Source organism: Streptomyces sp. NPDC110618 (assembly GCF_055657065.1).
Map to the genome: position 1 here is coordinate 114,535 of NZ_JBVKBN010000010.1, position 53,505 is coordinate 168,039.

The 53,505-nt window shown below is 72.0% G+C and carries 56 protein-coding genes, 1 other RNA gene and 1 pseudogene (2 of these 58 cut by a window edge); 26 read left to right on the forward strand and 32 right to left on the reverse strand.

Annotated elements, in window-relative coordinates; genetic code table 11:
* The 3 genes from ACZ7L7_RS18930 to ACZ7L7_RS18940 form a co-directional block, all read right to left on the reverse strand.
* A protein-coding gene (locus ACZ7L7_RS18930; RefSeq protein ID WP_285515666.1) for an AfsR/SARP family transcriptional regulator crosses the window boundary here: on the reverse strand, window positions 1–1,433 show its beginning. Its footprint begins 1,798 nt before the window's first position; the window shows 1,433 of its 3,231 coding nt (coding positions 1–1,433); it begins with the start codon at window positions 1,431–1,433; its stop codon lies off the left edge, out of view.
* A 63-nt stretch (window positions 1,434–1,496) separates the two neighbouring features.
* Window positions 1,497–2,042 (reverse strand): Uma2 family endonuclease, encoded by a 546-nt coding sequence (locus ACZ7L7_RS18935; RefSeq protein ID WP_285515667.1) that lies wholly within the window; start codon window positions 2,040–2,042, stop codon window positions 1,497–1,499.
* A 148-nt stretch (window positions 2,043–2,190) separates the two neighbouring features.
* Window positions 2,191–2,724, reverse strand: coding sequence for a DUF6578 domain-containing protein (locus tag ACZ7L7_RS18940; protein WP_472076563.1), 534 nt, complete (start codon window positions 2,722–2,724; stop codon window positions 2,191–2,193).
* Window positions 2,725–2,828: 104 nt separating this feature from the next.
* Between ACZ7L7_RS18940 and ACZ7L7_RS18945 the strand changes: the two genes are divergently transcribed.
* Complete coding sequence (locus ACZ7L7_RS18945) at window positions 2,829–3,629, forward strand: site-2 protease family protein (RefSeq protein ID WP_285515669.1); 801 nt, start codon at window positions 2,829–2,831, stop codon at window positions 3,627–3,629.
* Here ACZ7L7_RS18945 and ACZ7L7_RS18950 read toward each other — a convergent pair.
* Window positions 3,619–3,801 carry a hypothetical protein gene (locus ACZ7L7_RS18950; protein ID WP_285515670.1) on the reverse strand — a complete coding sequence of 61 codons (183 nt, stop codon included), beginning with the start codon at window positions 3,799–3,801 and terminating at the stop codon, window positions 3,619–3,621. The genes ACZ7L7_RS18945 and ACZ7L7_RS18950 overlap by 11 nt on opposite strands.
* 60 nt (window positions 3,802–3,861) lie before the next feature.
* Window positions 3,862–4,569, reverse strand: a complete 708-nt coding sequence (npdG, locus tag ACZ7L7_RS18955) for an NADPH-dependent F420 reductase (RefSeq protein WP_285515671.1) — start codon at window positions 4,567–4,569, stop codon at window positions 3,862–3,864.
* Window positions 4,570–4,673: 104 nt separating this feature from the next.
* On the opposite strand from npdG, the gene ACZ7L7_RS18960 reads away from it, so the two are divergent.
* Both ACZ7L7_RS18960 and ACZ7L7_RS18965 read left to right on the forward strand, forming a co-directional pair.
* Window positions 4,674–5,276, forward strand: coding sequence for a hypothetical protein (locus ACZ7L7_RS18960; RefSeq protein ID WP_285515672.1), 603 nt, complete (start codon window positions 4,674–4,676; stop codon window positions 5,274–5,276).
* A gap of 57 nt (window positions 5,277–5,333) precedes the next feature.
* Window positions 5,334–6,605: an MFS transporter gene (locus ACZ7L7_RS18965; protein ID WP_453605229.1), complete on the forward strand. Its 1,272-nt coding sequence runs from the start codon at window positions 5,334–5,336 to the stop codon at window positions 6,603–6,605.
* Here the strand turns inward: ACZ7L7_RS18965 and ACZ7L7_RS18970 are convergent, their stop codons facing one another.
* Window positions 6,606–6,833, reverse strand: a complete 228-nt coding sequence (locus ACZ7L7_RS18970; protein ID WP_285515674.1) for a hypothetical protein — start codon at window positions 6,831–6,833, stop codon at window positions 6,606–6,608.
* 58 nt (window positions 6,834–6,891) lie between these two features.
* Between ACZ7L7_RS18970 and map the strand changes: the two genes are divergently transcribed.
* Window positions 6,892–7,749, forward strand: coding sequence for a type I methionyl aminopeptidase (map, locus tag ACZ7L7_RS18975; RefSeq protein ID WP_285515675.1), 858 nt, complete (start codon window positions 6,892–6,894; stop codon window positions 7,747–7,749).
* A gap of 121 nt (window positions 7,750–7,870) precedes the next feature.
* Window positions 7,871–8,518, forward strand: a complete 648-nt coding sequence (locus ACZ7L7_RS18980; RefSeq protein WP_285515676.1) for a biliverdin-producing heme oxygenase — start codon at window positions 7,871–7,873, stop codon at window positions 8,516–8,518.
* Window positions 8,519–8,537: 19 nt separating this feature from the next.
* Here the strand turns inward: ACZ7L7_RS18980 and ACZ7L7_RS18985 are convergent, their stop codons facing one another.
* The 4 genes from ACZ7L7_RS18985 to ACZ7L7_RS19000 are packed head-to-tail and all read right to left on the reverse strand — an operon-like array spanning window position 8,538 to window position 12,974.
* A complete protein-coding gene (locus tag ACZ7L7_RS18985) occupies window positions 8,538–9,182 on the reverse strand; it encodes a PhzF family phenazine biosynthesis protein (RefSeq protein ID WP_285515677.1) in 645 nt (214 codons plus the stop codon).
* On the reverse strand, window positions 9,175–10,014 hold the full coding sequence (locus ACZ7L7_RS18990; protein ID WP_472076567.1) for a hypothetical protein: 840 nt from the start codon (window positions 10,012–10,014) through the stop codon (window positions 9,175–9,177). The genes ACZ7L7_RS18985 and ACZ7L7_RS18990 overlap by 8 nt, the downstream gene beginning before the upstream one ends.
* A gap of 36 nt (window positions 10,015–10,050) precedes the next feature.
* Window positions 10,051–11,541, reverse strand: a complete 1,491-nt coding sequence (locus ACZ7L7_RS18995; protein WP_472076569.1) for an HtaA domain-containing protein — start codon at window positions 11,539–11,541, stop codon at window positions 10,051–10,053.
* Between the two features lie 32 nt (window positions 11,542–11,573).
* Window positions 11,574–12,974 (reverse strand): HtaA domain-containing protein, encoded by a 1,401-nt coding sequence (locus tag ACZ7L7_RS19000; RefSeq protein ID WP_285515680.1) that lies wholly within the window; start codon window positions 12,972–12,974, stop codon window positions 11,574–11,576.
* 181 nt (window positions 12,975–13,155) lie between these two features.
* On the opposite strand from ACZ7L7_RS19000, the gene ACZ7L7_RS19005 reads away from it, so the two are divergent.
* The 7 genes from ACZ7L7_RS19005 (at window position 13,156) to ACZ7L7_RS19035 (ending at window position 20,512) form a co-directional block, all read left to right on the forward strand.
* Entirely contained in the window at window positions 13,156–14,154 is a 999-nt protein-coding gene (locus tag ACZ7L7_RS19005; protein ID WP_453605238.1) for a heme/hemin ABC transporter substrate-binding protein, read from the forward strand.
* Complete coding sequence (locus ACZ7L7_RS19010; RefSeq protein WP_472076571.1) at window positions 14,151–15,239, forward strand: FecCD family ABC transporter permease; 1,089 nt, start codon at window positions 14,151–14,153, stop codon at window positions 15,237–15,239. The genes ACZ7L7_RS19005 and ACZ7L7_RS19010 overlap by 4 nt, the downstream gene beginning before the upstream one ends.
* A 120-nt stretch (window positions 15,240–15,359) precedes the next feature.
* A complete protein-coding gene (locus ACZ7L7_RS19015) occupies window positions 15,360–16,181 on the forward strand; it encodes a heme ABC transporter ATP-binding protein (protein WP_285515682.1) in 822 nt (273 codons plus the stop codon).
* A gap of 126 nt (window positions 16,182–16,307) precedes the next feature.
* A complete protein-coding gene (efeO, locus tag ACZ7L7_RS19020) occupies window positions 16,308–17,444 on the forward strand; it encodes an iron uptake system protein EfeO (RefSeq protein WP_093723042.1) in 1,137 nt (378 codons plus the stop codon).
* A 9-nt stretch (window positions 17,445–17,453) separates the two neighbouring features.
* On the forward strand, window positions 17,454–18,680 hold the full coding sequence (gene efeB, locus ACZ7L7_RS19025) for an iron uptake transporter deferrochelatase/peroxidase subunit (RefSeq protein WP_285515684.1): 1,227 nt from the start codon (window positions 17,454–17,456) through the stop codon (window positions 18,678–18,680).
* Between the two features lie 4 nt (window positions 18,681–18,684).
* Complete coding sequence (gene efeU, locus ACZ7L7_RS19030; protein WP_453605245.1) at window positions 18,685–19,557, forward strand: iron uptake transporter permease EfeU; 873 nt, start codon at window positions 18,685–18,687, stop codon at window positions 19,555–19,557.
* Entirely contained in the window at window positions 19,517–20,512 is a 996-nt protein-coding gene (locus ACZ7L7_RS19035; RefSeq protein ID WP_285515686.1) for an SCO2278 family lipoprotein, read from the forward strand. The genes efeU and ACZ7L7_RS19035 overlap by 41 nt, the downstream gene beginning before the upstream one ends.
* A gap of 10 nt (window positions 20,513–20,522) precedes the next feature.
* On the opposite strand, the gene ACZ7L7_RS19040 is transcribed toward ACZ7L7_RS19035, so the two are convergent.
* Window positions 20,523–21,254, reverse strand: a complete 732-nt coding sequence (locus ACZ7L7_RS19040) for a bifunctional DNA primase/polymerase (protein ID WP_472076574.1) — start codon at window positions 21,252–21,254, stop codon at window positions 20,523–20,525.
* A gap of 158 nt (window positions 21,255–21,412) precedes the next feature.
* Window positions 21,413–22,015 carry a TetR/AcrR family transcriptional regulator gene (locus ACZ7L7_RS19045; RefSeq protein ID WP_285515688.1) on the reverse strand — a complete coding sequence of 201 codons (603 nt, stop codon included), beginning with the start codon at window positions 22,013–22,015 and terminating at the stop codon, window positions 21,413–21,415.
* 152 nt (window positions 22,016–22,167) lie between these two features.
* On the opposite strand from ACZ7L7_RS19045, the gene ACZ7L7_RS19050 reads away from it, so the two are divergent.
* Complete coding sequence (locus ACZ7L7_RS19050; protein WP_453605265.1) at window positions 22,168–22,359, forward strand: DUF6243 family protein; 192 nt, start codon at window positions 22,168–22,170, stop codon at window positions 22,357–22,359.
* Here ACZ7L7_RS19050 and ACZ7L7_RS19055 read toward each other — a convergent pair.
* The 3 genes from ACZ7L7_RS19055 to ACZ7L7_RS19065 all read right to left on the reverse strand — a co-directional run bounded on the left by ACZ7L7_RS19055 (window position 22,293) and on the right by ACZ7L7_RS19065 (window position 26,165).
* A complete protein-coding gene (locus ACZ7L7_RS19055; RefSeq protein WP_472076576.1) occupies window positions 22,293–23,357 on the reverse strand; it encodes a small ribosomal subunit Rsm22 family protein in 1,065 nt (354 codons plus the stop codon). The two genes, ACZ7L7_RS19050 and ACZ7L7_RS19055, sit on opposite strands and share 67 nt — an antisense overlap.
* Window positions 23,358–23,553: 196 nt before the next feature.
* Window positions 23,554–24,744: a serine hydrolase domain-containing protein gene (locus ACZ7L7_RS19060; protein WP_285515691.1), complete on the reverse strand. Its 1,191-nt coding sequence runs from the start codon at window positions 24,742–24,744 to the stop codon at window positions 23,554–23,556.
* Complete coding sequence (locus ACZ7L7_RS19065) at window positions 24,681–26,165, reverse strand: multidrug effflux MFS transporter (RefSeq protein WP_472076578.1); 1,485 nt, start codon at window positions 26,163–26,165, stop codon at window positions 24,681–24,683. Before ACZ7L7_RS19065 ends, ACZ7L7_RS19060 begins: the two co-directional genes overlap by 64 nt.
* 88 nt (window positions 26,166–26,253) lie before the next feature.
* Here ACZ7L7_RS19065 and ACZ7L7_RS19070 point away from each other — a divergent pair, with 88 nt between their 5' ends.
* The gene (locus ACZ7L7_RS19070) at window positions 26,254–27,249 is read left to right on the forward strand and encodes a Gfo/Idh/MocA family protein (RefSeq protein WP_453605254.1); all 996 of its coding nucleotides are present in this window, start codon (window positions 26,254–26,256) and stop codon (window positions 27,247–27,249) included.
* An 87-nt stretch (window positions 27,250–27,336) separates the two neighbouring features.
* Here ACZ7L7_RS19070 and ACZ7L7_RS19075 read toward each other — a convergent pair whose 3' ends face one another.
* Window positions 27,337–28,995 (reverse strand): alkaline phosphatase D family protein, encoded by a 1,659-nt coding sequence (locus ACZ7L7_RS19075; protein ID WP_472076580.1) that lies wholly within the window; start codon window positions 28,993–28,995, stop codon window positions 27,337–27,339.
* A 145-nt stretch (window positions 28,996–29,140) separates the two neighbouring features.
* Here ACZ7L7_RS19075 and ACZ7L7_RS19080 point away from each other — a divergent pair, with 145 nt between their 5' ends.
* On the forward strand, window positions 29,141–29,908 hold the full coding sequence (locus tag ACZ7L7_RS19080; RefSeq protein WP_453605256.1) for an SDR family oxidoreductase: 768 nt from the start codon (window positions 29,141–29,143) through the stop codon (window positions 29,906–29,908).
* Between the two features lie 258 nt (window positions 29,909–30,166).
* Here the strand turns inward: ACZ7L7_RS19080 and ACZ7L7_RS19085 are convergent.
* A pseudogene (locus tag ACZ7L7_RS19085) lies at window positions 30,167–30,724 on the reverse strand (aldo/keto reductase); the annotation flags it as partial.
* 122 nt (window positions 30,725–30,846) lie between these two features.
* Entirely contained in the window at window positions 30,847–31,173 is a 327-nt protein-coding gene (locus ACZ7L7_RS19090) for a nuclear transport factor 2 family protein (protein WP_472076582.1), read from the reverse strand.
* 121 nt (window positions 31,174–31,294) lie between these two features.
* On the opposite strand from ACZ7L7_RS19090, the gene ACZ7L7_RS19095 reads away from it, so the two are divergent.
* Both ACZ7L7_RS19095 and ACZ7L7_RS19100 read left to right on the forward strand, forming a co-directional pair.
* Window positions 31,295–31,852 (forward strand): DoxX family protein, encoded by a 558-nt coding sequence (locus tag ACZ7L7_RS19095; RefSeq protein ID WP_472076584.1) that lies wholly within the window; start codon window positions 31,295–31,297, stop codon window positions 31,850–31,852.
* 77 nt (window positions 31,853–31,929) lie between these two features.
* Window positions 31,930–32,274 carry a MazG-like family protein gene (locus tag ACZ7L7_RS19100; protein ID WP_472076586.1) on the forward strand — a complete coding sequence of 115 codons (345 nt, stop codon included), beginning with the start codon at window positions 31,930–31,932 and terminating at the stop codon, window positions 32,272–32,274.
* Window positions 32,275–32,394: 120 nt separating this feature from the next.
* Here the strand turns inward: ACZ7L7_RS19100 and ACZ7L7_RS19105 are convergent, their stop codons facing one another.
* The 3 genes from ACZ7L7_RS19105 to ACZ7L7_RS19115 form a co-directional block, all read right to left on the reverse strand.
* A complete protein-coding gene (locus tag ACZ7L7_RS19105) occupies window positions 32,395–33,222 on the reverse strand; it encodes a glycoside hydrolase domain-containing protein (RefSeq protein WP_472076588.1) in 828 nt (275 codons plus the stop codon).
* A 116-nt stretch (window positions 33,223–33,338) separates the two neighbouring features.
* An RNA gene (rnpB, locus tag ACZ7L7_RS19110) (RNase P RNA component class A) lies at window positions 33,339–33,743 on the reverse strand.
* Window positions 33,744–33,776: 33 nt separating this feature from the next.
* On the reverse strand, window positions 33,777–34,346 hold the full coding sequence (locus ACZ7L7_RS19115; protein ID WP_472076590.1) for a Uma2 family endonuclease: 570 nt from the start codon (window positions 34,344–34,346) through the stop codon (window positions 33,777–33,779).
* Between the two features lie 122 nt (window positions 34,347–34,468).
* On the opposite strand from ACZ7L7_RS19115, the gene ACZ7L7_RS19120 reads away from it, so the two are divergent.
* A complete protein-coding gene (locus tag ACZ7L7_RS19120) occupies window positions 34,469–35,254 on the forward strand; it encodes a MerR family transcriptional regulator (protein WP_472076592.1) in 786 nt (261 codons plus the stop codon).
* Here ACZ7L7_RS19120 and ACZ7L7_RS19125 read toward each other — a convergent pair.
* Window positions 35,205–36,644 (reverse strand): RNB domain-containing ribonuclease, encoded by a 1,440-nt coding sequence (locus ACZ7L7_RS19125; protein WP_471432554.1) that lies wholly within the window; start codon window positions 36,642–36,644, stop codon window positions 35,205–35,207. The genes ACZ7L7_RS19120 and ACZ7L7_RS19125 overlap by 50 nt on opposite strands.
* A 76-nt stretch (window positions 36,645–36,720) precedes the next feature.
* Between ACZ7L7_RS19125 and yaaA the strand changes: the two genes are divergently transcribed.
* Complete coding sequence (yaaA, locus tag ACZ7L7_RS19130; RefSeq protein WP_472076594.1) at window positions 36,721–37,503, forward strand: peroxide stress protein YaaA; 783 nt, start codon at window positions 36,721–36,723, stop codon at window positions 37,501–37,503.
* Between the two features lie 88 nt (window positions 37,504–37,591).
* Entirely contained in the window at window positions 37,592–38,239 is a 648-nt protein-coding gene (eda, locus tag ACZ7L7_RS19135) for a bifunctional 4-hydroxy-2-oxoglutarate aldolase/2-dehydro-3-deoxy-phosphogluconate aldolase (protein WP_285515713.1), read from the forward strand.
* Here the strand turns inward: eda and ACZ7L7_RS19140 are convergent.
* Genes ACZ7L7_RS19140 through ACZ7L7_RS19150 form a run of 3 tightly spaced genes read right to left on the reverse strand, consistent with a single transcriptional unit; the run spans window position 38,214 to window position 40,960 of the window.
* Entirely contained in the window at window positions 38,214–39,368 is a 1,155-nt protein-coding gene (locus ACZ7L7_RS19140; protein WP_472076596.1) for a bifunctional RNase H/acid phosphatase, read from the reverse strand. The two genes, eda and ACZ7L7_RS19140, sit on opposite strands and share 26 nt — an antisense overlap.
* 12 nt (window positions 39,369–39,380) lie before the next feature.
* Complete coding sequence (locus ACZ7L7_RS19145) at window positions 39,381–40,124, reverse strand: zinc ribbon domain-containing protein (protein ID WP_285515747.1); 744 nt, start codon at window positions 40,122–40,124, stop codon at window positions 39,381–39,383.
* Window positions 40,121–40,960, reverse strand: coding sequence for a Nif3-like dinuclear metal center hexameric protein (locus ACZ7L7_RS19150; RefSeq protein ID WP_471593275.1), 840 nt, complete (start codon window positions 40,958–40,960; stop codon window positions 40,121–40,123). The genes ACZ7L7_RS19145 and ACZ7L7_RS19150 overlap by 4 nt, the downstream gene beginning before the upstream one ends.
* Before the next feature lie 198 nt (window positions 40,961–41,158).
* Between ACZ7L7_RS19150 and ACZ7L7_RS19155 the strand changes: the two genes are divergently transcribed.
* Both ACZ7L7_RS19155 and ACZ7L7_RS19160 read left to right on the forward strand, forming a co-directional pair.
* On the forward strand, window positions 41,159–42,382 hold the full coding sequence (locus tag ACZ7L7_RS19155; protein WP_472076598.1) for a hypothetical protein: 1,224 nt from the start codon (window positions 41,159–41,161) through the stop codon (window positions 42,380–42,382).
* Between the two features lie 97 nt (window positions 42,383–42,479).
* The gene (locus ACZ7L7_RS19160) at window positions 42,480–42,632 is read left to right on the forward strand and encodes a hypothetical protein (RefSeq protein ID WP_285515717.1); all 153 of its coding nucleotides are present in this window, start codon (window positions 42,480–42,482) and stop codon (window positions 42,630–42,632) included.
* A gap of 65 nt (window positions 42,633–42,697) precedes the next feature.
* On the opposite strand, the gene ACZ7L7_RS19165 is transcribed toward ACZ7L7_RS19160, so the two are convergent.
* The 3 genes from ACZ7L7_RS19165 to ACZ7L7_RS19175 all read right to left on the reverse strand — a co-directional run bounded on the left by ACZ7L7_RS19165 (window position 42,698) and on the right by ACZ7L7_RS19175 (window position 45,739).
* Complete coding sequence (locus ACZ7L7_RS19165) at window positions 42,698–43,645, reverse strand: 3-oxoacyl-ACP reductase (protein ID WP_285515718.1); 948 nt, start codon at window positions 43,643–43,645, stop codon at window positions 42,698–42,700.
* An 11-nt stretch (window positions 43,646–43,656) separates the two neighbouring features.
* The gene (locus tag ACZ7L7_RS19170; protein WP_285515719.1) at window positions 43,657–44,733 is read right to left on the reverse strand and encodes a Zn-dependent alcohol dehydrogenase; all 1,077 of its coding nucleotides are present in this window, start codon (window positions 44,731–44,733) and stop codon (window positions 43,657–43,659) included.
* A gap of 148 nt (window positions 44,734–44,881) precedes the next feature.
* Window positions 44,882–45,739: a MaoC/PaaZ C-terminal domain-containing protein gene (locus ACZ7L7_RS19175; protein ID WP_285515720.1), complete on the reverse strand. Its 858-nt coding sequence runs from the start codon at window positions 45,737–45,739 to the stop codon at window positions 44,882–44,884.
* A gap of 267 nt (window positions 45,740–46,006) precedes the next feature.
* Here ACZ7L7_RS19175 and ACZ7L7_RS19180 point away from each other — a divergent pair, with 267 nt between their 5' ends.
* On the forward strand, window positions 46,007–46,639 hold the full coding sequence (locus ACZ7L7_RS19180; protein ID WP_285515748.1) for a response regulator: 633 nt from the start codon (window positions 46,007–46,009) through the stop codon (window positions 46,637–46,639).
* Window positions 46,640–46,705: 66 nt separating this feature from the next.
* Here the strand turns inward: ACZ7L7_RS19180 and ACZ7L7_RS19185 are convergent, their stop codons facing one another.
* The 4 genes from ACZ7L7_RS19185 to ACZ7L7_RS19200 form a co-directional block, all read right to left on the reverse strand.
* Complete coding sequence (locus ACZ7L7_RS19185) at window positions 46,706–47,503, reverse strand: hypothetical protein (protein WP_285515721.1); 798 nt, start codon at window positions 47,501–47,503, stop codon at window positions 46,706–46,708.
* A 29-nt stretch (window positions 47,504–47,532) separates the two neighbouring features.
* Window positions 47,533–48,072: a SigE family RNA polymerase sigma factor gene (locus ACZ7L7_RS19190; protein ID WP_285515722.1), complete on the reverse strand. Its 540-nt coding sequence runs from the start codon at window positions 48,070–48,072 to the stop codon at window positions 47,533–47,535.
* Between the two features lie 51 nt (window positions 48,073–48,123).
* Window positions 48,124–49,551, reverse strand: coding sequence for an MFS transporter (locus ACZ7L7_RS19195; RefSeq protein WP_453606214.1), 1,428 nt, complete (start codon window positions 49,549–49,551; stop codon window positions 48,124–48,126).
* 131 nt (window positions 49,552–49,682) lie between these two features.
* On the reverse strand, window positions 49,683–50,300 hold the full coding sequence (locus ACZ7L7_RS19200) for a hypothetical protein (protein WP_472076602.1): 618 nt from the start codon (window positions 50,298–50,300) through the stop codon (window positions 49,683–49,685).
* Between the two features lie 84 nt (window positions 50,301–50,384).
* Between ACZ7L7_RS19200 and ACZ7L7_RS19205 the strand changes: the two genes are divergently transcribed.
* From ACZ7L7_RS19205 to ACZ7L7_RS19215, 3 genes are all read left to right on the forward strand, one after another.
* The gene (locus ACZ7L7_RS19205; RefSeq protein ID WP_472076604.1) at window positions 50,385–51,851 is read left to right on the forward strand and encodes an MFS transporter; all 1,467 of its coding nucleotides are present in this window, start codon (window positions 50,385–50,387) and stop codon (window positions 51,849–51,851) included.
* An 82-nt stretch (window positions 51,852–51,933) separates the two neighbouring features.
* Window positions 51,934–52,593 carry a class I SAM-dependent methyltransferase gene (locus ACZ7L7_RS19210; RefSeq protein ID WP_472076606.1) on the forward strand — a complete coding sequence of 220 codons (660 nt, stop codon included), beginning with the start codon at window positions 51,934–51,936 and terminating at the stop codon, window positions 52,591–52,593.
* Window positions 52,594–52,615: 22 nt separating this feature from the next.
* A protein-coding gene (locus ACZ7L7_RS19215) for an N-acetylmuramoyl-L-alanine amidase (RefSeq protein WP_472076608.1) crosses the window boundary here: on the forward strand, window positions 52,616–53,505 show its 5' portion. The gene runs 61 nt beyond the window's last position; only the first 890 of its 951 coding nucleotides appear in the window; the start codon lies at window positions 52,616–52,618; its stop codon lies off the right edge, out of view.

Sequence of the window (53,505 nt, forward strand, 5' to 3'; positions counted from 1 at the left end):
TCGGCGATCTGGCGGGGGGTGAGCATCCGCAGCCGGGCGGCGGCGAGTTCGATGGCCAGGGGCAGTCCGTCGAGGCGGCGGCAGATCTCGGCGCAGGCCGCGGGGTCGTCGTCGACGCGGAAGCCGGGGCGGGCGGCGGCGCCCCGGTCGGCGAACAGCTGGAGGGCGTAGGGCTCGGGCAGCGGCTCGACCGGGCGCAGTATCTCGCCGGGTACGCCGAGGGGTTCGCGGCTGGTGGCGAGGACCGTCAGTCCCGGGCAGCGGGCCAGCAGGTGCTCGGTGAGCCGGGCGGCGGCGTCGACGACGTGCTCGCAGTTGTCGAGGACGATCAGCATGCGGCGCCGGGCGCAGTGCTCCACGAGGCGTTCGACGGGGTCGTCGTGGCGGTCGGTGACGCTGCGGAACTCCTCGGCGCCCGCGCCGTAGAGCACGGTCTCGCGGGCGCCGACGGCGGTGAGCACGGCCTCGGGGACGGCGGCGGGGTCGTCGACGGGGGCGAGTTCGGCCAGCCAGATGCCGTCGCGGGCGGCGTCCCGGAGGGTTTCGGCGGCCTCCTGGGACAGCCGGGTCTTCCCGGCGCCGCCGGGGCCGAGCAGGGTGACGAGCCGGGCCCTGTCGAGGTCGGCGCGGATGGCCTCGATGTCGGCCTCCCGGCCGACGAAGGAGGTCAGCCGGGCCCGCAGGTTGCCGAGCGGGGCCCGCTCGGCCGGTTTCAGCAACTCGGCGTGCAGCTCGCGCAGTTCGGGCCCGGGATCGGAGCCGAGCTGCTCGGCGAGCAGGCGTCGTACGTCGTCGTAGGCGGCCAGGGCCTCGGCGGGGCGGCCGAGGTCGCGCAGGGCGCGCAGCCGCAGCGCCTGGAGTGGTTCGTCCAGGCGGTGGCTGTCGCACAGGGCGGTCAGTTCGGGCAGCGCCTGCTCGGCCTGGCCGAGGGCGAGGGCGGCGGTGTGCCGGGCGCGCAGCGCGTCCAGGCGCCGGGTCTCCCAGCGGGCCGCCTCGGCGGTGCGGTCGGGGAGGTCGGCGAGGGCGGGGCCGCGCCACAGGGCGAGGGCGTCGTCGAGGACACCGGCGGCCTTGGCGGGGTCGCCGTCGGCGAGGGCGCGCAGGCCGTCGGCGGTGAGCCGGTCGAAGCGGTGCAGGTCGATGTCGTCGGGGCGGGCGGCGAGCCGGTATCCGCCGTCCACGGACTCGACGGCGTCGGCCCCGAGTCCCCGGCGCAGCCGCCCGACCAGGGCCTGGAGGGCGCCGGGTGCGTCGGCGGGCGGGTCGGCGCCCCACACCTCGTCGACGAGGAACTGCACGGGCACGGCCCGGCCGCCCCGCAGCGCGAGCACGCTCAGCAGGGCGCGCAGCCGTGCCCCGCCGACCGGGACGGGGGTGCCGTCGGGACGGAGGACCTGAGTGGTGCCGAGGATGCGATAGCGCACGGGGTCCATTGTCCCTGGTGACGCATCAGTGCCGCCTCCGGGTTTTACACCCGCATGAACTGGGAGGAGTCTTTACGCGCGCATGAACTGGGAGGAGTCAAGCACCAGCGTCTGCTCGGCGACAGCGATCTCGATCTCGTCGCCGAACACACCGGACTCCTCGTGCTGGTACTGGCCGTCCACGGGCCGGGTCAGGAGGGTCCAGCGGCCGGAGAGCACGTCGACGATGAGGTAGGAGGGGATACCGCGCAGCGCGTAGTGCTCAGGCTTGGTGTTGTAGTCGCGGTGCTTGCTCTCCGGTGAGACGACTTCGACCACGAAGGGGAGCAGTTCCTCGCTGACCTCGCACTTGTCCGACTGGAACCGATCGAGCGGGAGCGCCGAGCCGTCCGGCTCCGGTTTGTAGCCCTCCCGAGGAGGAACGACCGAGAACTCGCCCACGGGCGCCCAGCCCGGCAGCCGTTCCTCGATCTGGTTGGCGATACGCCGGGCCGTCGTGGTGTGCGCGTGAGTGACCGGTACCAAAGTGAGCCCGTTCCTGGTCAGCCGGAGGCGCGCGCTTCTCGGCACCTGGATGCGATCCTGAACCAGCTCGACCCAGCTGTCGGCGATCGTCATGGCCACCTCCTCAGTCGACTCGGTTACAGCGTACTGACTAGCAGGAACCCCCGGCCGCCCGCAGGACGTTCCCCCGGCACCACCGGTACGGTCGACCGGTCATGATCGCGCAGGGCCTCGGGGCTCCCCCGGCCCGGTCGGGCGGTGGTCAGTGGGCCGGGACCTCCAGGGTGACCAGGACCCCGGATTCCCTGAGGTGGCGGCCGTCGGCCGACGGCTCCGCCTCCGTGAACCACTTCGGGCAGGCCTCGACCGGGCGGAGGGTGCGGGTGCCCGGTACCGGCTCCCAGGTGCGGGAGGCGGGGTCGGTCTCGGCGTACTCCTGGCTGACCAGGTGGATGTCCCGTACCCGGCCGGTGACGTCCGGCCACCGGTCGCCGTGGCGTTCCACGGAGAGCAGCCCGACCAGGCGGACCCGGTCGCCGGGCTTCTCCTCGCCCAGGTCCTCCGGCGCGACTGGGTCGACGGGGTCCTCGTGCAGGGCGACCGTGAGCCCCGAGTCGTCGTTCAGCACCCGCACGCCGTTGATCTGGGCGACCTCGCCGACGACCTTGGACACCTCGTCCTGCCAGTCGCCGGAGTCGATCAGCAGCAGCGGCCAGCTCACCTCGTCGCCCACCGCGAAGGGAGTGCCGCAGCACTCCATCTGCCAGTCCTCGTAGAACACCTTCCACTTCCCCATGCCCCCACCTTCTCCGGAACCGGCGCCCGACCGCGAGACGTTTTCCCGTTGCGCCCGGTACCGTCGGGCGGCAGTACCGCGTGCCGACCAGCCCAGGGAGCAGCATGACCGTCACCGACGCCCGCCCCGGCGACCGGAGGATGAGCCCGGTCTTCGCCGGCATCCTGGCCGTCACGGCGGTGACGGGCTGGGCCACCTGGACCGGGTTCGCCGAGCAGCCCGGTGTCGCCGTGTTCCTGTTCGTGACGGCGGCCTGGATCGTCTCGCTGTGCCTGCACGAGTACGCGCACGCCCGGACCGCCCTGCACAGCGGGGACATCACGGTCGGCGCGAAGGGCTACCTGACGCTGAACCCGCTGAAGTACACGCACGCGCTGCTCAGCATCGTGCTCCCGGTGATCTTCGTGATCATGGGCGGCATCGGTCTGCCGGGCGGCGCGGTGTTCATCGAGCGCGGGCGGATCCGGGGGCGGTGGAAGCACAGCCTGATCTCGGCGGCGGGCCCGCTGACGAACCTGCTGTTCGCGGCGGTGTGCACGGCGCCGTTCTGGCTGGACGCGCTGGACGGTGTGCCGGCCGACTTCCGGTTCGCGCTCGCCTTCCTGGCGCTGCTCCAGGTCACGGCGACGATCCTGAACTTCCTGCCGGTGCCGGGCCTGGACGGCTACGGCGTGATCGAGCCGTGGCTGTCGCACAACCTGCGCCGCCAGGTGGAGCCGTTCGCGCCGTTCGGTCTGCTGTTCGTGTTCGCGCTGCTGTGGCTGCCGGGGGTGAACGCGGCGTTCTTCGACCTGGTGGACGCGATCCTGCGCGGGCTCGGGGTGGACGAGTTCGACACGTACTGCGGCTACGACCTGTACCGCTTCTGGCGCGGCGAGAGCCCGGTGTGCTCGGTCAGCCCGTGACGGACGCGCGGCGGGCCTTGTCGCGCTTGACGTAGTACCACCACATGTTGGACGACAGTCCGCCCAGCAGGACCCAGACGATCCCGAGCCAGCTGCCCTGCACGAAGGAGACGACGGCCGCGACGACGGCGAGGACGCAGACGACCAGGGCGTAGAGGGCGAGGCGGGGCATGGTGGACGGCTCCTGTCGGGGGACACTGCGGTACGACGCCCTCCAGTGTCCCCCATCCCCTCATACGTCCGTGATGCGGAGTCCCGCGTGCGCCTTGTAGCGCCGGTTGACGGAGATCAGGTTGGCCACCAGGGACTCGACCTGGTGGGCGTTGCGCAGCCGGCCGGCGAAGATGCCGCGCATGCCGGGGATGCGGCTCGCCAGGGCCTGGACGATCTCGACGTCGGCGCGGGCCTCGCCGAGGACCATGACGTCGGTGTCGATCTCGTCGATCTCCGGGTCCTGGAGCAGCACGGCCGACAGGTGGTGGAAGGCGGCGGTGACCCGGGAGTCCGGGAGCAGGACGGCGGCCTGCTGGGCGGCGCTGCCCTCCTCGGGCTTGAGGGCGTAGGCGCCCTGCTTGTCGAAGCCGAGCGGGTTGACGCAGTCGACGACGAGCTTCCCGGCGAGTTCCTCGCGCAGGGACTCCAGCGTCTTGCCGTGGCCGTCCCACGGCACGGCGACGATGACGATGTCGCTGCGGCGGGCGCACTCGGCGTTGTCGGCGCCCTCGACGCCGTGGCCGATCTCCTCGGCGGCGCTCTGCGCGCGGTCGGCGGCGCGCGAGCCGATGATCACCTTCTGGCCGGCCTTGGCGAGCCGGTAGGCCAGTCCCTTGCCCTGCGGCCCGGTCCCGCCGAGCACGCCCACGACCAGCCCGGAGACGTCGGGCAGGTCCCAGGGGTCCTTGGCGGGGGCCTTCTGTGCAGCACTGTCGGTAGAGGTCATGGCCCGACTTTACGGGTGCCGCGCGGGGCCCCGATTGCCCAGGTCGGGCGAATTCCACCGGAACCGGCCGTGTCGCTCCGGCCGGTGCGGCAGGATGCGGGCCCATGGATGCCGTACGGGTCGCGCTGCTGCGTGAAGTACTCGCCGGGACCGAGTGGTTGGGGGCCACGCGGAGGTTCGCCGGGGTGCTGCGGGGTTCGGTGGTGTCCCACGGCGGGGGCCTGCTGCTGGTGGGCACCCCGGCCCACGAGCCGTGGCATCTGGCGGCCCACCTGGTCGACGAGGCGGCGTGGTCGGGAACCCCCGAACTGACGCCCACCCTGGTGCGGCACGCCCCCCGGCCGACGGACCCGGCCCACCTGGCGGTGGGCCTCGGCCGCCTGGCGGCCGCCCGACGCGGCGAGACCCTCCTGGTCGTGGCCCCCCACCAGCCGGACCCCACCCTCCTGGAGCACATCCACGACGCCCGCCGCTCCGGGGCCACGGTCCTCGCCCTGGGCCCCGACGAGGGCGATCTGGTGACGATGTCCCACGAGGCCCTCCCGGTCCCGGAGACGACGGACCTGGACCTGGACACGGTCCAGCACCTGGTGAGCGCGGCGGCCGGCGAGAACTGCCTCCCCTCGCCCCGTTCCCCGCGCCGCTGGCGGGACCGTCTGACGACGCTGGCGGACCATCTGACGGCGCCGCCTCCGGCGCGATGGTGACGGGCCCGACCGAAAAACAGTTGCCCCGGTCTCCCGTCCCGCGCACGATGACCCCTCGTGGCCTCCCTCCTCCCCGATCTCACCCCCTGGCGTGCGTCCGCCGAGTTCCGGCGGCTGTGGCTGTCGGGGCTGGTCTCCAACTTCGGCAGTTTCCTGACGTTCGTCGCACTGCCCGTCCAGATCAAGGAGTTGACGGGGTCCGCGGCGGCCGTCGGGGCGATCGGGGCCGTGGAGCTGGTGCCGCTGGTCGTGTTCGGGCTGTACGGCGGGGCTCTCGCGGACGCGCTGGACAAGCGCGGGCTCATCGTGTGGACCGAGGCGGGGCAGGGGGTGCTGAGTGCCGCGCTGCTGGTGAACGCGCTGATGCCGGAGCCCGCCGTCTGGCCGCTGTACGTCGTCGCCGCGCTGTCCTCGGCGCTGGTGTCGGTGCAGCGGCCCGCGCTGGACTCGTTGTGGCCGCGGATCGTGAAGCACGAGCACCTGCCGGCCGCCGCCTCGCTGAACTCCCTGCGCTGGACGGTCGGCGGCGTCGCCGGTCCGGCGGTGGCGGGCCTGGTCGTGGCGTACGCGGGCCTCGGGTGGGCGTACGCCGCCGATCTGCTGACCTTCGTCGTCTCGGTCGTCCTGATCCTCCCGCTGGCCCCCTCCCCGCCCTCGCACGAGGCGGCGAAACCGTCGCTGGCGGCCATCTGGGAGGGCGCCCGGTACGCCTGGAACCGCAAGGAGCTGCTGGGCACCTACGCCATCGACCTCGCGGCGATGTTCCTGGCGATGCCGCTGGCGCTGCTGCCGTTCCTGGCCGACGAGTTGGACGCCGAGTGGTCGCTGGGACTGATGTACGCGGCGGTGCCGTTCGGGTCGCTGCTGGTGAGTGTGAGCAGCGGCTGGACCGGGCGGGTGCACCGGCACGGGCGGATGGTGGTGCTGGCGGCGGCGCTGTGGGGCGTCGCGATCGCGGGCGCGGGCATGGTCGGCGATGTGTGGCTGGTGCTGCTGTTCCTGACCGTCGCGGGCGGCTGCGACATGGTCAGCGGCATCTACCGGGGGATCCTGTGGAACCAGACGATCCCGGACGAGCTGCGCGGCCGTCTCGCCGGGATCGAGCTGCTGTCGTACTCCGTCGGACCGACCCTCGGCCAGGTCCGGGCGGGCGGCTTCGCCGCCTGGTGGGGCGTACGGGCGTCGGTGTGGTCGGGCGGTCTGCTGTGCGCCGGCGCGATCGGGCTGCTGGCCCTGTGCCTGCCGAAGCTGATGACGTACGACGCCCGCACCAGCGAGCACGCGAGGAGCGTGCGCGCCCAGCGCGAGGCGTCCGCCGCCGAGGCCTGATCAGTCCTCGTCCGTACCCTTCGGCGCGTCGTGCCACTTGGGGTCGTTCTCCCACTGGAGGTTGCGCTCGCGGGCGGTCTCCATCGCGTGCTCGGCCTCCGTGCGGGAGGCGTACGGACCGAACCGGTCCTTGCCGGGGCAGTCCGGCCCCTCCTCGACCTTCTTGTGCTCCAGGCAGTAGTACCACTCGCCCGGCTTGCCCACCGTGCGCTTCTTGAACAGGGCCATGTCCCGCTCCTCTCGCCACCGACATGTTCCCCCACGGCGGCTCGTTAGACTCCCTGGCATGTCTGGCCAGTCGCTGCTCGTACCAGGGGAGCTGTCTCCCACCCGTTCCGTGCCCGGAAACATCCGGCGTCCCGAGTACGTCGGCAAGCCCGCGCCGACCCCGTACACCGGGCCCGAGGTGCAGACCCCCGAGACGATCGAGGCGATGCGGATCGCCGGACGGATCGCCGCGCGGGCGATGGCCGAGGCGGCGAAGCTGATCGCGCCCGGGGTGACCACGGACGAGCTGGACAAGGTGGCGCACGAGTACATGTGCGACCACGGCGCCTACCCCTCCACGCTCGGCTACCGCGGCTTCCCCAAGTCGCTGTGCACCAGCGTCAACGAGGTCATCTGCCACGGCATCCCGGACTCCACGGTGCTGCGCGACGGCGACATCATCAACCTCGACGTCACCGCGTACATCGGCGGTGTGCACGGCGACAACAACGCCACCTACCTGGTCGGCGACGTCGACGAGGAGAGCCGCCTGCTGGTGGAGCGCACCCGGGAGTCCCTGAACCGGGCCATCAAGGCGGTCAAGCCGGGCCGCCAGATCAATGTCATCGGCCGGGTCATCGAGTCCTACGCCAAGCGCTTCGGGTACGGCGTGGTCCGGGACTTCACCGGCCACGGGATCAACTCCTCGTTCCACTCGGGCCTGATCATCCCGCACTACGACAGCCCGCACGCCACGACGGTGATGCAGCCGGGGATGACCTTCACGATCGAGCCGATGCTGACCCTGGGCACCCACGAGTACGACATGTGGGACGACGGCTGGACGGTCGTGACCAAGGACCGCAAGCGCACCGCGCAGTTCGAGCACACGCTGGTGGTGACGGAGACCGGCGCGGACATCCTGACGCTCCCGTAGGCGCACACAGTTACGGAAGGCCCGTCCCACTGCCGGGGCGGGTCTTTTTCCGTACGCTTTTACCGACAGCGCGTCGGCAACCTATTGACTTAGGTAAGCCTTACCTTAGAGGATGGTCGGCATGGACTCCTTCTCGACCGTCATCCGCACCGCCTCCCACGAGCAGCACGTGGAGGCGGAGACCTCCACCTTCATGAGCGACCTGCTCGGCGGTCGCCTCGGCGTCGACGCCTACGCGCGCTACACCGAGCAGCTGTGGTTCGTCTACGAGGCACTGGAGAGCCACGCCGAGCGGCTGGCGGCGGACCCGGTGGCCGGGCCGTTCATCCGGCCGGAGCTGTACCGCCTCCAGGCCCTGGAGCGGGACCTGGCGCATCTGCGCGGCCCGCGCTGGCGGGCGGGCGTGACCGCGCTCCCTGCCACCCGCGCCTACGCCGACCGGGTCCGGGAGTGCGCCGAGACCTGGCCCGCGGGCTACATCGCCCACCACTACACCCGCTACCTCGGCGATCTCTCCGGCGGCCAGATCATCCGCGACCGCGCGGAGAGGACCTGGGGCTTCGAGAAGAAGGGCGACGGCGTCCGCTTCTACGTCTTCGAGGGCATCACCAACCCGGCCGCCTTCAAGCGGGCCTACCGCGAACTCCTGGACGGGGTGCGGGCGGACGAGCTGGAGAAGCAGCGGATCGTGGGCGAGTGCAAGAAGGCGTTCGCGCTCAACACGGCCGTGTTCCGGGCGCTGGGCGAGGAGTTCCCGCTGTCGGCGTGAGCGCCGTTGGTCCGCGGGCTCAGCGCTCCAGGTAGACCCGTCCCCCGAGTTCCACCCAGCCCCCGGGCTGCGGTGCCGTCAGGAGCTGGGAGCCCGTGCCCTGGGTGATGTTCAGGGCGCGGCCCAGCCGGTCCGTCAGCAGGATCGCCGCCGCGCCGGTGGCCTCGTCCTCCTCGACGCCGTCGCCCCGGCCGGGGAAGCCCCGGGCGCGGATCCGGCCCGCGGCCTCGTCCTCCCACGCCCAGGCGTAGATCCACTCCCCGGGCGGCGGCACGGTCAGTTCGTCGACCTCGGCGGCCGTCGCGTACTGCCGCAGCGTCCTTGGCGGCGCCCACTCCGCGCGCGCCTCGATCCAGCAGAACTCCCCGTCCTGCCGGGCGCCGACCACTCCGGCCGGGGTGACCAGCTCGGGCACGTCCAGCAGCCAGGCCGCGCCGACACAGGGGTAACCGGCGAACGGCAGCCGCACGCTGGGTGTGTAGATGTCGATGACGCCGCGCTCGGGGTCGTCCACGAACACCGTCTCACTGAACCCCAGCTTCGCCGCGAAGGCCTGCCGCTCGTCCGGCTCCGGCAGCACCCGGCCGTCCCGGACGACGCCCAGCTCGTTGCCGTATCCTCCGCGCGGTCCGCAGAAGACCCGGAGCACGTCGTAGTCAGTCACGGGGGTATTGAAACACCGCTTGTCCTGCGAGGTCCTCCCAGGCGGGGGCGCCGCCGGGCAGTGGCCAGGTGCGGGTGCTGGCCGGTTCGTACGGCAGACCGGCCAGGGTGTCCCCGTATGCGGGGGTCATATGCCTCGTGTGCGGTGTCCCCTCGGTGATCGCGGTGAACTCGCGCCGCCACACCTCGTCGTCCGCGACCCGCGTCAGCACCACGCACGGCGGCGTCCGTCCCTCCGCGAGCGCGGCCACCGCGCGGTCGTGGCCGTCGAGGAGCAGCCAGCCGTCCAGGAACGCCACCCACCACAGCAGGACCGGCGCGAGCGTGCCGTCCGCGGCCTGCTTGCGGTACGCCTTCACGCGCGGGGCGTCCGGCGCGGAGAGGCGGCGCAGGGGCAGGACGCCGTTCCAGCCGCCCCCGCAGTACAGCGCGAGGCTGCCGCCCGGCCAGTCCCGTACGAACTCCTCGTCACCCCACACGTACGGCGGGAACGCGCGGCGCTCGCCGAGCTGCCAGCGCCCGTCGTGCAGCGGGGTGCCGGTCGACTCCTCCAGCCAACTCGCGTACCGGTGCGGCCAGTTGCCCGGGTCGCGGGCCAGGGCCGAGCGGATGGGCGGGAGCGGGGAGCGGTAGCCGTCGAGGCGGTGCAGCGCCAGGTCCCGGCAGCAGCCCTCGCCGTCGGCGCGGCCCAGCAGCAGGACGCGTTCGCCCTGCCGCAGCAGCATCCGTGCGCGGCCCGCCGTCTCGAACCGCAACGGCGGAGGGCCGGGACGGCCCTGTACCCGCAGTACCAGCCGTCCCTGCCCGAGTGCTTCCCTGTGGCCCCTGTCCATGGGGCCAGTCTTGCGCCTGCTTCTCAGGCCCACTTCCTATGCCTGCGTACGCCGCCTGCGCATCGCGAACACCACACCCGCGCCCGCCGCTACGGTCAGCGCCGCCGCCGTGCCGAGGGCCGCGACCGGGACGTCGGAGCCGGTGGCGGCGAGGCCGCCGGTCACGCCGCCGGTGGTGGAGCCGGTGCCGCCCGCGCTTCCGCTCCCACCGGTGCCGCCGGAGGTGCCCTGGCCGCTGTCGTCGTCACCGCCGCCGCCCGGCAGGTCCGCGTCCTCGCTCAGGGCCACCCGCACATCCACCGGGTCGAGTTCGGCCCCGGCGGAGTAGAAGCCGCCGAACGCCTCCGCGCCCGCCGCGGTGAGCGTGGCCTTGACGTCGTCGAGGGTGATGACGTCGTCCTTGGCCTTCAAGTCGTCGGTGTCGGCGTCGAGTTCGGCCAGGACGACATCCTTGCTGGTCTTGCCGAGGCTGGTGACGTCGGCGGTGAGTTCGCCGGTACCGCCGTCAAGGTTCACCTCCAGGCCGGTCAGGGTCAGATCGAGGCCGTACTCGCCGTTCTCCTCGTGGCCCTTGAAGTTGACGGCACCCTTGAAGGCGGCGCTGAGGGTGTCCTTGTCGGTGTCGTACGCGCCGGTCGCGTCGACGAAGGTGAACGCCCCGTTGTTCGCGGCCTGGCTCGCCCCGCCGGAGGTGGTGATCTTCCCCTTCGCGACGCCGTCCACGACGTACGTACGGAACGACTGCTTGACGCCCCAGCCGAGGGTGCCGTCGACGATGTCGCCGACGGCGGGCGCGGGGGAAGGCTCCGTGGAGGGCTCGGCGGAAGGGGACGGGCTCGTGGAGGCGGACGCCGACGGGGTCGCGCTCGGCGTCGTGCTCGGCGTCGCGGACGGGGTGGCCGTCGGCTCCGGGGATTCCGTCTCGGTCTGGGTGGCCGTCGGGGTCGGGGTCGGGGAGTGGGTCTCCTGCTTCTGTACGACGGTCAGCGGGTCCCCCGCCGCCCCGGCGTAGCCCGCGCTGCCGAAGACATCCGCCGCCTCCTCGGTGAGCGTGGTCGCCATGTCCTTCATGGAGCGGGTGACGGTCACATCGGCGAGCGGTACGTCCTGGGTGGTCGTGCCGTCCTTGGTCACATCGGCGGTGATCTCGGCGTCGGCGCTGTCGAACCGCACGTCGGAGAGGGTGAACTCGAAGCGGTGCGCGGGGGAGCTGATCTTCAGGCTGCCCTGGAAGCCGAGGTCGAGGGTGTGCGCGGTGGAGTCGTAGGTGCCGGTGCCGTCGACGAAGGTGAACGGGCCGTTGTCCGCGGCCTGCGAGGCCCCGTCGGCGGGGGTGAAGGTGCCGGCCGCCATGCCGGTGATGTACGTGCGGTACGACTGCTTGATGCCCCAGGTCAACTCGTAGCCGCTGAGCGGGACTTCGGCGGCCGAGGCGGTGGTGGCGGTGAGGGCGGTGGCGCCGAGGGCGGCCGCGGTGGCGACTGCGGCGGCGAGGGCGAGGGGACGGCGCTGCGCTCTGATGGGCATGGTCGGGGGTCTCCTTCGGGGGTGGGTGTGGGTCAGTTCGCGCGTCGGCGGCGGACGATCAGCACGGTGGCGGCGGCCGCCAGGGCCAGTCCGCCGGCGGTGAGGCCGAGGGGCAGGGCGGCGGAGGTGCCGCCCTCGTCGTCGTCCGTGGCGCTCGCGACGGGTTCGGTGGAGGGCTCGGGTGAGGCGCTGGGCGTGGGTGACTCGCTCGCCTCGATGTCACTGCCGAGGTCGGGCAGGGCGGGCAGTTCGGCGCTCTTGGTGGTGGCGACGGCCAGGGAGACCGGGTCCATCTCGGCGCCCGCCTGGTACATCCCGCCGAAGGCCTTGGCGCCGCGCGCGGTGAGCTTCGCGGGTGCCTCGGTCAGGCGCACCAGGCCCTTCTCCGCCTTGAGCTTCTTCGCCGGGAAGGTGACCAACGGGACCTTCCCGCCGCTGAATTCGGGGCTCTTCACATCGGCGTAGAGGGTGCCCCTGCCGTCCTCGACGGCGACCCGGACGTCGTCGAGCCGCAGATCGAGGCCCTGTTGGCCGGTGAAGCGGACGGCGCCCCGGAAGCGGGCGGTCAACTCGCCCTTGTCGTACGTCCCTTCGCCCTGGGGGAAGCGGAACAGCGCGCCGCCGTCCTGGGCGCCGGAGGAGAGCGTCCACTTCCCTCGGGCGATGTCGCCGGTGACGTACTCCCGGAAGGTGCGGCGCACGCCCCAGTCGACGGCGCCGTCCTTGATGGCGGTGTCCGACGTCCGCTTCTTCTCGGGGGACTTGGAGGCGGTCGGCGTGGGCGACTTCGACACGACCGCGGCGGGCCGCACGTCCGCCGACAGGCTCAACGGGTCCAGCGCGGTCCCCGCCGTGTAGTACCCGGCGAAGGACTGGGCGCCCTGGGCGGTGAGGGTGGCCGGGAGGCTGTTCAGAACCACCCGGTCGCCGTCGCCGCGCATGTTGATGCCGCCCAGCGAGAGGGCGGCGAAGGGCACTTGGGCGGCCGTCGTGACCGTCCCGGTGTCCTTCGCCTTGCTGGTGATGTCCACGTACAGGGTTCCGGAGGACCCTGAGACCCGGACGGTGGGCCGGCTGATGGTGAGGTCCAGCTGGTAGGTCCCCGAGTCCGTGCGGTGGCCGAGGAAGCGGACGCCGCCGGAGAAGGACGCGGTGAAGGCGCCGGTGGCGCCGTCGTAGGTGCCGGTGGCCGAGTGGAACCGGAAGCCGGAGCCGCCGATCGTGGCCGCGCCGCCGGTCAGCGAGTAACTGCCCTTGGCGACCGGGCCGGTGACATAGGCCTGGAAGGACGATTTGATGCCCCAGTCCAGCCGTCCGCCCTGCACCGGACGGCTCGCGGCGTGCGCCTCGGCGGCCGGGAGCAGCGCCCCGGTGACGGCCAGGAACAGCGCGGCGAGCAGGCCGTACAGGCGCCTCGACAGGGGTGGGGACATGGGTGACCTCCAGGGACAGCGCGATCCGGCCGGGACCCGATGACTCCTGGCCAGGTGAGGTAAGGCTAACCTAAACTACGACGGGCTTCGGAGGACAGACCGGACCCCCGCACACAGCTCACTCACAGCTCACCCAGAGGAAAAGCGCACGTCAGACGGGCGCGGAGAGGAAGGGCCGACCGTGCGACGCCTGCGCACACGACTGGCGGGAGCGCTCCTCGCGGTGCTCGCCCTGACCACCGCGACCGCCTGCCAGGGCACCTCGGCGGCGGCGGACAAGGCCCCGAAGCGGGCCGCCGACCGCGTGGAACCCCTCTCCCCGACACCCGGCCCGAAGCTGCCGGTCACCGTCGGATCCGCCGACGGCAAGCGGCTGACGGTGAAGCGGGCCGAGCGGATCGTGCCGCTGTCCGGCAGCCTCAGCGAGATCGTCTTCACGCTCGGGCTGGGCGAGCGGGTCGTCGCCCGCGATGTCACCGCCACCTTCGAGCAGGCCAAGGACCTGCCCCTGGTCACCCGCGGCCACGACGTCTCCGCCGAGGGCGTGCTCTCGCTCCGCCCGGACCTCGTCATCGCGGAGACCAGCACCGGCCCCGAGGAGGCGATGGCGCAGATCCGGGCCGCGGGTGTGCCGGTCCTCGTGGTCGACCCGGCGCAGGGCCTCGACGACGTCGGCACCCGTATCGGAGCGGTCGCGGAGGCGCTCGGCGTACCGGACGCCGGGAAGCGGCTGACGGAGCGCTCGGAGCAGCGAATCGCCGCCGTCCGCAAGGATGTTCCGCGCTCCGGCGACCGGCCCCGGGTGGCCTTCCTCTACCTGCGCGGCTCCGCCTCGGTATACCTCATCGGCGGCAAGGGATCCGGGGCGACCTCGCTGATCGAGGCGGCCGGGGGGATCGACGCGGGCGCCGCGTCGGGGCTCACGAAGGACTTCACGGCGATCACCAGCGAGGCGCTGGTGAAGGCGGCCCCGGACGCGATCCTGGTGATGAGCAAGGGACTTGACTCGGTCGGCGGGGTCGACGGACTGGTGAAGATCCCCGGCATCGCGCAGACCCCGGCCGGGATGGACCGCCGGATCGTCTCCGTCGAGGACGGTGTGCTCCTCAACTACGGTCCGCGCACCGACCAGGTGCTGGCCTCCGTCGTCGAGCAGCTCTACGAGGGCGGTGCCGCGTGACCGTACTGGAGAAGGCGGCACCCGCCCCCGAGGCCACCCGCACACCGGGCCGCGGGCCGCGTACGGCCGCCTGGCTGGTGACCGCGGGACTGGTCGTGGCCCTGCTCGTCCTGGTGCCGGTCGCCGCGGGGATCGGGGCCTATCCGGTGCCGGTCGGCGATGTGCTCGGCTCGGTGCAGCACCGGATCGGGCTGGGCGGAACGGAGTTGGACCGGGTGGCCGAGTCGGTGCTGTGGAACGTGCGGTTCCCGCGCATCGTCCTCGCCCTGCTCATCGGGGCCTCCCTCGGGTGCGCGGGCGCGCTCATGCAGGGTGTGTTCGGCAACCCGCTCGCCGAGCCCGGCGTCATCGGCATCTCCTCGGGCGCGGCGGTGGGAGCGGTGGCGTCGATCGCGCTGGGGCTCAACTTCCTCGGCACGTGGACGGTTTCGGTGGCGGCGTTCGTGGCGGGCCTCGCGACCGTGCTCCTCGTCCACCTCATGTCCCGCTCCGGGGGCCGCACGGAGGTCGTGACGCTGATCCTCACCGGTATCGCGGTGAACGCCTTCGCGGGCGCGGTGATCGGGCTGTTCCTGTTCTTCGCGGACGCGGCGGCGATCCAGCAGATCACCTTCTGGCAGCTCGGTTCGCTGTCGCAGGCGACCTGGCCGAAGGTGCTGGCGGTGCTGCCGTGTGCCGCGCTGGGGCTGGTCGTGGCCCCGCTGTACGCCCGGCGCCTGGACCTGCTGGCACTGGGTGAGCGTCCGGCCCGGCATCTGGGGGTGGACGTCGAACGGCTCCGGATCACGCTGGTGTTCGTCATCGCCCTGCTCACGGCGGCGGCGGTGAGCGTCTCCGGGATCATCAGCTTCGTCGGTCTGGTCGTACCGCATCTGCTGCGGATGGCGGCGGGGCCGGGGCACCGGTTCCTGGTGCCGGCGAGCGCGTTGCTGGGGGCGGTGGTGCTGCTGGCGGCGGATCTGGCGGCCCGCACGGTGGCCTCGCCGGCGGAGTTGCCGTTGGGGGTGCTCACGGCGCTGGTGGGGAGCCCGTTCTTCTTCTGGCTGCTGAGGCGGACCCGGCGGCGGCACGGGGGGTGGGCGTAGAGGTCGGGTGCCGTCCGCGGTGCCGGCGGGGGGCTGGTCGCGCAGTTCCCCGCGCCCTGCGGGTGCCTGCCTCACCGTGCGTCCCTCAGTCCCTTTTCCCCTGCTCCGGAAGGCCCTCCCATGCGACTGCTCCGCTCCCGCCCCACTCCCCCACCTCCCGCCTCCCCCGGCGCCACCCTCGCCGAGGCCGAGGCTCTCCACGTCCGGCTCGGTACCCGCGACGTCCTCCACGGCGTCGACGTCGCCGTCCGCGCGGGCGAAGTGCTCGCGCTGGTCGGGCCCAACGGGGCCGGAAAGTCCACCCTGCTCGGCGCGCTGGCCGCCGACATCGCGCCCGCGCAAGGTGTCGTACGGATTCACGGGCGCCCCGCGCCCGACTGGTCCGCCCCCGAACTCGCCCTGCGCCGCGCGGTGTTGCCGCAGTCGTCCGCGCTGAGCTTTCCCTTCTCGGTGGAGGAGGTCGTACGGATGGGACGGGCGCCCTGGGCCGCGCTCGGTCTGGAGGACGACGACGCGGCCGTCGCCGAGGCGATGCGGCGCACCGAGGTGGCGGCGTTCGCGGCCCGCCCCTTCTCCGCGCTCAGCGGCGGTGAGCGCGCCCGCGTCGCCCTCGCCCGGGTCCTCGCGCAGCGCGCCCCGCTGCTGCTCCTCGACGAGCCCACCGCCGCCCTGGACCTGCGCCACCAGGAACTGGTGCTGCGGCTGTGCCGGGAGCGCGCGGCGGCCGGGGACGCCGTGGTCGTCGTCCTGCACGACCTCGGCCTGGCCGCCGCCTACGCCCACCGGGTGGCGATCCTGCGCGGCGGCCGGGTCGCCGCCGACGGGCCGCCCGAGGAGGTGTTCTCCGAGGAGTTGCTGTCCGAGGTGTACGACCAGCCCGTGGAAGTGCTTCCGCACCCGCGGACGGGTGGGATCCTCGTCACTCCTCGGAGGAATCTTTGACTCCCCTTTGGCGTGCCCATGGCCGCCCTTGACCAAATCAAGGCACTTCTTTTGAGACACGCCGAGTACGTTAGGTAAGCCTCACTTTACGTGAGGGTAATCATCCGGTCACTCACAGGAGCCCTCATGCGCCCCGCCAGACTCTCCGCCCTCGCCGCCACCGCCGTAGCGGCAGCCCTCACCGCAGTGACGGGCTGCACCGAGAAGGGCGGCGACGGCGACGGAGTCGTCCAGGTCACCGCGACCGACGACAAGTGCGAGGTCTCCACCAAGGAGTTCCCGGCCGGGCACGTCGAGCTGGCGATCGAGAACAAGGGCTCCAAGGTCACCGAGGTCTACATCCTCTTCCCCGACGACCGGGTCGTCACCGAGCGGGAGAACATAGGCCCCGGCACCAAGCAGCGCGTCACCGCCGAGGTGAAGCCCGGCGACTACCAGATCGCCTGCAAGCCCGGCATGAAGGGCGACGGCATCCGGCAGTCCGTCAAGGCCACCGGCAAGGGCGCCACTAAGCGCGACCCGCGGCTGGACAAGGCCGTCGCCGCCTACCGCCAGTACGCGCAGGCGCAGGCCGACGAGACCCTGCCGCTCGCCGAGGCCTTCGCGAAGGCGGTCAAGGACGGGGACGTCGAGGCCGCGAAGAAGGCGTACGCGCCCTCCCGCATCGGCTGGGAGCGCACCGAGCCGGTCGCCGAGTCCTTCGGTGACATCGACCCGAAGGTCGACCTCCGCGAGGACGGCCTGGAGGGCGACCAGGAGTGGACCGGCTGGCACCGGCTGGAGAAGTCCCTCTGGAAGGACAAGAAGATCACCGGGGAGGACAAGAAGCTCGCCGACCGGCTGATCACGGACCTGAAGGACTGGCAGAACCGGGTCGGCAAGGCCGAGATCACCCCGACCTCCATGGCCAACGGCGCCAAGGAACTCCTCGACGAGGTCGCCACCGGCAAGGTCACCGGTGAGGAGGAGCGCTACTCGCACACCGACCTGGTCGACTTCAAGGCCAACGTCGAGGGCGCCGAGAAGTCCTACGAGCTGCTCAAGCCGGTCGCCCAGGAGAACGACGCCGCCCTGACCACCGAACTGGACAAGCAGTTCGCGGCCCTGGACGCGCTCCTCGACAAGTACCGCGCGGACAAGGACTCCTACGAGTTCACCTCCTACGACAAGGTCGGCGCCGCCGACCGCAAGGAGCTGTCGGACGCGGTCAACGCGCTCGCCGAGCCGCTCTCCAAGCTCGCCGCCGCCGTCGTGACCAAGTAGGGGCACCTCATGACCTCCGAATCCCCCTCCCGCCGCGCCCTGCTCGGCTGGGGCGGCGCCGGGCTCGCGCTCGGCGCCGCCGCGGCCGGCGGTGCCGTCGCCATGGCCCGCACCAGCGAGGACGCCCCCGAGCCGGGGGGCGCCGTGCCCTTCCACGGCGCCCACCAGGCGGGCATCGCCACCCCCGTGCAGGACCGGCTGCACTTCGCCTCGTTCGACGTGCAGACCGAGGACCGGGCCGAGTTCGTGGCGATGCTGAAGGACTGGACGGCCGCCGCCCGCCGCATGACGGCCGGAAAGGCGGTCGGCGAGGGCGGGTTCGGCGGGCTGCCCGAGGCGCCGCCGGACGACACCGGCGAGGCGCTGGGCCTGAAGCCCTCGCGGCTGACCCTGACCATCGGCTTCGGCCCGTCCCTGTTCGAGAAGTTCGGCCTCGCCGACGCCCGCCCCGAGGCCCTGGTCGACCTGCCCAAGTTCGCGGGCGACAACCTCGACCGCGACCGCAGCGGCGGCGACCTGTGCGTCCAAGCGTGCGCGGACGACCCGCAGGTCGCGGTGCACGCCATCCGCAACCTGGCCCGCATCGGCTTCGGCAAGGTCGTCATCCGCTGGTCTCAGCTCGGCTTCGGCAAGACCTCCTCCACCACCCCGGAGGAGCAGACCCCGCGCAACCTCATGGGCTTCAAGGACGGCACCCGCAACATCGCGGGCACCGAGACGGACCGGCTGGAGAAGTTCGTCTGGGTCGGCGAGAAGGACGGGCCGGACTGGATGGTCGGCGGCTCCTACCTGGTGGCCCGGCGCATCCGCATGCACATCGAGACCTGGGACCGCACCTCGCTGCAGGAGCAGGAGGACATCTTCGGCCGCGACAAGGGCGAGGGCGCCCCGGTCGGCAAGGCCAAGGAACGCGACGAGCCGTTCCTGAAGGCGATGAAGCCCGACGCGCACGTCCGGCTCGCCCACCCCGACTCCAACGACGGGGCGACGATCCTGCGCCGCGGCTACTCCTTCACCGACGGAACCGACGGACTGGGCCGCCTGGACGCGGGCCTGTTCTTCCTCGCGTACCAGAAGGACGTGCGCCGGGGCTTCATCCCCATCCAGCGCAGCCTCGCCACCGACGCGCTCAACGAGTACATCCAGCACGTGGGTTCGGCGGTCTACGCCATCCCGCCCGGCGTCCGCGACAAGGACGACTGGTGGGGCCGGGCACTGTTCGAGGGAAAGGCGTAGGACCGTGTTCGCGAACTATCTGATCGGCCTGCGCGAGGGGCTGGAGGCCAGCCTCGTCGTCTGCATCCTCGTCGCCTACCTGGTCAAGACCGGCCGCCGGGACGCGCTGAAGCCGGTGTGGACCGGCATCGCCATCGCGGTGGCGCTCGCCCTGGGCTTCGGCTGCGCCCTCGAATTCGGCTCCCAGGAGCTGACGTTCGAGGCGCAGGAGGCGCTCGGCGGCACCCTGTCGATCCTCGCCGTCGGCCTGGTGACGTGGATGGTGTTCTGGATGCGGCGCACCGCCCGGCACCTGAAGGCCGAACTGCACGGCAAGCTGGACGCCGCCCTGGAGATCGGCACCGGCGCCCTGGTCGCCACGGCGTTCCTGGCGGTGGGCCGGGAGGGCCTGGAGACGGCGCTGTTCGTGTGGACGTCGGTGCGCGCGGCCGGCGAGGGCTCCTCGGACCCGGTGATCGGGGCGCTCCTCGGCCTGGCCACCGCGGTGCTGATGGGCTGGCTGTTCTACCGGGGCGCGCTGCGCATCAACCTGGCGAAGTTCTTCACCTGGACCGGCGGCATGCTGGTCGTGGTCGCGGCGGGCGTGCTGGCGTACGGCTTCCACGACCTGCAGGAGGCCGACTGGCTGCCGGGTCTGACGGACAAGGCCTTCGACATCACCGGGACGATTCCGCCGGACAGTTGGTACGGCACGCTGCTGAAGGGCGTGTTCAACTTCCAGCCCGATCCGACCGTTCTCCAGGTCACGGTGTGGCTGCTGTACCTGGTCCCGACGCTCGCGCTGTTCCTCGCCCCGGTAGGGTTCGCCTCCGGGAAGGGGAAGGTGGAGCAACCCGATGAGCACGGATCGCGGCCCTCGCAGGCTGAGCAGTCTTGACCGGAGGATGCTGGTAGCGGCCTCCGTGACCGCTTTGTCGTTGACGGCGAGCGGGTGCGTGGTGGTCCACGGGGAGAACGAGATGATCCCCGCGGCCACCCGGGCCGAGGCCGCCGAGGCCCTGAAGGAGTTCACGGCCGCCTACAACGCGGCCGACAAGGCGTACGACAGTTCCCTGGACGCCGACCATGTCACCGGCGCCCTCGGGGACATCGACGAGGCGCGGCTGAAGGCGGGCCGGGCGAACAACCCGGGCGGCAACTCCGCCCACTCGCCCCTGGAGTTCACGGACGCCCAGTTCACAATCCCGAAGAAGCCGGGCTGGCCGCGCTGGTTCCTGGCCAACGCCAAGGGCAACCGCGGCGGTGACTCCCGGTGGCTGCTGGTGTTCACCCGGGACGCGCTGGACGCGCCGTGGGAGGTCGCGTACCTGACGCTGGTGGCGCCGGACGATCTGCCGGAGTTCAAGAAGGACACGGACGGCTGGGCCGAGGCGGTGGACCCCAACACCGCCGAACTGGCCATAGCGCCGCAGGACTTGAGCAAGCGTTACACGGACTACCTCAAGGACGGCGGGCGGACCTTCGCGGACGGCAGCCACACCTCCGGCTGGCGCGAGAAGCGCGAGCAGAACGCCGAACGGCCGGGTCTGGTCACGCAGTACATCGACGAACCGCTCACCGCGGGCGACTACGCGCCGCTCGCGCTGCGCACGGCGGACGGCGGGGCGCTGGTGTTCTTCACCACGCGCCACTTCCAGAAGCAGACGGCCGCCCCGGGCACCTCGGTGCCGGCCCCGAACAAGAATGTGCGGGCGCTCACGAAGGGCGAGATCAAGCAGTCGCTGACGATGGAGTTCGTCTCCAACGAGGTGGCGCTCGACCCGATGCGGGGCTCGGACACGGTGTCGGTACTGGGCCGGATCGAGGGTCTGACGGGCGCGAAGGGCGAGTAGCGCCGCCGGGTCAGCGCCGGGTGGGCCAGGCGGTGTGGGCGTGGTCGTCGCTGTCCTGGCCGGCGTGGCGGGCGCCGACGTCGGTGAGGACCTCCAGCAGGCTGAGCGGGTCCGGCAGCGGATGCTCGGGGCCGCGTACCCAGCGCACGCCCTGGTCGTCGCCGGGGAGCCGGGCGGGCGGTACGAGGACGTAGGAACCGCGGCAGTGCCAGCGCAGGCCCGGGTGCTCGTCCATGGTCTCGGGGTGGCAGTCCAGCTCGCAGGGCCACCACTCGTCCTCGTCCTCGGGGGTGCCCCGGGTGAGGGTGAAGAAGAGCATGCGGCCGTCGTCGCTCTCGGCGACCGGTCCGACGTCGACGCCCGCTTCGAGGAGGCGGTCGAGGGCCTCGCGGCCGGCGTCGAGAGGGACGTCGAGCACGTCGTGGGTCATGCCGGTGGCGGTGATGAAGTTGGCCTGCGGCTGGTGGCGGGCCCAGCGCTCGATCTGCGCGTGGTCGGTGGTGGACTGCGTCTGCCAGGCGAACGACACCGGGTGCCGGCCGGGGGTGGGACAGCCGACGCGGTCGCAGGAACAGCCGTAGCCGGGGGCGGGGTGAGCGGCGGGTGCGAGCGGCAGTCCGGCGGAGGCGGCGGCGAGCAGCAGGGCCTCTCGGCCGCCGTCGTCGGCGGCCTGCTCGGGGCGGCGGCGCAGCCACCGCGAGAGTTTGCCCGTCAGACTCCGGTCGCCGAACTCCGCGCTCATCTATCCCCTCGCCTCGCTGTCGTGCGGAACAGCATGCCTTATGGTCCCACCATCGCGCGCTCCGGGGGGCCGTAGCAGACAACAGGGGTAGGTGGGACGAGGCGGGGATCAACCGTCATCGCACGCTTTGCCACGATTTATGGTGTGCGCTGCCTCACTCAGCGGGGCGCGAGTCCGTACAGGGCGTAGTCGACGAGGGTGTCGGTGTACTCGTAGGAGATGGGCCCGGAGTACTGCAGCCAGCGCTGGGCGAGCGGGGAGACGAACAGTTCGAGGGCGATGCGGGGGTCGATGTCGGGGCGTACGTCCCCGGCCTCCTGGGCGGAGCGCAGTCGGGCGACGTAGAGCTGGAGCGAGGGTTCGAGCAGCTTCTCGACGAATTTCCGGCCCAGCTCCTCGTTGACGACACCCTCGGCGGCGAGGGCGCGTGAGGGTGCCTCGAAGCGGGGGTCCTTCAGCTCGTCGACGGTGGCGCGCAGGACGGCCTTGAGGTCGGCGGCGAGGTCGCCGGTGTCGGGGATGCCGGACGACTCTCCCCCGGCCTGCTCCCCGAGGTCGAGGAAGGCCTCCATCAGCACCTCGGCCTTGGACGACCACCACCGGTAGATGGTCTGCTTGCCGACTCCGGCGCGGGCGGCGATCCCCTCGATGGTCGTCTTCGGGTACCCGACCTCCGCGACGAGGGCGAGGGCGGCGTCGTAGATGGCGCGGCGTGACTTCGCGCTGCGGCGGGTGGAGTCGGGGGCGACGTTCTTGGCCATGGGCCCGAATTTATCAGGTTGACAAGACGGTGCGTCTCGCTGGAGGGTGAGGGGGTGGATTTATCGAGACGATACGTCTCGTTCTGATCCCAGGATTGCTGATGACCTGTAACGACTGAGAGGAGCCGGCGATGACGCACGGCAGCGGAAGCATGCTCGGAGTGGGCGGGACGCGGAAGAACCTGGGACGGGACGCGCTGCGAGGCGGCGCCCGGGGCGGCAAGGTCGGCGGCGGGCCGGACCCGCAGGCCCAGAAGCGCGAGCTGCTGAGGAAGCTTCAGGAGCGCAGAGGGGAGGCCGGGGGCCAGGGGTCGCCCCAGTCGGCGTCGCGGGCGGACTTGTAGAGGTCGCCGTGGCGTTTGGTGACGGTGGCGCGGGCGAGGGCGGGTGCGGCCTCGACGCCGGTCCCGGCATCGGCGCCGGTCCCGGTCTCGGGTCCGGTCCCGGTCTCGGGTCCGGTCCCGCAGAGGTCGAGGAGGACCTGGCCCTTGCGGATCTGCGGTTTGCGGACGATCCGGGAGGGGGCGGGGGCGACCGGGAAGCGGGCGGCGGCGACGTAGGCGAACTTCTCGTCCTCGTAGGCGAGGGAGCCGCCCTTGACCTGGCGGTGCAGGGAGGACCGGCTGACCCGCGCCGAGAAGTGGCACCAGTCGGTGCCGGGGGCGATGGGGCAGGCGGCGCTGTGGGGGCAGGGGGCGGCGATCCGGAAACCGGCGTCGACGAGCCGTTCCCGGGCCTCGATGATCCGGGTGTAGCCGTCGGGAGTACCGGGCTCGACGATGACGACGGCCTGCGCGGCGGAGGCGGCGGTGTCGACGAGGGTGGCGCGGTCGGCCTCGGGGAGTTCGTTGAGCACGTAGGAAATGGTGACGAGGTCGGTGCTCTCGATGGAGAGCGCCGATCCGATACGAGAGCGCTGCCAACGGACGTCCCGCAGGTCGGGATGGGCGGCGGCGATCTCCCGTCCGAGGGCGAGCGCGGGCTCGGCCCAGTCGAGCACGGTGACGGGGCGCGGGCCTGGCCAGGTGGCGCCGACGGCCCAGGTCGCGGCACCGGTACCGCCACCGACGTCGACGTGGCTGCCCGGCACCCACTCGGGAGCGGCGTCCGCGAGCGCCTCCAGCGCGGCCCGCACCGCCTCGAAGGTGGCGGGCATCCGGTACGCGGCGTAGGCGGCGACATCGGCGCGGTCCCGGAGGATGGGCGCGTCGGTGGGCGTGGCCCCGCGGTAGTTGGCGATCAGCCGCTCCACCGCGGCCGCGGCCTGGCGGGCGGGAAGCCCGTCCAGCAGTCCGTCGAGAGCGGTGCGCAATGTCTCGGCCGAGGCCCCGGGGTCGTTCACCCGGCGATTCTATTCCGGCGGAGGGGGCGGGCCGACGGCCTGCCGAGCCCGTACGCGGCCACCCCTGAGCGGCCACCCCTGAGTGGGCGGCCGACCGCTCGCGCGCCGGGCGGGCCGCCCGAGCCGCCGGCCCCGTACGCCGAAGTACGCCCACCACGCGCCGGTAGCTCGTGACGCACCCGTGCGGCCGTGCCGCTCACCGCTCCCGCACAGCCCGCGCCACCCGACTCGCGGCCGCCGCGCGCGGCCGGTTGTCGGCCGGCCGGCGCCTCGGATGGACCGTGTTCGCCAGCAGCACGAGGAACGTGTCCGTCGCCCGGTCCAGGAGCAGCATCGTGCCGGTGAAGCCCGTATGGCCCGCGGCGCCCCGCCCCGCCAGTTCCCCCATGAACCACTCCTGGTCCAGGGCGAAGCCCAGGCCCGGGGGGTCCAGGAGGAGTTCCACGAAGTCGGGGCCCAGGATGCGCGCGGGGCCGTAGGAGCCGCCGGACAGCAGGGTCCGGCAGAAGATCGCCAGGTCGCGGGCGGTGGAGAAGAGGCCCGCGTGGCCCGCCACGCCGCCGAGCGCCCAGGCGTTCTCGTCGTGGACCACGCCCCGCAGCATCCCCCGGTCCGCCTTGGCCCACGGCCGCCGCTGGTCCTCGGTGGCCGCCGCGCCGGGGCACGGGCCGAAGTGGGTGGAGGTCATCCCGAGGGGACGGGTGATGCCGTCGTGGACGAGGGTGTCCAGGCCGCGCCCCGTGATGCGCTCCAGGACGTGCTGGAGGAGCAGCATGTTGAGGTCGGAGTAGCAGTACGTGCCCGGCACCCCGATCGGCACCTCTGCCTGGAGCCGCGCCAGCCGTTCCTCGTCGTCCGCGCAGTCGTACAGCGGGAGTTCGGGCCGCAGCCCCGAGGTGTGCGTCAGCAGTTGCCGTACCGTCACCCCGTGCCGTGCCGCGCCCCGGAAGTCCGGCAGGTACGCCCCGACCTCCGCGTCCACCCCGAGCGTCCCGCGCTCGATCTGCTGCACCGCGGCCACGGCGGTGAACAGCTTCGTCACGGACGCCAGGTCGAAGGGGGTGCCCACGGTCATCGGGACGCGGGCCGAGGGCGGGAGTTCCACACCCCTGTCCGGCCCCGGGTCGTACGAGGCGTAGCGGACCGCCCAGCCCGCCGCCTCCTCCACGGCCACGCAGGGGCCGCGTCCGGCGATCACCACCGCGCCCGCCGCCCACGGGCGTTCGCCCTCGGTCAGCTCGTGGACCTCGCGGACCAGGTGCCCGAGTTCCCCGGGGTCCAGACCCGCCCGCTCCGGTGTGCCGGCGCGCAGTTTCGGTGCGCTCAGCTCCCCGCTCCCTCCACGCCGGATCCCTCCACGCCGGACCGCCTGCTCCAGGGACGGCACATTCCCACGAAGCAGCCCACCGCCACCAGTGCGGCCACCAGTTGGACCACCGCCATCGGCACGGCCGTGTCCTCACCGGCCACTCCCACCAGCGGCGACGCCACCGCACCGACCAGGAAGGACGTCGTACCGAGCAGCGCGGACGCCGCCCCGGCCGCCCGCTTGGTGCGCAGCAGGGCGAGGGTCTGCGTGTTGGGCATGGTCACACCCATGGCGGACATCAGCACGAACAGCGCCGCCGCCACCGGCACCAGACCCACCTCGCCGAACACCCCGGTCGCCATCAGCAGCAGCGCGGTCGCCGCGAGCAGCACCACGCCGAGCCCCGTGGCCAGTACGGCGTCCAGGCTGACCCGGCCGACGAGCACCTTGCCGTTGATCTGACCCACGATCACCAGCCCGACGGAGTTCAGCCCGAACAGCAGGCTGAAGGTCTGCGGGGAGGCGCCGTAGATCTCCTGCACCACGAACGGCGAGGCCGAGATGTACGCGAACAGCGCGGCGAAGGCGAACCCGCCGGTCAACATGTACCCGGCGAAGACACGGTCGGCGAGCAGCCCGCGCATCGAGCGCAGCGCCTCGCGCCCGCCGCCCTGGTGCCGGTCGGCCTCGTCGAGCGTCTCGGGCAGCCGCGCCCACACCAGCAGGGCCAGCAGCGCGCCCACGACGGTCAGGACGACGAACACACCCCGCCAGTCCGTCACCCGCAGGATCTGCCCGCCGATGAGCGGCGCCACGATCGGCGCGACGCCGGAGATCAACATAAGGGTGGAGAAGAAGCGGGCCATCGCCACGCCGTCGTAGAGGTCGCGTACGACGGCCCGCGCGATGACGATCCCGGCGGCGCCCGCGAGTCCCTGCGCGAGCCGGAAGGCGACCAGGAACTCGACGGTGGGCGCGAGCGCGCACAGCGCGGTGGCGAGGACGTACACGGCGAGCCCGATGAGCAGGGGACGCCGGCGCCCCCAGCGGTCGCTCATCGGGCCGACCACCAACTGCCCGAGCGCCATTCCGGCCAGGCAGGTGGTGAGGGTGAGCTGGACGGTCGCGGCGGGCGCGCCGAGGGCCCCGGTGACCTGCGGGAGGGCCGGGAGGTACATGTCCATCGCCAGCGGGGGCGTGGCGGTCAGCCCGCCGAGGATGAAGGTGACCAGCAGGGATGTGCGCCGGACGGCACCCCTGTCCGCGCTGCTCGGTGCGGCCGCCCGCGCGCCTTTCGCCGCGGATGCCGCACCGTTCGATGCGGATGCCGCACCCTTCGCCGCGGATGCCGCACCGTTCGATGCGGATGCCGCACCCTTCGCCGCGGATGCCGCGCCGTTCGATGCGGATGCCGCGCCCTTCGCCGTGCATGTCTCGCCGTTGGCCGTGGATGTGTCGCCGTTCGATGCGGATGCCTCGCACGCCCCGCTCTCGGGCATGTGCCCTCCCTCTTTTCGCGATCCGCCACCTATGCTCTCAGCTCGAACACAGTGCCGAGGGTCAGTAAAGCAAGGGTGGGGTTCGACGATGGTGGAGCAGAAGGTGCGCTGGGGCATCCTGGCGACCGGGGGAATCGCGGCCACGTTCGCGGCGGATCTGGTGGACCTGCCGGACGCCGAGCTGGTCGCGGTGGCCTCGCGCTCGCAGGCGTCGGCGGACGCCTTCGCGGAGCGGTTCGGGATCGGCCGGGCGTACGGCGACTGGGACTCGCTCGCGGCGGACGAGGACATCGATGTCGTCTACGTCGCCACCCCGCACTCGGCGCACCGCGCGGCGGCGGGCCTGTGCCTGGAGGCCGGGCGGAACGTGCTGTGCGAGAAGCCCTTCACGCTGAACCTGCGGGAGGCGGAGGAACTGGTCGCCCTGGCACGGGATCGCGGGCGCTTCCTGATGGAGGCGATGTGGATGTACTGCAATCCGATGGTCCGCAGGCTGAAGGCGCTGGTGGACGACGGGGCGATCGGCGAGGTGCGCAGTGTGTCGGCGGACTTCGGGATAGCCGGCCCCTTCCCGGCCTCGCACCGGCTGCGCGACCCCGCGCAGGGCGGGGGCGCGCTGCTCGATCTCGGCGTGTACCCGGTGTCGTTCGCGCAGTTGCTGCTCGGTGAGCCCTCGGACATCACGGCGAGAGCGGCGCTCTCCGAAGAGGGCGTCGATCTCCAGACGGGTGCGGTGCTCTCCTGGGAGAGCGGCGCTCTCGCTTCGGTGCACTGCTCCATCGTCGGCGGTACGGCGACGGCGGCCTCGGTGACCGGTTCCCAGGGCCGTATCGACATCCCGCACGGCTTCTTCTTCCCGGACCACTTCGTCCTCCACCGCGACGGCCGCGACCCGGAGAAGTTCCTCGCCGACCCGGCCGACGGCCCGCACACCAGCATGCGCCACGAGGCCATCGAGGTGATGCGCGCCCTGCGGGCGGGCGAGACGGAGTCCCCGGTGGTCCCCCTGGACGGCACCCTCGCGGTGATGCGGACGCTGGACGCGATCCGGGAGCGGATCGGGGTGCGGTACCCGGGGGAATAGGGCGAGCGGGCGGGAGCCCGGAAGCCGGGGCACAGGGCGAGCGGGCCGGAGCCCGGCGCGCTCACGCGGGCGTCAGCGGGGGCGTGCTCACGCGGGCTTCAGCCCCGGCTCCCCCGCCTCCGTCACAAAGGACGCGGCCGTGCTGATCGGCGCCCCCGGCGCGGTCACGTACGGCACCGTCCGGAAGTCCGCCCGCGCCACCGACTCGTCGAGCGTGACGGTCACATAGCCGCGCCGCCCGTCGTAGAACCGCAGATGCGGGTTGGCGGCCACATAGGTATCCCAGTTGGCGGGCCGCTCGGCCCCGTCCCGCCCGCTGGCGATGGAGGTCGCCACGATCTCGGTGCCGCGCACCCGCGAGGACGGGTCGTCGAAGTCGTCCTTGATGTCGAAGGCGTACCCCACATGGACGTCGCCGGTGAGCACCATCAGGTTGGCGACGCCGGCGGCCCGCGCCCCGTCCAGCACCCGGCGGCGCGAGGCCCGATAACCGTCCCAGGCATCCATGGACACCCGGGACGGCTCCACCACGTCGAACTTGCGCTGCGAGAAGACGACCTGCTGAGGAACGACGTTCCACACGGCCTCCGAGTCCCGCCACCCGTCCAGCAGCCACCGCTCCTGCGTCCGGCCGGTCATGGTGCGCGCCGGGTCGTCGACCTCGGGCCCGGGCACCTTGGCGCCGTCGCCCTGGGCCTGGTTGCTGCGGTACTGCCGGGTGTCGAGCACGTCGAACTGGGCCAGCCGCCCCCAGTGCAGCCGCCGGTAGAGCCGCATGTCGGGCCCCTGCGGAAGATGGAAGGGCCGCAGCGGCTGGTGCTCCCAGTAGGCGCGGTAGGCGGAGGCGCGGCGCAGCAGGAACTCCTCCGGCGGCACGCTGTTCTCCGGGGTGTCGCCCGCGTAGTTGTTCTCGGTCTCATGGTCGTCCCAGGTGACGACGAAGGGGTGCGCGGCGTGCGCGGCGCGCAGATCGGGGTCGGTCTTGTAGAGGGCGTACCGCAGGCGGTAGTCCTCCAGGGTCAGGGTCTCCCGGTTGAAGACGGCGGGCAGGGCGCGGTCGGTGTAGTTCCGGGCACCGCCGACGGCGTTGACGGCGTACTCGTACAGGTAGTCGCCGAGATGGAAGACGACGTCGACGCCGTCGTCGTCGGCGAGATGCGCGTACGGGGTGAAGTAGCCGTCGTGGTACGCCTGACAGGAGACGGCGGCCAGTTTCATCCCGGAGACGGTGTCGCCGGGTCCGGGGGCGGTGCGGGTACGGCCGGTCCCGGAGATCCAGGCGCCCGCCCGGAAGCGGTAGTAGTACACGCGGCCGGCGTCGAGCTCGCCCACCTCGACGTGGACGGTGTGCCGGAACTCGGGGTGCGCGAGCGTGTCACCGCGTCTGACGACGCGTCGGAACTCGGGGTCCTGGGCCAGTTCCCAGTACACGGTGACGCGCTCGTCGGGCAGTCCGCCGTCGGGCGCGAAGGGTTCGGGGGCCAGCCGGGTCCACAGCAGGACCGAGTCGGGCCGCGGGTCGCCGGAGGCGACCCCGAGGGTGAACGGGTCGTCGCCGATCCGCGCGGCGTCCAGCTCGGCGGCGGCCGCGGCGCCGGCGGTGGGCAGGTGCACCGCGAAGGCCAGCGCGGCGGCGGCACCGGTGCCGGTGAGGAACCGGCGGCGGCCCAAGTGGCGGGCCGCCGCACGCAGTTCGGCGGTGTGGCGGGACGAGGTGTGCTGGGACGAGTGGGCGTCGAGTGGCATCCGGTCCTCCCCTGACGAAGTGAACGCATCAGGGATTGCACCGGCCGCGAACGACTCCCGATTGGCGCGTACACAACACCCATATGGCGGATGAATGAGTTCCGAATGGCGGACTCTCCCAGACCCTCCCGTACCCTCCGGACCCATGAACACGAAGCGAACGGACAGGCCGAAGGTGGCCGTGGTGACCGGCGCGGGCTCCGGAATCGGACGCGCGGTGGCCGAGGAACTGCTGCACGCGGGCTGGTCGGTGGCGCTGGCGGGCCGCCGCGCCGAGAACCTGGAGGAGACGGCGGCACGGGTACCGGGGAGTGATTGCCTCCCCGTACCCACGGACGTGTCGCACCAGGAGGACGTGGCCGCCCTGTTCGCGGCGACGGTGGACCGGTTCGGGCGGGTGGACCTGCTGTTCAACAACGCCGGGACGTTCGGCCCGGGCGGGGTGCCGGTGGAGGAACTGCCGTACGAGGCGTGGCGGCACGTGGTGGACACCAACCTCAACGGGGCGTTCCTGTGCGCGCAGGAGGCGTACCGCCGGATGAAGGAGCAGACCCCGCAGGGCGGCCGCATCATCAACAACGGCTCGATCTCGGCGCACACACCGCGCCCGCACTCGGTCGCGTACACGGCGACCAAGCACGCCCTGACGGGCCTGACGAAGTCCCTGTCCCTGGACGGCCGCCCGTACAACATCGCGGTGGGCCAGATCGACATCGGCAACGCGGCAACCGACATGACGGCCCGCATGCAGACCGGCGCGCTCCAGGCGAACGGCGAGATGGCGCCGGAACCGGTGATGGACGTGGCGGACGTGGCGCGCACGGTGCGTCACATGGCGGAACTGCCACTGGAGGCGAACGTGCAGTTCGCGACGGTGTTGGCGACGGCGATGCCGTACGTGGGCCGGGGCTAGTCCGAGTCCTGGACGCCGCGCCCTCCGATTTACACAACCGGAATTTGACCGTCCGCTCCATTGCGGCCGGTCAAAGACATATGCTCAACTCTCCTCCACAAGAACTTCACAGTTGGAGTGGAGGGCTTCCACTGAGCCATACCGAGGGGGGAGACGGCAGCCGCTCCACGGCACGGGTTGGGGGTGGGCCTCGCGCGGGACCGCGGGGTACACACCGTGCCGTGGACGGCTGCCGTACGACGGGCCGTTGTTGTGGGCCTACCGCCCGAGGATGCCGTCGATCTCCTCCAGCTGAGCCGGCGTGAGCGGCCCCTTGCCGATGGCCCCCGCGTTCTCCTCGACCTGAGCGACGGTACGGAACCCGGGAATCGGCACGGTGAGGGGACTACGACCCCAGATCCAGGCGAGGGCACCCTGCGCGAGCGTACGCCCGCCACTGGTAAGAACATCCCGAACGGCATCGACCCGCTTCAGCCACTCAGGATCGGCCCCCACGCCCTCCGAGAACCCCTCCAGCCACCCAGACGGCGCACTACGAATGTCCCCGGCCTCCAACGCCTCCCGCGCACCCCGCTTCCCGGCGAGCAACCCCATGGCAAGCGGACTCCGATTGACACTGGCCAACCCCTCCCCCTCACACAGCGCGAGCATCTCAGGAGCGTCCTGAAGCACGTTCAGCCGATGCTGTACGGCCGCACAGTGCGGGCCCGCGGCGAAGACGGCGGCGCGGCCGGGATCGTCGCTGCTCCAGGCGTAGGCCCGTATGAGCCCGTCGCGCACGAACTCCTCGCAGAGATCGCGGAGTTCGGCGGCACGGGCGGAGGCCGAGGGCGCTGACGCGGATGTCGGTACGCCCCAGTGTCCTGAAGTTGGTCTCCATGGCCTGGAGGCTAGGAATTGAAGCGCACTTCAAGGCAAGGGGTGTTGCCGATCGTGGACTAGGCCTGCCCGGTCTCGAACCGTCGGATCTTCCCGCTGTCGTCGACATCGAAGCGCCACCGGGTGCGCATCTCGCCCCAGGTGTCATTGCGGTACCGGGCGATGAGGGCGTGCCCGCCGTCGGACTCCTTGTCGACCTCCATGTGCCCGTTGGACTCGAAGATCTCCCGGTCGATCCAGTCGTCGAGGTCACGGTCGGTACCGTCGTCGGCCATGGTGGCGTCCGGGGTGAGCAGGGACATGAAGGTGTCCCGGTCGTGCTGGTTGAGGGCGGTCACGAAGTCCCGGACGACGGGGTCGCTGAGGTTTTTGGGCTGAATCGTCATGACGGCAGGCTCACACCGCGCCGGGATGCCCGCCACCCGAACGCCATCCAGGACGGGCCGTGCGGGCGGGGCCGATGCGACGGTGAGGAACAAGACCTGCCGCCTTCCCTCAGGAGTGAACGTGAGCGCATACGACCGACGGGATCTGGGCCTGCTGCTGCTCCGGCTGGGCACCGGCGGGGTGCTCGCGGCGCACGGGGCGCAGAAGCTGCTGGGCTGGTTCGGCGGCGGGGGCATCGAGGGCACGGGCCAGTTCATGGAGTCGGTGGGCTACAGCCCGGGCCGGACGAACGCCCGGATGGCGGGCCTGGCGGAGGCGGGCGGCGGCACGCTGCTGGCGCTGGGCCTGGCAACCCCGGCGGCGGGCGCGGCAGCGGCGGGCGCGATGGCGGGCGCCGCCGCGGTCCACGCCCCCAACGGCTTCTTCAACGCCGAGGGCGGCTACGAGTACGCGGCGACGCTGGGCCTGGCGGCAACGGGCCTCGCCATCACCGGTCCCGGCCGCCTGTCCCTGGACCACGCCCTGGGGCACGTCTTCGACCGGGGTTGGATGGTCCCGGTGGCGCTTGCGGCAACGGCGGCGGGCACGGCGGTGGTGGTGGGCCTGCGGAACAAGCGGGTGCGGGAGGAGAAGGAGGGCGAGCAGGAGGCCCTGTTCGAGGAGGGCCTGGCCCGGTAGGGCGCGGTAGGGGCGCCGTTCGGGAGCCACTGGCCCGGTAGGGGGCGCTGTCAGTGGGGCGTGCGAATCTGCTGCGCATGACTGACCACCCCTCCCCTTCCGCCGCCCCCGGCCTCTGGACCGGCATCGAGGACCTCTGCACCTGGCTCGACACCAACCGCCCCCTCGACGGCCCCGAAGCCCTCCTCCTCCGCATCCTCAAACTCTCGGAGGAGGTCGGCGAGGTCGCGGAGGCGGTGATCGGAGCGACGGGGCAGAACCCCCGGAAGGGTTCCTCCCACACCTGGGAGGACGTGCAGGCGGAGCTGTGCGACGTGGTGATCACGGCACTGGTGGTGCTGCGGACGTTGACGCCGGAGGCTCGGGAGGTGTTGGCGGGGCATGTGGAGAGGGTGCGGGAGCGGTCGTTGGGCGGGGCTTAGACCGGGCCCACCGCCCCAGCAGTCCGTACAGTCAGCACAGGCCGACGAGTAAGCGGCGACATGCGGTGGGCCGCACCATCAGGCTGACGCGCGCCCGGTTCGCAACCACCGGCCGAGTCGCTATCCGATCCGGGCCACGGGAGCGTCCCAGGCGTTTCGGTCGACGGTGATGGTGTGGCCGCCGCGGGTCTCCTTGCTGTTGACCATGTACTGGTGAGCGCGGCTGTGGTTGGTGTACAGCTTGGGATCCCAGGGCCAGTCGGCTGTGGTGGTGTTCTTCTTGTTCCACAGCGCGTACCACAGGTTGCCCGGCAGGTCGGTCCGGTCCTTCGCGGTGGCGATGGCTTTGGCGCTGGAGCTGCTGAAACCGTAGAGGCCAGCGCGGTACGTCTTCGACCGCAGGGTCTTGGTGAAGGAGCGCACGTACGTCAACGTGGCGTCGTTGCACGCCTTGTTCGTGATGTCGTACGACTCCATGTTGAGGTAGATAGGGCTGCCGGGCTTCATGCCGAGGGCGGCCGCTTTGGCGACGGCGTCTTTGGCGTTGCTCACCCCGAGGGACGCCGCCGTCGACGCGGTGAACCGCTCCGGGTTCCTGCTGGCCTGGCAGGGCGGCTGCGCGCCGACGTAGAGCGGGATCAGCTTCCAGCCCGCGGCGTTGACCGACTTCACCCAGGACGCGGTGAGGTTGGGCTGGGCGCAGCCGCGATTCTTGCCGCCGATGTAGACCGCCGCGGCACCGTAGAAGCCGGTCTTCCACGCCTTCATCGCGGCGAGCGCGGGTGCCGTGCAGGTGTCGAACGCCCGTCCCGTGTACGTCTTCTGCGCGGGCCAACTGGTGGCGGCCATGGAGGTCTGCGCCGCGATCCCGGCGCCGGCCACCACGACAACGCCGGTCGTGGCCCACGCGATGTAACGGCCCCTCTTGGACAGCCGGTGACTGGACATTCCCACCCCATTCGAACCACGGCGGACGGCCACGTGCGATGCACACGGAGACCTGCGGTGACGGACCTGCACCCTATCCAAGATCCATCGGTGGCTGACGGCGGAGGGGGTACGGCAGGACGAGTCGGGCTGTACGCCGGGTTCTGTTCCCCGGTTCCCTCGCGGGGGCCGGGGCGACGGCCATCCATCTAGGACCGGTGTTGCCACCGGCCTCGTGCGGTCTACCCGCGGACTCGGGCGGGCAGCCCTCAAGCGTCCGCGCAGGGCGCTTTTTACAGCGCCCCTCTTGACCTTGCTCCGGGTGGGGTTTACCTAGCTGCCCAGGTCACCCTGGGCACTGGTGGTCTCTTACACCACCGTTTCACCCTTACCGAGGACGCGAGGTCCCCGGCGGTTTGCTTTCTGTGGCACTGTCCCGCGGGTCACCCCGGGTGGCCGTTAGCCACCACCCTGCCCTGTGGAGCCCGGACGTTCCTCGGGAGGTTCCCGAAGGAACCCCACGCGGCCGTCCGCCCGGCTCGTCTGCCGTGTCGACCATGGTACCGGGCGGGGGGTCAGAGGAAGTCCCTGGTCTCCAGGTCGAAGGAGAAGGGCTTCGGGAGCGGTAGGGGGTTGCCCAGGGCCACCGCGTGGAGTTCTTGGTAGTCGTCCGCCTTCGGGGACCGCAGCAGCGTGATCCATTTCGTCTCGCGGTTGACCAGGAGGTACAGGGGGATGCCCGCTCGGGCGTAGCAGCGGCGCTTCGTTTCGCGGTCTCGCTCCGGGCTGCGGTTGGTCACCTCCAGCACCATCGTCACGCCCTCGCACGGCATCCACGGATCGGCTCCTCGGAACAGCCTTCGCTTCTTGCGGGCGAACGTCCCGTCCGGGATTACGTGGTCCGGCGGGCACCCCTCCGCGCTCCCCAGCTTCAGGCCCTTGTTGGCCGCGAACTGCATCTTGGTCGCGGAATGCTCGGTCACCTGCTCGACGATCCTGCTGACGCAGTGCTCATGCTGTCCGTCCGGTACCGGTGTCGCCGCGAACTCTCCTTCCAGCAGCTCCGCCTTCAGCCCTTTCGGCATCTCCAAGCCAACAAACCAGTCCAGCAGGAGCTTCTGCGTGATCGGGTCGTGGTGCGTCATGGCGCCTATACGACGGTCCGCGCGCCGTCCTCAGCACCCGGATCGCGGAAGATCACCCGCACGAGACCCCCGAAGCCCACCGCCCTTGACCCTCCCGCCACGTCAAGGTTTCTACTGTCCCCATGCGCATCGGAGAGCTCGCCGACGCCGTAGGTGTCACCACCCGGACCGTCCGGCACTACCACCACCTCGGGCTGCTCCCCGAGCCGGAGCGGTTGAGCAACGGGTACCGGGACTACGGCCTTCGGCATGCCGTCCTGCTCGCGCGTATTCGGCGGCTCACCGAGTTGGGGCTCGGGCTTGCCGAGGTGCGGGACGTGCTCGCCGACGACGCCGGGAAGGAGCTCGGCGAGGTGCTTGCCGAGCTTGATCAGGACCTTGCCCGGCAGGAAGCCGAGATTCGGGAGCGGCGGGCCCAGCTGCGAGGGCTCATGGAAGGCGGCATGAGCTCCGAGGGGCCCGTCTCCGACGAGCTCGCCTCGCTATTCCGGCGTACCGCCCCTCTCTCCGACTCCCCCATGGCCGCCAAGGACCGGGAAATCCTCGCCCTCGTCGAGACCACCGCCAAGCCGGAGGACCGGGCCCGGTTCGCCTCCCTCATCAGCGGCAGCCTCGCCGACCCCGACGGGATCGAGCGTGCCCGTGCCGCCTACGCCCTCCTCGACGACCTGGAGGACGCCGAGGTCGACGATCCGCGGGTGGAGGAGGCGGCCCGTGTGCTCGTCGGGGCGCTGCCGGAGGGGCTGCTCCCCGAGGGCAGCACGGAGATCCAGCTCGACAGCCCCTTCCTCCGCGCCCTCTACGCCGACTTCGCCCCCGCCCAGGCCGAGGCCGTCCGGCGGACCATCGAGTTGCTGCTCACGCGGGGGCGAAAGCCACCCGTGCCTCCCCAAGATCCGCCTGCGTGAGGCGTACGCGCAGACGCTCGCCCAGGGGCAAGGGGCCGGACGATGACTCGACCCTGCCTATCACCGCCGGGTCCACCAGCTGCACCGTCCCCACGCCCGGCCTGCGCTCGTCCACGTCCACCACGCACGCGTCGAACTCCTCCCCCACCCTGTCCTTCAGCAGCGCCGCCTCCACGATGTCCACGCACTCGCGTTCCACCGTGCCGGCCCTCCGCGATCCCTCCGTCATCTCCTTCGGGAGGTCGGGGAGTGCCGACAGGACCCACTCCGGGGCCGGTGCGTCCGCTGCCGCCGACAGGCACAGCTCCGTCGCGTACCGGTCCGCCAGGCGGCGCAGGGGTGCCGTGCAGTGCGTGTACGGGGCCGCCACCGCCGCGTGCGTCGTGATGTCCGGGAGGGCGCCGTCCCGGAACACCGTGTAGCCCGCGCCGCGCAGCAGCGTCGTGCACTCCAGCAGGAACGCCGCGTGGTGCGGCTGATTCGGGTCCAGGGAGCGGACCAGTTCCGCGTACGAGACGTGGTGCGGCCAGTCGATGTGCAGGGCCGTGGCCGTACGGCGCAGGCGGCCGACCGCTCCGTCCGGGGCCGCCGGGAGGGTGCGGAGTACTCCGGTGCCGTAGCCGAGCATCAGGTCCGCCGCCGCCATGCCCGTCATCAGGGAGATCTGGGCGTTCCAGGACTCGGCCGGCAACGGGGCTCGGTACGACAGTTCGTAGCCGCCGTTTCGTTCCGTGATTTCCTGCTCCGGGACGCGCAGGGAGATGCCTCCCCGGTCCACTTCCAGGGACTCCCGCAGGCTGCCTATCTCCCTCAGCAGCGCCAAGGGTTCCTCGGCCCCGCCCCCGTCTATCTCCCTCTGCACCTCCGCGTAGTTCAGCTTCGCCCTGCTGCGGACCAGTGCCCTGCGTACGTCCACCGACAGGGGGTGGGCCTCCGCGTCCAGGTCCAGGGTCCAGAGCACCGCCGGGCGCGTTTCGCCCGGTAGCAGGCTTGCCGCTCCCTCGCTCAGCACGGCGGGGTGCAGCCCGATCCTGGTGTCCGGGAAGTACAGGGTCATCACCCTGGCATGGGTCTCCCGGTCCAGGAGCGAGCCCGGCTCCACGAACGCCGCCACGTCCGCTATCGCGTACCGGACCCGGTAGCCCGTGCCCTGGCGGGACAGGTGCATCGCCTGGTCCAGGTCCGTCGACGTGGGCGGGTCGATGGTGAAGAGGGGGACGTCCGTCGCGTCGTCCAGAGGGAGGGACGGATCCCTTGCTGCCTTCTCGGCCTCCGCCAGAACCTTCGGCGGGAAGCTCTCCGGAATGTCCAGTTCGGTGCGCAGTGCTGCCAGCGCGGCCCGGAGGGGGGCTTCGGGGGCGCCGGTCACGCGGATGTGGCGGCGGGGCATACAGCGAGCGTAGGGCGGGGGGCGCCGGGTGGCACGCCGTACGCTGTGGCCGAGCTCTAGCGAAGGAGATCCACCCGTGCTTGTCCTGCTGCCGCCCTCCGAAGGCAAGGCGTCCTCCGGTCGTGGGGCCCCGTTGAAGCCGGAGTCGCTGTCGCTGCCCGGTCTGGCGGAGGCCCGTGCGGCCGTGCTCGACGAGCTCGTCGAGCTGTGCGCCTCGGACGAGGAGAAGGCGCGGGACGTGCTCGGGCTGAGTGAGGGACTGCGGGGCGAGGTCGCCAAGAATGCCGGGCTGAGGACCGCGGGGGCGCGGCCTGCCGGGGAGATCTACACCGGGGTCCTCTACGACGCCCTCGATCTCGCCTCCCTCGATGCCGCCGCCAAGCGGCAGGCCGCGCGGTCGCTGCTCGTCTTCTCCGGGCTGTGGGGCGCCGTCCACGTCAACGACCGGATCCCCTCCTACCGCTGCTCGATGGGGGTCAAGCTGCCCGGGCTCGGTGCGCTGGCCTCCCACTGGCGTACCGCCATGGCCGACGTCATGCCCGAGGTCGCGGGGAACGGGCTCGTGTTGGATCTGCGGTCGTCCGCCTACGCCGCCGCCTGGAAGCCCAAGGGGGAGGTCGCCGGGCGGACCGCCAGTGTGCGGGTGCTGCACGCGTCCACCCGGAAGGTCGTCAGCCACTTCAACAAGGCCACCAAGGGGCGGATCGTACGGAGTCTGCTCGTCGGTGGAGTGCGGCCCGCCGGGCCTGCCGAGCTGGTGGAGGCCCTGCGGGATCTGGGGTACGTCGTCGAGGCCGAGGCGCCGAAGAAGGGCAACACCGCTTGGTCGCTCGACGTGCTTGTGGAGGAGGTCCACTAGGACTCCAATAGGTCCCAGACCCCAGGCCCCATTGCATCATGCGCAATGCCCTTTGCGCAGTGCGCTTCGCGGCGGCACGATGTCTCGCATGAGCAGCGTGCCGCCGTCCTCCGTTCTCGACCTCGCCCCCGTCCTCCCCGTCGTCGTCATCGACGATCCCGCCGACGCCGTACCCCTCGCCCGGGCCCTCGTCGCCGGGGGGCTGCCCGCCATCGAGGTGACCCTGCGGACGCCCGGCGCGCTCGATGCGATACGGGCCGTCGCGAGCGAGGTTCCGGAGGCTGTCGTCGGAGCGGGGACCGTCATCGCGCCCGCGCAGGTAAAGGCGGCCGTCGGGGCCGGGGCTCGGTTTCTTGTCAGTCCCGGGTGGACCGACGTGCTGCTCAACGCCATGTGGGGGGCCGGGGTGCCGTTCCTGCCGGGGGTGTCCACCGCCTCGGAGGTCGTGGCGCTGCTGGAGCGCGGGGTGCGGGAGATGAAGTTCTTCCCGGCGCAGGCCGCCGGCGGTACGGCGTATCTCCGGTCCCTGTCGGGGCCGTTGCCGCAGGCGCGGTTCTGTCCCACCGGGGGTATCGGGCCCGACTCCGCGCCGGAGTATCTCGCGCTGCCCAACGTGGGGTGCGTCGGCGGGAGTTGGATGCTGCCCGCCGATGCCGTCGCGGCCCGGGACTGGGCCCGCGTCGAGGCGCTGGCGCGTGCGGCGGCGGGGCTCAGCGCAGGTGGGACGTGTCGTTGAAGAGCCGGACGCTCGCGTTGCCGTCGGCGTAGTACGCCACCGCCGACAGGGACGCCGCCGAGAGTTCCATGCGGAACAGGGACTCGGGCGGGGCGCCGAGCGCGAGCCGTATGAAGGTCTTGATCGGGGTCACGTGGCTGACCAGCAGGACCGTGCGGCCCGCGTAGGCGGCGATCAGCTTGTCGCGGGTGGCCGCGATCCGGACGGCGGTCTCGGCGAAGCTCTCGCCGTCGCCGGTCGGGCGGGCCCCGGGGTCGGCGAGCCAGGCGTTGAGGTCGTCGGGGTAGCGCTCGCGGACCTCGCCGAAGGTCAGGCCCTCCCAGGCGCCGAAGTCCGTCTCGCGCAGGCCCTCTTCGAGGGTCACCTCAAGGCCCAGGCGCTTGGCCACGGCCTGGGCCGTCTCCCGGGTACGGGCCAGGGGGGAGGACACGATCGCCTGGATCGTGCCGCGCCTCGCCAGCGCCTCGGCGACCAGTTCGGCCTGCTCCCGGCCGATCTCCGACAGCGCCGGGTCATTGCCGCCGCTGCCCGAGAACCGCTTCTGCGGGGTCAGCGCCGTCTCGCCGTGCCGGAGCAGTACGAAGGTGGCCGGGGCACCCATGTCGGCGGGGGCCCAGCCGGGGGTGGCTACGGTCTTGGCGGCGCGTACGTCGGCCTCGGCGCGAGAGGCGCGTACGTCGGCCTCGGCCGTCTTCGGGACAGGGGTGCCGGTCGGCGTCCCCTCCGTCCCCGCGTCCATCGCCTCGTTCGCCAGCCGGTCCGCGTGCTTGTTCCGCTCGCGCGGGATCCACTCGTAGGTCACACGCTCCGGCGGAAACACCCGTGACGCCTCCATGGCCAGCGGCTTCATGTCGGGGTGCTTGATCTTCCAGCGGCCCGACATCTGCTCCACGACGAGCTTGGAGTCCATCCGAACGTGCACCGACGCGGTCGGGTCCAGCTCGTACGCGGCTCGCAGACCCGCCAGCAGGCCCCGGTACTCGGCGACGTTGTTGGTGACCACGCCGAGGTATTCGGAGCGTTCCGCCAGGACCTGGCCGGTCGCCGCGTCGGTGACCACCGCGCCGTAGCCCGCGGGCCCGGGGTTGCCCCGGGACCCGCCGTCCGCCTCGACGATGAACTCCCGCACGCCGCAGGCTCCCTACAGTCCGGACTCGGCCGTACGCACCAGGATGCGGCGGCAGTTCTCGCAGCGCACCACCGTGTCGGGGGCCGCGGCGCGGATGTCGTTGATGTCGGTGATGGACAGCTCCTGGCGGCAGCCCTGGCAGGTCCGCTGGTACAGCTTCGCCGCGCCGATGCCGCCCTGCTGCTCGCGCAGCTTGTCGTAGAGCTTCAGCAGGTCGGCGGGCACGGACGCGGCCACGACCTCGCGCTCCTTGGTGACCGTGGCGACCTCGCCGTCGATTTCCTCGTACGCCGCGTCCCGGCGCCCGGTCGCGTCGTCGATCTTCGACTGCACGGAGCCGACCCGCTCGGTCAGCTCGGCGACCCGCTCCTGGGCGGACTCGCGGCGCTCCATGACCTCCAGGACCACGTCCTCCAGGTCGCCCTGGCGCTTGGCGAGGGAGGCGATCTCGCGCTGGAGGTTCTCCAGGTCCTTCGGGGAGGTGATGGCGCCGGAGTCCAGGCGCTGCTGGTCGCGGGCGGCGCGCTGGCGGACCTGGTCGACGTCCTGTTCGGCCTTGGTCTGCTCGCGGGCGCAGTCGCTCTCCTCGGTCTGCGCGGCCACCAGCAGGTCGCGCAGCTGGGTGAGGTCCTTGGTCAGCGACTCGATCTCGGCGTGCTCGGGCAGCGACCGGCGCTTGTGCGCGAGCTGCTGGAGGCGCACGTCGAGGGCCTGGACGTCGAGAAGGCGGATCTGGTCGGCGGGCGCGGCGTTCAGTTGGGGGCTCCAGGTGAAGGGGAGTGACTGGTCCAGGGGTCGGTGACCGTCTTGGAGACATGGACCCGAAGGTCCCAGCCGTGGCGGTCGGAGATCTCGTCGAGCTGGGCTGCGGCCAGCTCGCACCAGGGCCACTCGGTGGCCCAGTGCGCCGCGTCGAGCAGCGCGAGAGGACTGTGGGCGACCGCCTCGGACGCCGGGTGGTGGCGCAGGTCGGCGGTGAGGAAGGCGTCGACGCCCGCGGCGCGTACGACGTCGAAGAGGCTGTCGCCGGAGCCGCCGCTGACCGCGATCGTACGGACGGTGGCCCCGAGGCCGCCGGCCACGCGGATGCCCTGCGCGGTGGCGGGCAGCCGAGCGGCGGCGAGGTCGGCGAGTTCGCGGACGGTCAGCGGGTGGTCCAGCTCGCAGATACGGCCGAGGCCGCGGCGGCCGGAGGGGTCGGTGGGGTCGGGCACCAGCGGGCGTACGACCCTGAGGTCGAGGGCGCCGGCGAGGGCGTCACTCACGCCCGGGTCGGCGGTGTCGGCGTTGGTGTGGGCGACGTGCAGCGCGATGTCGTTCTTGATCAGCGTGTGCACGACACGGCCCTTGAAGTGCGAGGCCGCCACCGTCGTCGTCCCGCGCAGATAGAGCGGGTGATGGGTGACCAGCAGGTCCGCGTCCAGCTTCACCGCCTCGTCGACGATCTGCTGGACCGGGTCGACGGCGAACAGGACCCGGCCGACCTCCTGGTCGGGGTCGCCCACTACGGTGCCGACCGCGTCCCAGGACTCGGCCCGCTCGGCGGGCCACAGGTTCTCCAGCGCGGCGATGACTTCAGACAGACGGGGCACGGGGAAAAGGCTACCTGCCTGTTCTGCGCCGCAGTACCGCCGCGGGGGCCCCGGCACCGCACGGCCCCCGTGGAGCACAACGGTCCCCGTTTCCTCAGGCGAATCGTTCCTGGGCCACACCTTTGTGTGAAGGGGAAGCCTGCCGGTCCCACGTCTGTGCGTGCGAAAACTAGCTTCGTCGCCGGAGGTGACCAGACGATGACGGCCTGTGCCATCGAACCCCCGGCTGCCGAACCGACGGCCGCCGACTCGCCGGAGCCGCGGGCGGAGTGCGCGATCACCGCGGACGGCGCCTACGCCGCCCGCCTCGCCCTGGACGGCGACTGCTGGTTCCCGGAGCGCTGGACGCTGGACGGACCGGAGCCGTACGCGGTGCCGCTGCCCGGCAACCAGCCGGAGGAGCCCGGCACCGAGCTGCAGCCGATGGGCGACGGACGGGTGCTGATCCGCCGGGAGGCCGACGGACGGCATGTCTTCTCCCTGCTCTACCCGACCGGACCGGGCACCGGTGAGCTGCTGATCGGCGCGGTGGAGTGCCCCGAGCCGGGCACCCGGCTGCGGCTGCTGCCCCCGGCGCCCTGCGGCCGGCGGGCGTACGCGCTCGCCGTGGGCCGGCACACCAGCACCCTGTGGCTGGTGGCGGGCGGCGCCTTCGGCCCCGAGCACGTCGCCGAGCTGCCGGGCCGCTGCTCGGGCGGGGTGTGGCTGGACCGGACGGGGCGGATGCTGGCGCTGGACCGGGAGGTGGGCGGGCGTACCAAGGCCGTCGTGGTGGATCTGGAGCGGGCCGGTGAGGTCTCCCCGCTGCTGCAGATCGCGGCGGACAGCGACGACCGGCTGCTGCTCGCCGACCCCGACAGCGGACTGCTGCTGATCGGCTCGGACGCGCCGGAGCCGGGGCGGGGGCCGCGGCTGGGCTGGGGGGTGCTGGGCAGCACGCTGCCGGTGCGGTTCCCGGAGTGTCTGCGGGTGCCGGACTGCGCGGTGACTCCGTTCGCGATCCAGCCGGGGCAGGTGCTGATGCCGGAGAACTGCGGGGTGGCCCTGCGGGTGGACGGGCCGGTCGGCAGCTGGGTCGGGGTGTGGCGGCCCGCCGAACGCCGGATGCGTCATCTCCCGGCGCCCACGGGGTGGTTGGCGGGCGCCGGACTGTGGACCCGGGACGGGGAGCTGCTGCTCCCGTACGCCACCGCCGAGGTGCCGTGCGGGGTGGAGCGGGTGGCGGCCTCCGGTCCCGTCGGACCTCCCACTGGGGAGGGGGAGGACGCTTCGGGGGATCCGGTCCGAGACGGTGCGACGGCGACGGCACACGCCCCTGCGACCGACGCCGTCGAGGCCGCGGACACGGATCCCCCGGAGCCGGTGATGGCCCGTCCGGTGCCGTTGCAGCAGGCCCCATTGGGGCGTCTTGTAACGAAGTAGTGGCGGTTGGCGTGTGCGGCTGGATTCGGCCCGAGGTGCGACGGTTAAACTCGCCCGGCTGTCTGAAAGATCATGTTGACGGGGTGAATTTCTTCCGATGAGCGACGCCACTACGACCTACCCGCCTGCCCAGGACCAGGAGACCACCGGTCACGGCAGGCACCGCGGTCCGGTCTCGTCCCACGACCAGGAGGCGGCCCCCCGCGGCCGTCACCGCAAGCCGGCGGAACCGACCGAGACGGCGGCCTGAACGACCGAGCGGCCCCGCCCCCCTTCTTGTACGAGGGGGCGGGGCCGTTCGCATGCCGGGCGGCCCTACGCCCGCTTCAGCGCCAGTACTTCCGCCGCCGCGAACGTCTCCCCCGGCGGCCGGTCCGCGTAGTGCTCGGTCAGTACGGCGTCCAACTCGTCGTACGTGAACGTCTCCTGCTTGCTGTCGAACCGGGCCCGCACCCGGGGCCGTTCCACCACCGCGACCATGCCGCCGTGCACGACGAGGAGCTGGCCGTTGACGCGGGCGGCGGCCGGGGAGGCCAAGTAGCCGACGAGCGGGGCGACATGCTCGGGGGCGAGCGGGTCGAGACCGCCCTCCGCGCTCGCCTCGCCGAACACGTCCTCGGTCATCCGGGTCCGGGCCCGGGGACAGATGGCATTGGCCGTCACCCCGTACTTGGCGAGCGCCAGCGCCGTGGAGGTGGTCAGTCCGACGATTCCGCCCTTGGCCGCCGCGTAGTTGGGCTGGCCCGCCGATCCGGCGAGGAACGCCTCCGAGGAGGTGTTCACGATCCGCCCGAACACCGGCCCGCCCGCCGCCTTGGACCGCTCGCGCCAGTGGGCGGCGGCGAACCGGGTGGTGTTGAAGTGGCCCTTGAGGTGGACCCGGATCACCGAGTCCCACTCCTCCTCGGTCATCGAGAAGACCATGCGGTCACGCAGGATGCCCGCGTTGTTGACGAGGATGTCCAGCTTGCCGAACTCCTCGATCGCCAGCCCCACCAGCCGGGCGGCCTCCTGGAAGTCGGCGACGTCTCCCGTGTGCGCCACCGCCCGGCCGCCCGCGGCACGGATCTCGGCGGCGGTCTCCTCGGCGGGTCCGGCGGAGGCCTCACCGGAACCGTCCCGGCCGGGCTGCCCGTAGTCGTTGACGATGACGGCGGCCCCGAGCCGGGCCAGTTCCAGCGCCTCGGCTCGGCCCAGGCCGCGTCCGGCACCGGTGACGATCGCGGTGAGACCGGCGAGGGGTTGGTCGAGAGGGCTGTCCATCGGCCCCGCCCTCACAGCTCGATGCACGTACGCAGGGCGGTGCCCGTGCGCATCTGGTCCAGCGCCTCGTTGATCTCCGCCAGCGGCACCCGGTGGGTGATCAGCCCTTCCAGGTCGATCCGGCCCGCCCGCCACAGGGCGACGGTCCGTTCGTAGGAGCGCAGGACGTCGCCGCCGCCGTACAGGGACGGCAGGATCCGCTTCTCGTCGAAGAACAGCTCGAACATGTTGAGCTGGAAGTTGTCGTCCATGGCGCCCGCGCCGACGATCACCAGGGTGCCGCCGCGGCGGGTGTTCTCGTAGGCGGTACGGGCGGTGGCGGACCTGCCGACGACCTCGAAGACGTAGTCGAAGCCCTCTCCGGCGGTGATCTGCTGCTTGGCGTCGGGCAGTTCGTCGGGGCTCACGGCCTTGGTGGCGCCGAACCTCAGCGCGGCCTCGCGGCGGCCCGGTACGGGGTCGACGGCGACGATCTCGGCGGCGCCCTGGAGCCGGGCGCCCTGGATCGCGGAGATCCCGACGCCTCCGCAGCCGATGACGGCGACCGAGGAACCGGCCTGCACCTGGGCGGTGTTGATCGCGGCGCCGAGTCCGGTGGTGACGCCGCAGCCGATGAGGGCGGCTATGTCGAAGGGCACGTCCTCGGGCATCGGCACCGCGCAGCCGGCGTCGACGACGACCTCCTCGGCGAAGGTGCCGGTGCCCGCGAAGCCGAAGACATCCCCGCCGGGGCGCTTGAAGTTGGGGGTGCCGGCGTTCATGAACCCGGCCAGGCACAGCTGGCTCTGGCCGCGTTTGCAGGCGGGGCAGGCGCCGCACGGGGGCAGCCAGCAGACGACCACGCGGTCGCCGGGCTTGAGGTGGCTGACGCCGTCGCCGACCTCGACGATCTCGCCGGCGCCCTCGTGGCCGGGGACGAAGGGGGCGGGCTGCGGCAGGACGCCGTTCATCGCGGACAGGTCGGAGTGGCACAGGCCGGTGGCCCGTATCCGGATCCGGACCCGGCCGGGGCCGAAGCCGACCGCCTCCACGTCGTCGAGGACCTCCAGCTTGTCCTGGCCGGTCTCGTGCAGTACGGCTGCGCGCATGGTGCGGCTCCCCTCGGCGTTGGCTTGGGACTCGGGCTCAGGAGTGGATGGGGTGGGGTGGGGTGGGGTTCGGACCCGTGGGCGGCTGATGCGGGTGGGCGGCTGATGCGGGACTCGGACCCGTACGTGGCGGGCGTGGGACTCGAACTCAGGTGTGGCGGACGACGGTGTCGGTCAGAGCCGGGGCGTCGTCCCGGTCGGCGGCGGTGACGGTGACCCGGACGGTGTCGTCCCGGTGCCACATCCGGATGCGCAGGGTCTCCCCCGGGAACACGACCCCGGCGAACCTGGTGGCGTAGGACCGGACGCGGCTCGCGTCGCCGCCGAGCAGGGTGTCGACGACCGCCTTGAGGGTGACGCCGTAGGTGCACAGGCCGTGCAGGATCGGCCGGTCGAATCCAGCCTGCGCCGCGAACTCGGGATCGGCGTGCAGGGGGTTCCAGTCGCCGGAGAGCCGGTAGAGCAGCGCCTGGTCCTCGCGCAGGGTGCGCTCCACGGTCTTGTCGGGGTCGCCGGTGGGTGGGTCCAGGCGGGCGGAGGGTCCCCGGTCGCCGCCGAAGCCGCCCTCGCCGCGGATGAAGATCTGGGAGTCGTTCGTCCACAGCGGGCCGTCGGCGTCGGTGACTTCGGTGCGCAGGACGAGGACGGCGGCCTTGCCCTTGTCGTAGACGGCGGCGACGCGGTTGGTGGAGGTGGCGGTGCCCTCGACCGGGAGGGGGCGGTGGATCTGAAGGCTCTGCCCGCCGTGCAGGACGCGGGCCAGCTCGACCTCGATGCCGGGCATCGACAGTCCGCTGATCACTCCGGGGGCTCCGGCTCCGGCGACGGTGGCGAAGCTGGGCAGCACCTGGAGGCGGGACTCCAGGGTGTAGCGCAGCTCGCCGGGGTCGGTGGCGGGGACTCCGGCGCCGATGCCGAGGTGGTAGAGCAGGACGTCCTTGGCGGTCCAGGAGATCTCCCCGGACTTGGGTTCGGCGGCGAGGGCCTTCGCGGGGTCGATGGGCATGGGGCTCCTGACGGGTCTGAGACCTCGGCACGGTCGTCCGCACCGTCGGCCGCGCCGAGGTCGCGCGAGGGTGGATCGGAACACAGGGTCGTCGACGGATCTAGAACGCGTTCCAGTCCAGCGGACTCGTTATAGCCGAGGGCTCTGTAGTTGTGAATACTCCTGACACGGCGTCAGCTCTTCAAGAGGGGCGCCCGAGTGGCGTCCGGGGCACCTTTCACCTGCCCCGATGCCGCGCGTACGCCCTACTCTTGATCCGTGAACGAAATGCCCCGGAATTACCGTCCCGCCAAGTCCGTCCGGATACTCCTCGCCGAGGGCCGGGGCAGCGGGCGGGGCGCGCTCGCGGTGCTGCTCGGGATGGAGCCGGACCTTCGGGTGGTGGCGCAGGTCGGTTCGGGTGACGCGGTGGTGGACGCGGCCCTCGTCCACCGGCCGGACGTGGCGCTGCTCGACGTCGAACTGCCGGTCCGGGGCGGTCTGGAGGCCGCCGCGGATCTGCGCGACCAGGTGCCCGACTGCCGGGTGCTGATCCTCACCACCCACGGCCGCCCCGGCTACCTGCGGCGGGCCATGGCCGCGGGCGCCGTCGGCTTCTTGGTGAAGGACGGCCCGGTGGACGAGCTGACGCTGGCGATCCGCCGCGTGCTGACCGGGGAGACGGTCATCGACCCGGCACTCGCCGCGGCGGCGCTGAACGCCGGGCCCAGTCCGCTGACCGCCGACGAGTGCGAGGTGCTGCGGGCCTCGGCCGGCGGTGCGACGGTCGCCGACATCGCCGCCGCGCTGCGCCTGCCCGAGTCCGAGGTTGTCGATCTCCTCTCTTCCGCCACGGCCAAGGTCGGCGCCCGCAGCCGCCCCGAGGCCGTACGGGCGGTGCGGGAGCAGGGGTGGTTGTAGGGGGGTGCAGGGACGGGTCGGCCATGGCCGACTGATCCGAACGGCGGGCGTCGACAACGCTCGCGATCAGTACACCTGGCTGGCGTCCGTTGCCGACGCGAAGATCTGGCTCTCCGTCGTCTTGAAGGCCGTGCCCTCGGGAGCGAGACAGACGAACATGTCCACCGGGGAGCCCTGGACACCACGGAGCACGCCTTCGTCGGCGCTGATCGACTCCTCCTTGTCGGTGCGGCGCACTTCCGTGGCGGTGCCGTCCTTCCATAGGCACTTGATGTCTTGGGCGCTGCTGAGCACTTGGCCGATGACCAGGCGCTCGGGGCCGGCGGTGTCGGGGGCCAAGGGGATCGCGGCGGTAGGGATGTCCGCTGTGTACGCCATGGCGCGCAGCGGGATGCGGTTCTCCAGTACGACCGTCGTCTCCACGCCGTACGTCCGCTTGACGAAGTACGTGACCGTGCCGATCAGGTCGGAGGGTTTCTCGGCGTCCTTCGGGGTGCCCTCCTGTTCGGCGAGCGCGTCCCAGACGATCCGCGCCTCCGCCTCGTCGCGCGGGGCCGGCCACACGTCGACGGAGACCCACCAGTCCCGGCCCCGGTCCGTGCCGCTCGCCAGCCTGGTCCGCTGCGGGGACGTCAGATCGACCCGCCCCGTGGCCACCTGCCTGTCGCCCCGGCCGCCCACGGCCCCGGTGACCGCCAGCGCACCGGTCGAGCCCGCGATCACCACGGCCGTGACCGCCGCCACCGCCCACCTTCGTGCCCGGCGCCTGCGGCCCCGGCGGATCACTGTCTGGGTCGGGGCTATACCGATCTCGACCCCGTCCGCCGCCTCGGCCAGCAGGAGGGCGATGTCCCTGTGTGTCATGTCGCCGTTCGACTCCCGGTCCGTGTGCATCATTTCCGCCCCCCGTACGTCACCGTCTCCGCCAGCCCCGGTATGGCGCGCAGTTTCGCGATCCCCTTGGCCGCGTTGCTCTTCACCGCGCCGACCGAGCAGCCCATGGCCTCCGCCGTCTGGGTCTCGGTGAGGTCCTCCCAGTAGCGCAGCACCACCGCCTCGCGCTGGCGGGGCGGCAGTTGGGCCAGCGCCTTCAGCAGTACGCCCCGGTCGTCGGCCTGGGCGATGCGGTCGCCGGTGTCCGGCACCTCACGGACCAGGCCGGAGTCGTCCCTGGGCGCCAGGAACTCCACGAGCCGCCTGCGGTGCTTGCGTGCGTGGGCGTTGATCATCACGCGTCGTACGTACGCGTCCGGTTCGTCGGCCGCGCCGACTCTGCGCCAGGCCACGTAGACCTGTTCGAGCGTCGACTGGACCAGGTCCTCCGCGGCGTGCTGCTCCCCCGTGAGGAGAAATGCCGTGCGCATCAGCCGCGGCCAGCGGCCGGCGACGAAGTGCTGGAACTCCTCGTCCCGCGCCTTTGTCCGTTCCCCCATGGGCACCTCCTAGATGAATGAAGGAGTCCATGAGCCGCCCGGACCGTTGCCTCACTCCGCGGACATTCTCCGCGGCAGCCACAGCAGCATCAGCAGCGTCCCCGCCACGAGTACTCCGGTGCCCGTGCGGAACACCAGCGCGTACCCCTCGGTGAGCGCCTCGGCCGTGCCGTCGGAACCGGTGCGGGTGGCGGCGATCGTGGACATCACCGCGAGTCCCAGCGAACCGCCCATCGTCCGCGAGGTGTTCACCAGGCCCGACACCAGTCCCGCCTCCTGCGGCGGTGCCCCGGACGTGGCGAGGGAGGCGAGCGGGGTGGCGGTCAGGCCCGCGCCGAACATCATCAGGATCCCGGGGATCATGATCGCGGTGAGGTAGGAGCCGTCCACGGTCATCGTCGACTGCCAGGCGAAGCCGATGGCGGCCACGAGGGTGCCGATCGCCGCCAGGGCGCGGGCGCCGAGGCTCGGCATGAAGCGGGGGGCGAGTTTGGAGCCGACGACCACGGCGAGCGAGCTGGGGACCAGGGCGAGTCCGGCCTCCAAGGGGCTGTAGCCGAGGACGTTCTGGGCGTACAGCGTCATGAAGAACCACATGCAGAACATCGCCGACCCGCACAGGAACATCGACACGTTCGCCGAGGACACCGAGCGGCGGGCGAGCAGCCCGAGCGGCATCAGCGGGGCCGTCGTACGGGCCTCGACCGCGAGGAAGAGGGCGATCATGACGAGCCCGGCGGCCAGCGGGACCAGCGTGGCGGTGGCCGTCCAGCCCTCGGCCTCGGTCTGTGAGATGCCGTAGGCGAGGGTGGCGAGGCCCGCGGTCACCAGGACGGCGCCGGGCAGGTCGAGGCGGCGTCCGTCGCCCGCGCGGCTCTCGGCCAGCCAGCGGGCGGCGCCGAACAGCACGACCGCGCCGACCGGCACGTTGATCAGCAGGACCCAGCGCCAGGACAGCGCCTCCACGAGCAGTCCGCCGACCAGCCCGCCCGCGGCGCCGCCGCCCGCGCCGACCGCGGTCCAGGTGGCTATCGCCCGCGCCCGCGCCGGGCCCTCCGGGACGGCGGAGGTGAGGATCGTCAGGGTCGACGGCGCCAGTACGGCCGCGCCGAGTCCCTGCACGGCGCGCGCGAGCAGCAGTTGCCAGTCGTCCTGGGCGAGTCCGCCGCCGAGGGAGGCCAGCGTGAACAGGCCGAGCCCGACGAGGAACATCCGCTTGCGCCCGTAGAGGTCACCGGCCCGGCCGCCGAGCAGCATGAACCCGGCGAAAGCGATGGTGTACGTGTTCACCACCCACTGCAGCCCGTGCTCGCTCAGCCCGAGCCCGGTACGCATCGAGGGCAGCGCGGTGTTCACCACGGACACGTCGAGCACGACCAGGAACTGCCCGGCACACGCGAGCGCCACCACCAGCCACATCGGCGGCGCGACACGACGGGGCACACGACTGACTTCGGCGGCATCGAGCATGCGCGTCATGCTCTCAACACCGGAACGGTCCTGGCATCAGGTTTTGGCCGTGAGCTCGCTCGGTCCTTGGACGTAGGCCCCTTGGACGTAGGCACCTGGGACGTATGCCCCTGGGACACAGGACGTGGGCAGTGGATGCCCTACCAGTCGGTCAGGTCCACGACGAGGGCGCAGTGCGGGTCGTCGGGGGACGGCCGCTGGTACTGCGCTTGCCCGACGAGGCTGGGGACGGAGGCGATCAGAGCCGTGGACGCGGCGGTCAGGCGGAGGTCGACACCGACGATGTCCGGGTGGTCGGGGTGCCGGACGTACAGGCGCAGCAGGCCGTGCTCACGCAGCAGGAACCCGATCAGGAAGGGGGACACCGTGTCGTCGTACGGATTGTCCGACAGGGCGCGCAGGACGGTGAGCGCCAGCCCTTGTTCGGGTTCCGGGTCCGGGGTGATTTCCTCGGGACGGAGACGGACCACGGCCATCCCCATGACCTCGTCCGGGCCGCCGCCGGCGTGGACCCCGCGCCGGGTCAGGACGGTGCGCAGAATGCCGGGGATCCAGTACGGCGCGACCGAGTCGTGGGGGATCTCGTACAGGACCGGGGCGTCGCCCTCGTCCTCCCCGGTCCGGACGGCGATCCGCACGGCGCCCGGGGCGGGCAGGACTCCGCGCAGGCGGCTGCCCTCGACGAGGGGTGCGGACAGGTAGTACAGCAGCAGACGGCTGATGTCCGCTTGCTGCCGCAGATCCTCCGGATCGGTCACCGGTTTCCCTCCCAAAGGTCAAGATTTAGTTAGTAAGCCGAAGCATCGGAATAGTTGCCCCGGCGCACCGACTTCAAGCTACACATGACACGTACGACCAACGACCGCCCCGCCGTCGTCCCCGTCCTCGCCTTCGCGGGCATCGTGGTCGCGGTGATGCAGACCCTGCTGGTGCCGGTCATCAAGGACCTGCCGCAGCTGCTGGACACCTCTCCCGCCGACGCCACCTGGGTCCTCACCTCCACCCTCCTCTCCGGCGCCGTGGCCACGCCGATCATGGGACGCCTCGGCGATCTGTACGGCAAGCGCCGGATGCTGATCCTCAGCCTCGCCGTGATGGTGGCCGGGGCCCTGGTCAGCGCCGTGACCAGCGCCCTGGTGCCGATGATCGTCGGCCGTACCCTCCAGGGGTTCGCGATGGGCGCCATCCCGCTCGGCATCGGCCTGATGCGCGACATGCTGCCCCGCGAGAAGCTCGGCTCGGCGATGGCGCTGATGAGCTCCTCCATCGGCGTCGGCGGCGGACTCGCGCTGCCCGGCGCGGCCCTGATCGCCCAGCACACCGACTGGCACGCCCTCTTCTACGGCGCCGCCGGCCTCGGCGCCCTCGCCATCGCCCTCACCCTGCTCGTCGTACCGGAGACCCCGATGCGCGCCCGGGGCTCCTTCGACCTGCCGGGAGCGCTGGGCCTGTCCACCGGCCTGGTCCTCTTCCTGCTTCCGATCACCAAGGGCAGCGACTGGGGCTGGTCCTCCGCCACCACGCTCGGCCTGTTCGCGGCCTCCGCCGCCGTACTGCTCCTGTGGGGCGCCTACGAGCTGCGCGCCAAGGCCCCGCTGGTCGACCTGCGCACCACCGCCCGCCCGGCGGTCCTGTTCACCAACCTCGCCTCGATCATGGTCGGCGTCTCCTTCTACGTCGTCTCCCTGGTCCTGCCCCAGCTCCTCCAGCTCCCCACCAGCACCGGCTACGGCCTCGGCCAGTCGATGGTCGTCGCGGGCCTGCTGGTCGCGCCGCTGGGCCTGACGATGATGGTCACGGCGCCGGTCTACGCCCGCCTCTCCGCCAGGCACGGCCCCAAGTTCACCCTCATCCTCGGCCTGCTGATCATCGCCGTCGGCTACGGCGCCGGGCTCGGTCTGATGAGCGCGGCCTGGCAGTCCCTGGTCATCTCGGTGCTGCTGGGCGCGGGCATCGGCCTCGCCTACTCCTCGCTGCCCGCCCTGATCGTGGGCGCGGTCCCGGCCTCCGAGACGGGCGCCGCGAACGGCCTGAACACGCTGATGCGGTCCATCGGTACGTCCGTCTCCAGCGCCGTCATCGGCATGGTGCTGGCCAACACGGCGGACACGGTGAACGGTGTGGCGGTCCCCACGATGCACGGCTTCCGCGTCTCGTTCCTGATCGCGACCGCCGCGGTGGCGGTCGGCCTGCTGCTGGCCCTGTTCCTGCCCAAGCCGGACCGGGCGCCGCGGCTGCGGGCCAGCAGTGAAGGGGAGGCGGCGGTGACCGAGGAGAGCGGTGCTCTCGCGGAACTCCGCACCCGCTGACACCCAGCCCCGTCGCCGCGCCAAAGGGGACGTACGGCAGCATGGGGCGCCGACAAGCCCGTACGACCGGAAGGCCCCGCCCATGACCCCGGCACACCCGGCCCCCAAGCCCGAGATCCTCGCCGCGTTCGAGGCGGCGAAGGGGTTCATGCCCACGGGTGAGGGCCTCGCCCTGTACGCGGCGGCCGTGGAGGCGGGGCGGCTCGGGCTGCCGTTGCTGGAGGTCGGCACGTACTGCGGGCGCTCCACGATCCTGCTCGCCGACGCGGCCCGGGCCGCCGGGGTGACCGCCCTCACCGTCGACCACCACCGCGGCAGCGAGGAGCAGCAGCCGGGCTGGGACTACCACGACCCGGAGACGGTCGACCCCGAGCTGGGTGTGATGGACACGCTGCCCACCTTCCGCCGCACCCTGCACAGGGCGGGCCTGGAGGACCACGTGGTGGCCCTGGTCGGCCGCTCCCCGCAGATCGCCCGCCTCTGGTCGACCCCGCTCGGCCTGGTCTTCGTCGACGGCGGCCACACCGACGAGCACGCCACCGCCGACTACGAGGGCTGGGCCCCCCATGTGGCCGAGGGCGGCCTGCTCGTCATCCACGACGTCTTCCCGGACCCGGTGGACGAGTTCACCGGCCAGGCCCCGTACCGCGTCTACCTGCGCGCGCTGGAGTCGGGCGCGTTCGAGGAGATCTCCGTCACGGACTCGCTGCGGGTGCTGCGTCGAACGGGGGCGGGGATCTGAGGGCGCCGTTAGAGTCGCAGTCGTGTCGTACGTAGGACCGGACTTCGATCCGCAGCCGCCCCGCCGCCCCCGTCGCCGCGCCCTGACGGTGGCGCTCGTCGCGCTCGTACCGGGCGCGTTGCTCGGATGGGGGGCGTACGCGGCGTTCGGCGGCTCGGACGACGGGGGAGGCAGCTCGGACAAGGCGGCGGTGGGAACACCGACGGCGTCCGCCCGGAGCACCGACCCCGAGCGGCCGAGCGAGACGCCCACGGAGCCCACCACGTCCCCCTCCGAGTCCACGGAACCCTCCCCCTCCGCTCCCCTCGCGGGCAAGGTCGTCGTCATCGACCCGGGCCACAACCCGGGCAACTTCCAGCACACCGCCGAGATCAACCGCAAGGTGGACATCGGTACGGCGATGAAGGAGTGCGACACCACCGGCACGGCCACGAACTCCGGTTACCGGGAGGCCGACTTCACCCTGGACGTCGCCCACCGCATGCGCACGCTGCTGGAGAAGCAGGGCGCCACGGTGGAGCTCACCCACGACGGCGACCGCTCGTACGGGCCGTGCATCGACGAGCGGGCCCGCATCGGCAACAAGGCCAAGGCCGACGCCGTGGTCTCCCTCCACGCCGACGGCGCGGGCAGCGGCAACCGGGGCTTCCACGTCATCCTCCCCGGCGCGGTCAACTCCGGTGCCGCCGACACCCGTCCGATCGTCGCCCCCTCCAAGAACCTCGGCGAACGCATCGCGGGCGCCTTCGTCCGCGTCACCGGCAGCGCCCCCTCCAACTACGTCGGCGACGGCACCGGTCTCGTCACCCGCAAGGACCTCGGCGGCCTCAACCTGTCGACGGCCCCCAAGGTCTTCATCGAGTGCGGCAACATGCGCGACAGCAAGGACGCGGCCCAGCTGACCAGCGAGGC

Excerpts from the sequence above, each read along its gene's own strand:
- ACZ7L7_RS18935 (WP_285515667.1), bottom strand. The coding sequence starts at position 2,042 with ATGACGATCGCCGACAGCTGGGTCGAGCTGGTTCAGGATCGCATCCAG.
- ACZ7L7_RS18940 (WP_472076563.1), bottom strand. The coding sequence starts at position 2,724 with ATGGGGAAGTGGAAGGTGTTCTACGAGGACTGGCAGATGGAGTGCTGC.
- ACZ7L7_RS18945 (WP_285515669.1), top strand. The coding sequence starts at position 2,829 with ATGACCGTCACCGACGCCCGCCCCGGCGACCGGAGGATGAGCCCGGTC.
- ACZ7L7_RS18950 (WP_285515670.1), bottom strand. The coding sequence starts at position 3,801 with ATGCCCCGCCTCGCCCTCTACGCCCTGGTCGTCTGCGTCCTCGCCGTC.
- npdG (WP_285515671.1), bottom strand. The coding sequence starts at position 4,569 with ATGACCTCTACCGACAGTGCTGCACAGAAGGCCCCCGCCAAGGACCCC.
- ACZ7L7_RS18960 (WP_285515672.1), top strand. The coding sequence starts at position 4,674 with ATGGATGCCGTACGGGTCGCGCTGCTGCGTGAAGTACTCGCCGGGACC.
- ACZ7L7_RS18970 (WP_285515674.1), bottom strand. The coding sequence starts at position 6,833 with ATGGCCCTGTTCAAGAAGCGCACGGTGGGCAAGCCGGGCGAGTGGTAC.
- map (WP_285515675.1), top strand. The coding sequence starts at position 6,892 with ATGTCTGGCCAGTCGCTGCTCGTACCAGGGGAGCTGTCTCCCACCCGT.
- ACZ7L7_RS18980 (WP_285515676.1), top strand. The coding sequence starts at position 7,871 with ATGGACTCCTTCTCGACCGTCATCCGCACCGCCTCCCACGAGCAGCAC.
- ACZ7L7_RS18990 (WP_472076567.1), bottom strand. The coding sequence starts at position 10,014 with ATGGACAGGGGCCACAGGGAAGCACTCGGGCAGGGACGGCTGGTACTG.
- ACZ7L7_RS18995 (WP_472076569.1), bottom strand. The coding sequence starts at position 11,541 with ATGCCCATCAGAGCGCAGCGCCGTCCCCTCGCCCTCGCCGCCGCAGTC.
- ACZ7L7_RS19000 (WP_285515680.1), bottom strand. The coding sequence starts at position 12,974 with ATGTCCCCACCCCTGTCGAGGCGCCTGTACGGCCTGCTCGCCGCGCTG.
- ACZ7L7_RS19015 (WP_285515682.1), top strand. The coding sequence starts at position 15,360 with ATGCGACTGCTCCGCTCCCGCCCCACTCCCCCACCTCCCGCCTCCCCC.
- efeO (WP_093723042.1), top strand. The coding sequence starts at position 16,308 with ATGCGCCCCGCCAGACTCTCCGCCCTCGCCGCCACCGCCGTAGCGGCA.
- efeB (WP_285515684.1), top strand. The coding sequence starts at position 17,454 with ATGACCTCCGAATCCCCCTCCCGCCGCGCCCTGCTCGGCTGGGGCGGC.
- ACZ7L7_RS19035 (WP_285515686.1), top strand. The coding sequence starts at position 19,517 with ATGAGCACGGATCGCGGCCCTCGCAGGCTGAGCAGTCTTGACCGGAGG.
- ACZ7L7_RS19040 (WP_472076574.1), bottom strand. The coding sequence starts at position 21,254 with ATGAGCGCGGAGTTCGGCGACCGGAGTCTGACGGGCAAACTCTCGCGG.
- ACZ7L7_RS19045 (WP_285515688.1), bottom strand. The coding sequence starts at position 22,015 with ATGGCCAAGAACGTCGCCCCCGACTCCACCCGCCGCAGCGCGAAGTCA.
- ACZ7L7_RS19050 (WP_453605265.1), top strand. The coding sequence starts at position 22,168 with ATGCTCGGAGTGGGCGGGACGCGGAAGAACCTGGGACGGGACGCGCTG.
- ACZ7L7_RS19065 (WP_472076578.1), bottom strand. The coding sequence starts at position 26,165 with ATGCCCGAGAGCGGGGCGTGCGAGGCATCCGCATCGAACGGCGACACA.
- ACZ7L7_RS19070 (WP_453605254.1), top strand. The coding sequence starts at position 26,254 with ATGGTGGAGCAGAAGGTGCGCTGGGGCATCCTGGCGACCGGGGGAATC.
- ACZ7L7_RS19075 (WP_472076580.1), bottom strand. The coding sequence starts at position 28,995 with ATGCCACTCGACGCCCACTCGTCCCAGCACACCTCGTCCCGCCACACC.
- ACZ7L7_RS19080 (WP_453605256.1), top strand. The coding sequence starts at position 29,141 with ATGAACACGAAGCGAACGGACAGGCCGAAGGTGGCCGTGGTGACCGGC.
- ACZ7L7_RS19090 (WP_472076582.1), bottom strand. The coding sequence starts at position 31,173 with ATGACGATTCAGCCCAAAAACCTCAGCGACCCCGTCGTCCGGGACTTC.
- ACZ7L7_RS19100 (WP_472076586.1), top strand. The coding sequence starts at position 31,930 with ATGACTGACCACCCCTCCCCTTCCGCCGCCCCCGGCCTCTGGACCGGC.
- ACZ7L7_RS19105 (WP_472076588.1), bottom strand. The coding sequence starts at position 33,222 with ATGTCCAGTCACCGGCTGTCCAAGAGGGGCCGTTACATCGCGTGGGCC.
- ACZ7L7_RS19115 (WP_472076590.1), bottom strand. The coding sequence starts at position 34,346 with ATGACGCACCACGACCCGATCACGCAGAAGCTCCTGCTGGACTGGTTT.
- ACZ7L7_RS19120 (WP_472076592.1), top strand. The coding sequence starts at position 34,469 with ATGCGCATCGGAGAGCTCGCCGACGCCGTAGGTGTCACCACCCGGACC.
- ACZ7L7_RS19125 (WP_471432554.1), bottom strand. The coding sequence starts at position 36,644 with ATGCCCCGCCGCCACATCCGCGTGACCGGCGCCCCCGAAGCCCCCCTC.
- eda (WP_285515713.1), top strand. The coding sequence starts at position 37,592 with ATGAGCAGCGTGCCGCCGTCCTCCGTTCTCGACCTCGCCCCCGTCCTC.
- ACZ7L7_RS19155 (WP_472076598.1), top strand. The coding sequence starts at position 41,159 with ATGACGGCCTGTGCCATCGAACCCCCGGCTGCCGAACCGACGGCCGCC.
- ACZ7L7_RS19160 (WP_285515717.1), top strand. The coding sequence starts at position 42,480 with ATGAGCGACGCCACTACGACCTACCCGCCTGCCCAGGACCAGGAGACC.
- ACZ7L7_RS19165 (WP_285515718.1), bottom strand. The coding sequence starts at position 43,645 with ATGGACAGCCCTCTCGACCAACCCCTCGCCGGTCTCACCGCGATCGTC.
- ACZ7L7_RS19170 (WP_285515719.1), bottom strand. The coding sequence starts at position 44,733 with ATGCGCGCAGCCGTACTGCACGAGACCGGCCAGGACAAGCTGGAGGTC.
- ACZ7L7_RS19175 (WP_285515720.1), bottom strand. The coding sequence starts at position 45,739 with ATGCCCATCGACCCCGCGAAGGCCCTCGCCGCCGAACCCAAGTCCGGG.
- ACZ7L7_RS19180 (WP_285515748.1), top strand. The coding sequence starts at position 46,007 with ATGCCCCGGAATTACCGTCCCGCCAAGTCCGTCCGGATACTCCTCGCC.
- ACZ7L7_RS19185 (WP_285515721.1), bottom strand. The coding sequence starts at position 47,503 with ATGACACACAGGGACATCGCCCTCCTGCTGGCCGAGGCGGCGGACGGG.
- ACZ7L7_RS19190 (WP_285515722.1), bottom strand. The coding sequence starts at position 48,072 with ATGGGGGAACGGACAAAGGCGCGGGACGAGGAGTTCCAGCACTTCGTC.
- ACZ7L7_RS19195 (WP_453606214.1), bottom strand. The coding sequence starts at position 49,551 with ATGACGCGCATGCTCGATGCCGCCGAAGTCAGTCGTGTGCCCCGTCGT.
- ACZ7L7_RS19205 (WP_472076604.1), top strand. The coding sequence starts at position 50,385 with ATGACACGTACGACCAACGACCGCCCCGCCGTCGTCCCCGTCCTCGCC.
- ACZ7L7_RS19210 (WP_472076606.1), top strand. The coding sequence starts at position 51,934 with ATGACCCCGGCACACCCGGCCCCCAAGCCCGAGATCCTCGCCGCGTTC.